At 69.9% G+C, this 56,352-nt stretch carries 43 protein-coding genes and 1 pseudogene; 14 read left to right on the forward strand and 30 right to left on the reverse strand.

Features of this window, described 5'->3' with window-relative positions:
• On the reverse strand, positions 1-785 hold a 785-nt coding region (locus tag G6553_RS14120), incomplete at its 3' end, for a choice-of-anchor M domain-containing protein (protein WP_207619786.1).
• 231 nt (positions 786-1,016) lie between these two features.
• Here G6553_RS14120 and G6553_RS14125 point away from each other — a divergent pair.
• Together G6553_RS14125 and G6553_RS14130 are read left to right on the forward strand one after the other, a co-directional pair.
• Positions 1,017-1,769, forward strand: a complete 753-nt coding sequence (locus G6553_RS14125) for a class I SAM-dependent methyltransferase (protein WP_166194133.1) — start codon at positions 1,017-1,019, stop codon at positions 1,767-1,769.
• 150 nt (positions 1,770-1,919) lie between these two features.
• Positions 1,920-5,387 carry a choice-of-anchor M domain-containing protein gene (locus G6553_RS14130; RefSeq protein WP_166194136.1) on the forward strand — a complete coding sequence of 1,156 codons (3,468 nt, stop codon included), beginning with the start codon at positions 1,920-1,922 and terminating at the stop codon, positions 5,385-5,387.
• A 138-nt stretch (positions 5,388-5,525) separates the two neighbouring features.
• Here G6553_RS14130 and G6553_RS14135 read toward each other — a convergent pair whose 3' ends face one another.
• Both G6553_RS14135 and aztA read right to left on the reverse strand, forming a co-directional pair.
• Positions 5,526-6,179, reverse strand: coding sequence for a sortase (locus G6553_RS14135; RefSeq protein WP_166194139.1), 654 nt, complete (start codon positions 6,177-6,179; stop codon positions 5,526-5,528).
• A 29-nt stretch (positions 6,180-6,208) separates the two neighbouring features.
• Positions 6,209-6,835, reverse strand: a complete 627-nt coding sequence (gene aztA / locus G6553_RS14140) for a zinc ABC transporter ATP-binding protein AztA (RefSeq protein WP_166194142.1) — start codon at positions 6,833-6,835, stop codon at positions 6,209-6,211.
• Between the two features lie 55 nt (positions 6,836-6,890).
• Here aztA and aztB point away from each other — a divergent pair, with 55 nt between their 5' ends.
• The 4 genes from aztB to aztD all read left to right on the forward strand — a co-directional run bounded on the left by aztB (position 6,891) and on the right by aztD (position 11,334).
• Positions 6,891-7,814, forward strand: a complete 924-nt coding sequence (gene aztB, locus G6553_RS14145) for a zinc ABC transporter permease AztB (protein ID WP_347565716.1) — start codon at positions 6,891-6,893, stop codon at positions 7,812-7,814.
• A gap of 90 nt (positions 7,815-7,904) precedes the next feature.
• Positions 7,905-9,188, forward strand: coding sequence for an ABC transporter (locus G6553_RS14150; RefSeq protein WP_166194145.1), 1,284 nt, complete (start codon positions 7,905-7,907; stop codon positions 9,186-9,188).
• Positions 9,185-10,105, forward strand: a complete 921-nt coding sequence (gene aztC, locus G6553_RS14155; RefSeq protein ID WP_166194148.1) for a zinc ABC transporter substrate-binding protein AztC — start codon at positions 9,185-9,187, stop codon at positions 10,103-10,105. Before G6553_RS14150 ends, aztC begins: the two co-directional genes overlap by 4 nt.
• Positions 10,106-10,128: 23 nt before the next feature.
• Positions 10,129-11,334 (forward strand): zinc metallochaperone AztD, encoded by a 1,206-nt coding sequence (gene aztD, locus G6553_RS14160; protein WP_166194151.1) that lies wholly within the window; start codon positions 10,129-10,131, stop codon positions 11,332-11,334.
• Between the two features lie 1,320 nt (positions 11,335-12,654).
• Here the strand turns inward: aztD and G6553_RS21815 are convergent.
• Together G6553_RS21815 and G6553_RS14170 are read right to left on the reverse strand one after the other, a co-directional pair.
• Positions 12,655-12,783 carry a hypothetical protein gene (locus G6553_RS21815; RefSeq protein ID WP_278249603.1) on the reverse strand — a complete coding sequence of 43 codons (129 nt, stop codon included), beginning with the start codon at positions 12,781-12,783 and terminating at the stop codon, positions 12,655-12,657.
• A 373-nt stretch (positions 12,784-13,156) separates the two neighbouring features.
• On the reverse strand, positions 13,157-14,644 hold the full coding sequence (locus G6553_RS14170) for a carbohydrate-binding domain-containing protein (RefSeq protein ID WP_166194156.1): 1,488 nt from the start codon (positions 14,642-14,644) through the stop codon (positions 13,157-13,159).
• A 378-nt stretch (positions 14,645-15,022) separates the two neighbouring features.
• On the opposite strand from G6553_RS14170, the gene G6553_RS14175 reads away from it, so the two are divergent.
• The 3 genes from G6553_RS14175 to G6553_RS14185 all read left to right on the forward strand — a co-directional run bounded on the left by G6553_RS14175 (position 15,023) and on the right by G6553_RS14185 (position 17,799).
• The gene (locus G6553_RS14175) at positions 15,023-15,622 is read left to right on the forward strand and encodes a DUF4956 domain-containing protein (protein WP_166194159.1); all 600 of its coding nucleotides are present in this window, start codon (positions 15,023-15,025) and stop codon (positions 15,620-15,622) included.
• A 156-nt stretch (positions 15,623-15,778) separates the two neighbouring features.
• Positions 15,779-16,417, forward strand: coding sequence for a VTC domain-containing protein (locus tag G6553_RS14180; RefSeq protein WP_207619787.1), 639 nt, complete (start codon positions 15,779-15,781; stop codon positions 16,415-16,417).
• Entirely contained in the window at positions 16,414-17,799 is a 1,386-nt protein-coding gene (locus tag G6553_RS14185) for a CotH kinase family protein (protein WP_166194162.1), read from the forward strand. Before G6553_RS14180 ends, G6553_RS14185 begins: the two co-directional genes overlap by 4 nt.
• Here the strand turns inward: G6553_RS14185 and G6553_RS14190 are convergent.
• Both G6553_RS14190 and G6553_RS14195 read right to left on the reverse strand, forming a co-directional pair.
• Positions 17,774-19,156, reverse strand: a complete 1,383-nt coding sequence (locus tag G6553_RS14190; RefSeq protein WP_347565717.1) for a HAMP domain-containing sensor histidine kinase — start codon at positions 19,154-19,156, stop codon at positions 17,774-17,776. The genes G6553_RS14185 and G6553_RS14190 overlap by 26 nt on opposite strands.
• Positions 19,157-19,194: 38 nt before the next feature.
• Positions 19,195-19,938 (reverse strand): response regulator transcription factor, encoded by a 744-nt coding sequence (locus tag G6553_RS14195; RefSeq protein WP_242680466.1) that lies wholly within the window; start codon positions 19,936-19,938, stop codon positions 19,195-19,197.
• A gap of 405 nt (positions 19,939-20,343) precedes the next feature.
• Here G6553_RS14195 and G6553_RS14200 point away from each other — a divergent pair, with 405 nt between their 5' ends.
• The gene (locus G6553_RS14200; RefSeq protein WP_166194168.1) at positions 20,344-21,465 is read left to right on the forward strand and encodes a trypsin-like peptidase domain-containing protein; all 1,122 of its coding nucleotides are present in this window, start codon (positions 20,344-20,346) and stop codon (positions 21,463-21,465) included.
• A 1,960-nt stretch (positions 21,466-23,425) separates the two neighbouring features.
• Here the strand turns inward: G6553_RS14200 and G6553_RS20735 are convergent.
• From G6553_RS20735 to G6553_RS14240, 8 genes are all read right to left on the reverse strand, one after another.
• Positions 23,426-23,962: a hypothetical protein gene (locus tag G6553_RS20735; RefSeq protein WP_207619788.1), complete on the reverse strand. Its 537-nt coding sequence runs from the start codon at positions 23,960-23,962 to the stop codon at positions 23,426-23,428.
• 355 nt (positions 23,963-24,317) lie between these two features.
• Positions 24,318-25,820: an NAD-dependent succinate-semialdehyde dehydrogenase gene (locus tag G6553_RS14210; protein WP_166194171.1), complete on the reverse strand. Its 1,503-nt coding sequence runs from the start codon at positions 25,818-25,820 to the stop codon at positions 24,318-24,320.
• Between the two features lie 106 nt (positions 25,821-25,926).
• Entirely contained in the window at positions 25,927-27,639 is a 1,713-nt protein-coding gene (locus G6553_RS14215) for an amidohydrolase family protein (RefSeq protein ID WP_166194174.1), read from the reverse strand.
• A complete protein-coding gene (locus tag G6553_RS14220; RefSeq protein ID WP_166194177.1) occupies positions 27,636-27,959 on the reverse strand; it encodes an EthD family reductase in 324 nt (107 codons plus the stop codon). The genes G6553_RS14215 and G6553_RS14220 overlap by 4 nt, the downstream gene beginning before the upstream one ends.
• Positions 27,959-28,486: a flavin reductase family protein gene (locus G6553_RS14225; RefSeq protein WP_166194180.1), complete on the reverse strand. Its 528-nt coding sequence runs from the start codon at positions 28,484-28,486 to the stop codon at positions 27,959-27,961. The genes G6553_RS14220 and G6553_RS14225 overlap by 1 nt, the downstream gene beginning before the upstream one ends.
• A complete protein-coding gene (locus G6553_RS14230) occupies positions 28,483-28,929 on the reverse strand; it encodes an ester cyclase (protein ID WP_166194183.1) in 447 nt (148 codons plus the stop codon). Before G6553_RS14230 ends, G6553_RS14225 begins: the two co-directional genes overlap by 4 nt.
• Complete coding sequence (locus tag G6553_RS14235; protein ID WP_166194186.1) at positions 28,929-30,491, reverse strand: cytosine permease; 1,563 nt, start codon at positions 30,489-30,491, stop codon at positions 28,929-28,931. The genes G6553_RS14230 and G6553_RS14235 overlap by 1 nt, the downstream gene beginning before the upstream one ends.
• A gap of 154 nt (positions 30,492-30,645) precedes the next feature.
• Positions 30,646-31,722, reverse strand: a complete 1,077-nt coding sequence (locus G6553_RS14240) for an LLM class flavin-dependent oxidoreductase (RefSeq protein ID WP_166194189.1) — start codon at positions 31,720-31,722, stop codon at positions 30,646-30,648.
• A gap of 67 nt (positions 31,723-31,789) precedes the next feature.
• Here G6553_RS14240 and G6553_RS14245 point away from each other — a divergent pair, with 67 nt between their 5' ends.
• The gene (locus G6553_RS14245; RefSeq protein ID WP_166194192.1) at positions 31,790-32,809 is read left to right on the forward strand and encodes an Lrp/AsnC family transcriptional regulator; all 1,020 of its coding nucleotides are present in this window, start codon (positions 31,790-31,792) and stop codon (positions 32,807-32,809) included.
• 62 nt (positions 32,810-32,871) lie between these two features.
• Here G6553_RS14245 and G6553_RS14250 read toward each other — a convergent pair whose 3' ends face one another.
• Together G6553_RS14250 and G6553_RS14255 are read right to left on the reverse strand one after the other, a co-directional pair.
• Positions 32,872-34,368: an aldehyde dehydrogenase family protein gene (locus G6553_RS14250; protein WP_166194195.1), complete on the reverse strand. Its 1,497-nt coding sequence runs from the start codon at positions 34,366-34,368 to the stop codon at positions 32,872-32,874.
• A gap of 294 nt (positions 34,369-34,662) precedes the next feature.
• A pseudogene (locus G6553_RS14255) lies at positions 34,663-34,881 on the reverse strand (IS21 family transposase); the annotation flags it as partial.
• A 449-nt stretch (positions 34,882-35,330) separates the two neighbouring features.
• On the opposite strand from G6553_RS14255, the gene G6553_RS14260 reads away from it, so the two are divergent.
• A complete protein-coding gene (locus G6553_RS14260; RefSeq protein ID WP_242680463.1) occupies positions 35,331-36,626 on the forward strand; it encodes an ammonium transporter in 1,296 nt (431 codons plus the stop codon).
• Positions 36,627-36,713: 87 nt separating this feature from the next.
• On the opposite strand, the gene G6553_RS14265 is transcribed toward G6553_RS14260, so the two are convergent.
• The 13 genes from G6553_RS14265 to G6553_RS14325 all read right to left on the reverse strand — a co-directional run bounded on the left by G6553_RS14265 (position 36,714) and on the right by G6553_RS14325 (position 52,101).
• A complete protein-coding gene (locus tag G6553_RS14265; RefSeq protein WP_347565718.1) occupies positions 36,714-37,361 on the reverse strand; it encodes an XRE family transcriptional regulator in 648 nt (215 codons plus the stop codon).
• A gap of 49 nt (positions 37,362-37,410) precedes the next feature.
• The gene (locus G6553_RS14270; protein ID WP_166194201.1) at positions 37,411-37,980 is read right to left on the reverse strand and encodes a HutD family protein; all 570 of its coding nucleotides are present in this window, start codon (positions 37,978-37,980) and stop codon (positions 37,411-37,413) included.
• Positions 37,977-39,185: an allantoate amidohydrolase gene (locus tag G6553_RS14275; RefSeq protein WP_166194204.1), complete on the reverse strand. Its 1,209-nt coding sequence runs from the start codon at positions 39,183-39,185 to the stop codon at positions 37,977-37,979. The genes G6553_RS14270 and G6553_RS14275 overlap by 4 nt, the downstream gene beginning before the upstream one ends.
• Complete coding sequence (locus G6553_RS14280; RefSeq protein WP_166194207.1) at positions 39,185-40,366, reverse strand: FAD-binding oxidoreductase; 1,182 nt, start codon at positions 40,364-40,366, stop codon at positions 39,185-39,187. Before G6553_RS14280 ends, G6553_RS14275 begins: the two co-directional genes overlap by 1 nt.
• Position 40,367: 1 nt before the next feature.
• The gene (locus G6553_RS14285; protein WP_166194210.1) at positions 40,368-41,717 is read right to left on the reverse strand and encodes an FMN-binding glutamate synthase family protein; all 1,350 of its coding nucleotides are present in this window, start codon (positions 41,715-41,717) and stop codon (positions 40,368-40,370) included.
• A 21-nt stretch (positions 41,718-41,738) separates the two neighbouring features.
• Positions 41,739-42,434 (reverse strand): protein glxC, encoded by a 696-nt coding sequence (locus G6553_RS14290; RefSeq protein WP_166194214.1) that lies wholly within the window; start codon positions 42,432-42,434, stop codon positions 41,739-41,741.
• Complete coding sequence (locus G6553_RS14295) at positions 42,431-43,342, reverse strand: glutamine amidotransferase (RefSeq protein WP_166194217.1); 912 nt, start codon at positions 43,340-43,342, stop codon at positions 42,431-42,433. Before G6553_RS14295 ends, G6553_RS14290 begins: the two co-directional genes overlap by 4 nt.
• 35 nt (positions 43,343-43,377) lie before the next feature.
• Positions 43,378-44,700: a type III glutamate--ammonia ligase gene (gene glnT, locus G6553_RS14300; protein ID WP_166194219.1), complete on the reverse strand. Its 1,323-nt coding sequence runs from the start codon at positions 44,698-44,700 to the stop codon at positions 43,378-43,380.
• Positions 44,701-45,530: 830 nt separating this feature from the next.
• Positions 45,531-47,000, reverse strand: coding sequence for an aldehyde dehydrogenase family protein (locus G6553_RS14305; RefSeq protein WP_166194222.1), 1,470 nt, complete (start codon positions 46,998-47,000; stop codon positions 45,531-45,533).
• Positions 46,997-48,028 carry an ABC transporter permease gene (locus tag G6553_RS14310; RefSeq protein WP_166194225.1) on the reverse strand — a complete coding sequence of 344 codons (1,032 nt, stop codon included), beginning with the start codon at positions 48,026-48,028 and terminating at the stop codon, positions 46,997-46,999. The genes G6553_RS14305 and G6553_RS14310 overlap by 4 nt, the downstream gene beginning before the upstream one ends.
• Positions 48,012-49,562, reverse strand: a complete 1,551-nt coding sequence (locus tag G6553_RS14315) for a sugar ABC transporter ATP-binding protein (RefSeq protein ID WP_166194228.1) — start codon at positions 49,560-49,562, stop codon at positions 48,012-48,014. Before G6553_RS14315 ends, G6553_RS14310 begins: the two co-directional genes overlap by 17 nt.
• A 17-nt stretch (positions 49,563-49,579) precedes the next feature.
• Positions 49,580-50,794: a TMAO reductase system periplasmic protein TorT gene (torT, locus tag G6553_RS14320; RefSeq protein WP_166194231.1), complete on the reverse strand. Its 1,215-nt coding sequence runs from the start codon at positions 50,792-50,794 to the stop codon at positions 49,580-49,582.
• An 11-nt stretch (positions 50,795-50,805) separates the two neighbouring features.
• A complete protein-coding gene (locus tag G6553_RS14325) occupies positions 50,806-52,101 on the reverse strand; it encodes an NAD(P)/FAD-dependent oxidoreductase (RefSeq protein WP_166194234.1) in 1,296 nt (431 codons plus the stop codon).
• A 103-nt stretch (positions 52,102-52,204) separates the two neighbouring features.
• Between G6553_RS14325 and G6553_RS14330 the strand changes: the two genes are divergently transcribed.
• Both G6553_RS14330 and G6553_RS14335 read left to right on the forward strand, forming a co-directional pair.
• Positions 52,205-53,845: an amidohydrolase family protein gene (locus G6553_RS14330; RefSeq protein ID WP_347565719.1), complete on the forward strand. Its 1,641-nt coding sequence runs from the start codon at positions 52,205-52,207 to the stop codon at positions 53,843-53,845.
• Entirely contained in the window at positions 53,842-54,957 is a 1,116-nt protein-coding gene (locus G6553_RS14335; RefSeq protein WP_207619790.1) for an Lrp/AsnC family transcriptional regulator, read from the forward strand. The genes G6553_RS14330 and G6553_RS14335 overlap by 4 nt, the downstream gene beginning before the upstream one ends.
• Positions 54,958-56,352 lie beyond the last annotated feature (1,395 nt).

Consider the following 56,352-nt stretch of genomic DNA (forward strand, 5'->3'; position numbering starts at 1 on the left):
GTCGTCGGCGGAGTCGTCGGCGGGGTCGTCGGCGGGGTCGTCGGCGGGGTCGTCGGCCCGTCGCCCACTCGGAAGTGGTACGACGAGGCCGGGCCGGTCAGCGAGGCGCCGGTGCTCGTCCTGGCCGTCGGCGTCACCGTCAGCTCGTAGCTGCCGAGCTCACTGAAGGACCAGTTCGTGTGCACGTGGTTGTTGGGACCGACCGGGATGATGTCCGGCCCACCGTCCGAGGTGTCGACGTAGCGGTTGATGGGCCCGCCACTGGCGCCGCTCTGCCAGGTGTGCACCTCACCGGGGCCCTCGACCGTCACGGACAGCCCGACCGGCTGCCCGCCGGCCAGGGTGACCCCGGGGGGGAGGGTGCCTGCCAGCTCCTCGGTGCTCCAGCCCGGCCAGGGCAGCGCCGAGTCCTGCACCTCGGGGAGGACGTAGATGGTGTCGCCAGGATCGCCGAGGAAGTCGTAGGCCGGGGCAGGGGGCACCTGCAGCTCGGCGCGTTCCTCGTCGACCGCGATGGTGACGTCCTCGGGCGCGCGCAGCTGCGATCCAGAGGCATGGAGTCCTGTCTCGTCCTTGACCTGGAGGCGTAGCGCCCGCGCCGCCGAGTCGTAGCGCACGTCGAACAGGTCGATGTGCCCCTGGGTGAGCACGAAGTCTCGGTCGCCGGTGGCTGCCGCCGCCGAGTGGGCGGTGCCGCCGATGACACCGGTGACGCCGGCGGTCGCGAGCAACGCGGTCGCCATCACACCACCGACCGTCGCTCGGGCTGGTCGTTCGATCTGCATGGTCTTCCTCCGCCGTCGTGCCGGGCTTCTACCCGGACGGCGCAGACCTTAATGATAATCGTTTTCATTGGCAAGTGACGCGTCCCTGCAGTCCGCCCTAGACCACCACCGTTCCGCCCACCTCTCGTTATTGATAACTGTTCTCATTAAGGCTTAGGGTCTCCCTGCGGCCACCGGCCGCCGGCGCGCCTCTCCAGGAGCGCACGCCCCGGCCTGAGAGGTGAGCCCCCGATGGACCCGAGCAGCTTCTGGCGAGTGGGCGACTACGGCATCGTCGGTGACCTCTGGGCAGCCCCCGGGCGGGATCTCGCGGCGGCCCTCGACGTCCGTGGCTTGGACACGATCGACCTCGCCACCGGCACCGGGGTCACCGCGATCGCCCTGGCTCGCCACGGCGCCGCGTCGGTGGTTGGCGTGGACATCACCCCGCCGCTGCTCGCCGAGGCCGCCCGCCGGGCCGAAGCCGCGAGCCTGCGGATCACCTGGCTGGAAGCCGACGTCACCTCCGTGCCCCTTCCCGGTGCGAGCGCAGACCTCGTGACCTCCACCTTCGGCCTGGTCTTCGCTGCCGAGCCCCGCCGGGCGGTGGCCGAGGCCGTCCGCCTCACCCGTCCCGGCGGTCAGGTGGTCTTCACGAGCTGGTCCCCCGACGGACTCTTCGGGGAGGTCCGGCGGACGATGGCCGCGCACTTCCCGGAAGCCCCGGCGCCCTGGCACGAGTCCGAGGCGGGGATCCGCGAGGTCGCCGGCCCGCTGGCCGCGGTGACAGAACGTCACTTCGAGCTCGTGGTGGCCTCCCCCGAGACGTTCGTCGCGCAAATGGAGCAGTGGAGCGCACCGATCGTGCTGGCGGCGCGGAGCCTCGGCGATCGCTGGCCCGCCGCCCGCGGCCAGCTGGTCGACGTGGTCACCGGCACCGGCGCGGTCGTCCGCGACACCTTCCGGGTTCAGGTGCCCTACCTCGTGACGACGCTGCGCCGCTGAGCCGCCACCGCCCCGGCGGGCCGTCGAGGAACAGCCCGCCCCCAGACCGTTCGAATCGCGCCGCCCCGTGCCTGCAGATGCCGTCGCGGCGCGAACGACCGTCAGCCCGCGCTGGCAGCCCACCACTCACCCACGAGAGCAAGGAAACCTGTGACACGAGTCGATACCGCGGCGCCCCTCCGGCGTCGCCGCACCGTCGGTCTGGCCGCCGCCCTTGGCGTCCTGGCCGCCCTCACCGTTGGCCCGGTCGGCGCGGCGAGCGCCGCCGATGGCCCTGCACCGCCTTCCCGCGACGTCGACGTCATCGCCGACGTCCACACCGATGCCATCGCCACGTTCTGGGAGGACGGAGCGCTGGTGCTGGACACCAAGGCCGACACTCCGGACCTGGGCACCCGCTACGACGCCGACGACGTGTGGTTCCACGTCGACGACGACTCGCGGATCGCGAGCCTCCCCGCCGGCTACGAGTTCATCGCCGAAGCGGGGTCCACCGTCTGGCTGGCCCCCCAGGGCCAGCAGGCCGGGCAGATCTGGCCCGGGTTCTCCACGGAGTCGGTGGCGAGCGGGATCCTCGACGAGGAGGACATCACCTTCACCTTGGACGACGTCGACGGTCCCGGCGACGTCGAGCTGTGGTTGACCGGGTCCTTCGGTGGAGTCGGCTCCCGGATCTGGTCCAGCGACGAGGACGTCAAGAGCTTCACCCGCAAGACGAACGTCCACATGCACGCCAACTGGGCCTTCACGCGGCCCGGGACCTACGAGCTCACCGTGAGCGCCGACGCCACCGTCGACGGCTCACCGGTGGGCGACACACAGACCTACACGTTCGTGGTCGGGGACCTGCCGGAGCCGACGACAACGAGCACCGGCCTGTCCGTCTCGACGGCCGACCTCACCGCCGGCGACCCGGTCACTCTCACGTCGACGGTCGGCCCGTCCGAGACCGGGGTCGCGGAGGGCGTCGAGCCCGTCGAGGGCGCCGTCGAGTTCCGCGACGGCACCACGGTCCTCGGCCACGACCCGGTCGACGAGGACGGCACCGCCGAGCTCACCGTCCCCGACCTCGGCGTCGGCACCCACGAGATCACCGCGGTCTTCGTGCCGGACACCACCCGCCTCGCGACGACCTCGACCTCGCAGCCGGTCACCGTGACCGTCACCGACGGCACAGGCGTGCCCTTCGGGATCAAGGGACTGCAGGAGAGCTACACCGTCGGCGACACCCTCGAGGCGCGGGTCGTCGGTCACCAGCTCGCCGAGGGCGAGATGTACCTGTGGGTCATCCGCCCGGTCGGGGCCGACTCCGGGTACGTCGTCTACGGCGACGACGAGGACGCCTCGTTCCGGGGCCAGCTGACCCAGGCGCTCGACAGCGGGTGGGACGGCTATGAGCTCCAGGTGTACGTCGCCGACGAGGACACCTGGCGGAGCACCGGGAGCGAGAGCGCCTTCTTCCCGATCGCCGTGACCGACGCCCCGGGCGTCGCTCCGATCAGCACCGAGCTCTCGACCGAGCAGCACTTCGTCGGCGACGACATCGTGTTCCCGCTGAGCCGCGACCTGGCCGAGGACGAGACCGCACGCGTCGTCTACCGGGCTGCGACCAGCCCCTGGTTCGAGGTCGACACGAAGGTCGAGGGCGGCGCCGCCGTGGCGCAGATGCCCTACCCGACCGGGCAGATCGAGTTCGCCGTCCAGGTCGTGCGCGACGGGCTCGCGGTCACCCAGTCCGCTGCCGTGCCCGGCGAGGTCTCCTGGCGCGAGGTCCTGGTCGAGGGGGTCCGCTCCGTATACCGGGTGGGTCAGACCCTCGCGGCCACCGCCAAGCTGTACCCGACCAGGGACGGCCTCACCTACCGCTGGCTGCTGTGGGACGGCACTGGCGACGTGGTCACCCTGAAGGAGGGGACCACCGAGGAGGCGATGACCCTCGACCTACCGATGACGGCCGACCTCGACGGCCAGCGCCTGTACTTCGAGCCCTCCACCCGCGCCGGCACCGGCCAGGAGGTCACCGTCGGCACGTGGAGCACCGAGCTCGTCGTCTCCGAGGCCGACCCCGAGACCCAGCTGCTGTTCTTCGAGAACCTCGGCCACCACTACCACCAGGGCTACGACATCAACCTCGACCTGGTCGCCGACCCCGCCCTTGCGGAGGGCGATGCGATCACCTGGGAGTGGAAGTGGCCCGGCGCCGAGTGGGTGCCGTTCCCGGGCGCCTCGGGGATGTCACACCACCTCGTCGCCGAGCAGGCGCTCGACGGCGTCGAGGTCCGCGCGACGCTCGACTACGCGGACTCCGCGGAGACCCTGACCACCGAGCCGGTCACCATCCACCACGACGACCACGGCTCGCCGGCACGTCAGAAGCCCACGGTGAGCGGCGCGACCACCTACGCCGCAGGTGAGGACCTCGCGCTCGGCCTGCAGCTGCCCGAGAACGGGCAGACGGTGCTGACCGACCACCGCTGGGAGCGCCAGGACCCGGGCTCGCAGGAGTGGACCGCGCTGCCGGGCCAGACCGGCACCGGGCTGGCCCTGCCGGTCACGACCGCCGACGACGGCGCGTCGTACCGGGTCACCATCCTCAAGCCCACCGGAGAGACGGCGTATGGCCCGTCCCCCGCGGTGACCGTGCAGGTCGGGCCCGGCGCGACGCCGGACCCGACCCCGGACCCGCAGCCCGAGCCGGACCCTCAGCCCGAGCCCGAGCCGGACACCGAGCCCGAGCCGGATACCGAGCCGGTTCCGGACGAGCAGCTCACCGACGCGACGGCCGGCCAGGTGCAGGTCGTCGGCGGACCCGTCATCCCGGGTGCGGACGTCTCGGCCGTGGTCGACCCGCAGCACGCCGGCACCTGGGTCTCGGTCTGGCTGCACTCCGAGCCGACCTGGCTGGGCTGGGCGCGAGTGCGGGAGGACGGCACCCTCACGGTGCCGTTGCCCGAGGACGTCGCAGCCGGCACGCACCGACTGGTGGTCAAGAGCAGCAACGGCGCGCTCCTGGGCTGGACGCGACTGCAGGTCGGGCCGACCCCCGGCCCCGAGCCGGTGGCCACCACCGTCACCGCCCGGAATGTCACCCAGGTTTACGGGCGCCGGGTCGCCGTCCGGGTCGACGTCTCGCCCGGCGCCACCGGGCGGGTCGAGGCCCGCGTCGGCTCCCGAACCGTCAGCGCCACCCTGAGCGACGGCACCGCCACCCTCACCCTGCCCGCCCGTTCCCTGGAGCCGGGCCGACACGACGTGCGGATCGACTATCGCGGCGTCGAGGGCGAGTTCGCGTCGTCGACCGGCCGGGCCACCGTGCGCGTCGCGAAGGCCACCGCGATCGTGCGGGCCACACCCGTCCAGCGGGTCGTCGAACGCGGCACGAAGGCTCGGATTCGGGTCGCGGTCAAGCCCGGCGCCCTCGACCCGAGCGGCGAGGTCACGGTCAAGGTCGCCGGCAGGACCAGGACCGTCCGCCTCGACCGGGCCGGCACCGCCACGGTGGAGCTCCGGGTGCCGCACGGGACCCGGGTCGGACGACAGCGCGTGGTCGTGACCTACAGCGGTGACGAGCACCTGACCCGGGACCGGGTCCGCACCCGGATCCGCGTCAAGCGCTGACCCCGCCCGCACCGCGCGCCGTGACGCCTGACATCAGGCGTCACGGCGCGTGCCTCTTTGCGCATCACGCCGACCAACGACCCGACGGTCGTCGCCGCCGCGGGTTGCCAGGAGCCGGGGTCCGCCGTGCGCCAGCGCTCAGCGCTTCGGGACGCGCGAGGCCAAGTGACCGAAGGCCACCAGTCGCTCCTCGGTCTCGAAGAGGCTGGCGCAGGTCACCAGGGTCAGCAGCCGCTCGGACGACCGGGAAGGCTCGACTCCTCGTCGGAGCGGGTCGACCGGCCGGCCGCCGAGCACCCAGGCCTCGTCGAGATCGACCGTGAGGTCTTGGCCGCCCGTGTCGAGCACGTACGTGAGCACCTCGTGCCTCGTCTCCACCATGACCCGGTCGCCGGCCACGAGGGCGGGCATGTCGCGCAGCGGCTCGCCGTGCGTGACACGGTGCCCGGCGATGACGAGATTGCCCCGTCTTCCGGGCGTCACCGAACCGGGCACGAGCCCGAAGCCCGACGCCAGCTGCTCGTCGTCCGCTCCCTCTAGGAGCGGCACTGCGTAGGAGTCACCGAAGGCCGGGATCCGCACGACGGCGGACGCCTCCGAGCTCGCTGCAGGCCACCCGCCCCTTCCCTCCGCCCAGGCGTCCTCCAACCGCTCGACGATCGCCGTGTGCTCGCGACGCGAGACCCAGGTGGTTCCGAGGTAGGCCCAGCCGGCGAGACCCAGCAGGAGGACGCCGACGAGCAGGAGCGCCATCCCGAGCACGAGCGAGGGCCTGGACCTCTGGCCACCCATCGATCGACCGCCGTCCGTCGCCCTGGCGGTCAGTCGACCAGTCGACCCTCCGCCAGCCGGATCACCCGGTCGGCGGAGCGGATGCTGTCCTCGTCGTGGCTCACGCACACGACCGCGGCGCCGCGGTCGCGCGCCTCGGCGCGCAGGATGGTGCGCGTCGTGTCCCTGCTCGCGGCGTCCAAGCCGGCCGCCGGCTCGTCGAGGAGCAGGACGTCGGCCTCCTGCACGACCCCCTGCGCCAGCAGCGCGCGCTGGCGCTGACCGCCGGAGAGCGTCGAGAGCGGACGGTCCTCGAAGCCGGTCAGCGACACGCGGGCAATGGCCTCGTCGACTGCCCTCCGCGCCTCCGCCCGCGGGCGACGCCGGGACCACGTGCCCATCGTGACGACGTCGCGCACGGTCACCGGGAGCGTGTCGGGCACGGCCGGTCGCTGCACGACCAGCGCAATCCTGCCGTGGCGCACGACGTTCCCGCGCCGCGGCTCGAGCACTCCCGCCAGCAGCTCTACCAGGGTGGACTTCCCCGCGCCGTTCGGTCCGCAGACGACGGTGACGGCGCCACGCGGCACCGCCACCGAGACGTCGTGGAGCACGTCCTCGGCGTCGTGGGCGTAGCACAGGCCCTGGGCGGCGACCGGATCGCTCGACTGCGGCATGGGACCATCCTCCTGAATTGCGAACGATTCTCAAAATCATCTACGGTCCGTCCTCGTGCGATTCGTCGAGGACCCCTTCAGTGCCGAGTTCATGCAGCGCGCCCTCCTGGGCGGCTCGCTGGTCGCGGTCATCTGCGGGGCGGTGGGGACCTGGGTCGTCATCCGGGGCATGGCCTTCCTCGGCGAGGCGGTCGGCCACGGGATGCTGCCGGGCGTCGCCATCGCGACGATCGTCGGCGCGCCGGTGCTGTTGGGGGGCGCGGCGAGTGCCGTCGTCATGAGCGCGACGATCGGCGCGCTGCACCGGCGTGGCCGACTCTCGTACGACACCGCGATCGGGCTGCTCTTCGTGGCGATGCTGTCCCTCGGCGTGATCATCGTGTCCCACTCGGGCAGCTTCGCGACCGACGCGACGGCGATGCTCTTCGGTGACATCCTGGCGCTCGGCGACGGTGACATCGTCATGCTGGCCGGGGCCGTCGTCGTGACGCTGTCCCTGACCGCGGTGTTCCACCGGGCGTTCGTCGCAGCGGCGTTCGACCCCCGGGTGGCCCAGACGCTCGGTCTGCGGCCGAACCTCGCCCAAGCGGTGCTCGTCGGGCTGGTGACCTTGGCCGTCGTCGCGTCGTACCAAGCCGTCGGCTCCCTGCTCGTCATCGGCCTGCTGCTCGCTCCTGCGGTGGCGGCCGGTCAGTGGACGACCCGGATCCCGACGACGATGGCGCTAGCCGCGGCCACCGGGGTGCTCGCGGTGTTCGTCGGCCTGCTCGTCTCGTGGCACGCCGGCACCGCCGCGGGCTCCTCCATCGCCTACACCGCCGTCATGCTCGCCGCCTGCTCAGCCGTGGCGAGCCGGCTCGCGGGCCGCGGCCGGCGCCGGTCGCTCGACCCGACGCCGGCGTACGCCGTGCCGGCGGGTCGCCCCGACCCGGTCGCGACGACGCCCGTGCGCGTCCCCGACGCCTCGGAGGCGCGCTGACCGCACCCGGCGTCCACCGCGGACGCCCGACGCCCACACCTCCCCGGACCACCAGTCGAGAACAGCAACAGACAAGACGGACAAGGACCCATGAAGCGCCGCAACCTCATCGCCCTCGCCGGGGCCGTCCTCCTCCTGGGCACGTCGTGCTCGAGCAGCGACGAGACCACGACCGACCTCGCCGACGGGCCTGCCGCCGGCTCCGGGTCGACCACAGCCGCCCCTGACGGGCAGGACGGTGACGGCCACGGCGCGGTCGAAGGCGCCCAGGAGGTCGCCGAGCCCCAGCTGCACCTGGTGAGCGTGGACCGCTCCGGGAAGGCCGCCCTCCTCGACCTGCTGAGCGGGGACACGACCGACGTCGGCACCGTCCCCGGGCCCTCCGCCCTGGCGAGCGACGGACGCTACGCCCTGGCGACCGTCGACGGCGGCGTCGCCGTCATCGACAGCGGCGTGTGGACCTGGAATCACGGCGACCACTTCCACTACTACCGCTCCGCCCCCGAGGTCGTCGGCACCGTGCCCGGCCGGGGCGAGGCGACCGTCTCGACCGGACTCCTGTCGACCGCCGGCGGCACGGGGATCTTCTTCCCGCGGACCGGTGAGGCCGTCCTGCTCGACAACTCCGCGCTCTCCGACGGGGAGCTCACCGAGTCGTTCCGGACGAAGACCACGCCGCACGACGGGCTGGTCGCGCCCTTCGCCGGTGGGGCGGTCGTGACCGTCCCCGACGCCTCCGGGTCGGTGACGCACGTCGAGCTGGTCGACGGCGACGGCGAGCCGGTCGCCGGTACGCGCACCCGCTGCGCCGACGCCCGCGGCGACATCACTACGACGGTCGGACTGGTCATCGGCTGCGCCGACGGTGCGCTGCTGTGGACCGAGTCCGAGGACGAGCACGACGTCGAGCGGATCCCCTACCCCGCGGACGCCGCGGCGCCGCCGGCGACGGCCTTCGCCGCGCGCAAGAGTCGCCCCACGGTGGCCGCCCTCGCAGGGCCCACGGGCTTCTGGCTGCTCGACACCCGGGAGCGGTCGTGGCGACTGCACGACGCGGGCGTGCGCCTCCGGCACGTCGCGGCGGTCGACGACGCGGACGGCCACGTGGTGGCCCTCGACGCGGCCGGCCGCGTGCGGGTGTACGCCGCCGACACCGGCAAGCAGCTGGGCGCGACGCGTCCCCTCGTCCGGACCGGTCCGCGAGCCGGAGGTGCGCGCGGGGAGGTCACGCTGGTCGTCGACCAGGAGCGGGCCTACGTCAACGCGCCCGCCGAGGGCATGGTCCACGAGATCGACTACGCCGACGGTGCGCGCCTCGCGCGCGAGCTGCCGACCGCGACGGAGCCGGCGTTCTTCACGGAGACCGGCCGATGAGCGCCGTACGCCGCCGGGTGGCGGCCGCACTCCTCGCCCTCACCACCCTGGCCGGCTCGGGCTGCACGGCGGGCAGCGACGGTGGCGACGCGCCGCAGGTCGTCGTCACCACCAACATCCTCGGCGACCTCGTGACCAACGTCGTGGGCGACGAGGCCGAGGTGACCGTCCTGATGCGCCCCAACGCCGACCCGCACTCCTTCGAGATCTCCGCTCGCGAGTCCGCGCTCATGGCCGAGGCCGACCTGGTCGTGTCGAACGGGCTCGGCCTGGAGGAGGGCCTGCAGCAGCACCTCGACCGCGCGGCGGACGCGGGCGTCGAGATGTTCGTCGCGGGCGACCACGTCGACGTGCTCGACTACTCCGAGGCTGACGGCGGCGCTCCCGACCCGCACTTCTGGACCGACCCCGCGCGCGTCATCGACGTCGTCGACGGGCTGACGGAGGCTCTCACCGACGTCGAGGGCGCCTCCCCCGACGCCATCGCCGAACGGGCCGACGCCTACCGGTCCGAGCTGCAGGTCCTCGACACCGAGATGGCCGAGGCCTTCGCCTCGATCCCCGCGGAGCGTCGCAGCCTGGTGACCAACCACCACGTCTTCGGCTACCTGGCCGAGCGCTTCGAGTTCCGCGTCGTCGGCGCCGTCATCCCCGGCGGCACCACCCTGGCCTCGCCCGGCGCGGCCGACCTCGACGAGCTCGCCTCCGCCATCCGCGAGGCAGGGGTCCCGACGATCTTCGCCGAGTCCTCCCAGCCCGACCGCCTGGTGCAGGTCCTCGCCGACGAGGTCGGCCTGGACGTCCAGGTCGTCCCGCTCTTCACCGAGTCGCTGACCGGGCCCGGCGAAGGAGCCGAGACCTACCTCGACATGCAACGGGTCAACACCGAGCGCATCACCACCGGGCTCTCGTCCTGAGCGCCCCGACAGGAAGGAACACCATGCACCGACGCCCCACCCGAGGCCTCCGCGGCACCGCCGCGCTGGCCGTCCTGACTCTCGCCCTCGCCGCCTGCGGCGGGTCCGAGGAGGAGGGATCCGCGTCCGACGACACCTCCGCGGCCGCAGCGGAGAGCAGTACACCGCGGGTCGCCGTCACCTACGAGAACGGCGTCGCCGTGCTCGACGGCGAGTCCCTCGAGGTCGTCGAGGAGTTCGAGACCGAGGAGTTCACCCGGCTCAACGCAGCTGGCGACGGCCGCAACGTGTTCCTCACGACGAGCGAGGGGTTCCAGGTCCTCGACACCCAGGAGCCCGCGCTGACCGACACGGTGTTCGCGGCCGAGGCCGCTGGTCACGTCGTCCGCCACGGCGGGCGCACCGTCCTCTTCGCGGACGGCACCGGCGAGACGACCATCTTCGGCACCGACGCGCTCCTCGAGTCCGACGGCCAGCTCCCCGAGGCGACGACGTACCAGGCACCCGAGGCCCACCACGGGGTGTCCATCGTCCTGGAGGACGGCACCCTGCTCACCACGATCGGCGACGAGGAGAGCCGCTCCGGCGCGATGGCGCTGGAGGCGGACGGCGAGGACTACACCGAGGTCGCCCGCAACGAGGAGTGCCCGGGCATCCACGGCGAGGGCACCGCGGCTGACGAGGCGGTGGTCTTCGGCTGCGAGGACGGCGCGCTGCTCTACCGCGACGGAGCCTTCGAGAAGCTGCAGGCCCCCGACGAGTTCGGCCGCATGGGCAACGCCTACGTCTCCGAGACCAGCCCCCTGGTCGTCGGCGACTACAAGACCGACCCCGACGCGGAGGGCTACGAGCTCACCCAGGTCGCCTTGATCGACACCGAGCAGGGCACCCTCGAGCCGGTGGCCCTGCCCGACGGCGTCGCCTACACCTGGCGCGGCGTCGTGCGCGGCCCCGACGACCTCGCCTACATCCTCGGCACCGACGGCTCCATCCACGTCATGGACCCGGCGACCGGCGAGATCACCGACGAGTTCCCCGTCGTCGAGCCCTGGGAGGGACCGGCGGACTGGCAGGACCCCCACCCGGCACTGACCGTTCACGACGACGTGGCGTACGTCGCCGAGCCGGCCAGCAAGCAGGTCCACGCCGTCGACCTCACCACCGGTGAGATCACCGCGTCCGTGACGCTCGACCACGAGCCCAACGAGATGGCCGCCAACCTCGACTGACGACCCCTTCCCAAGGGGCCCGGACGCGCAGCGTCCGGGCCCCTTCGTCATGACCCGTGCGCCCCCGTGACTGGAGGGCCGACGAACGCACTGACTGCTGATCCTCCGCCTACGCCCGGTCACCATCCGCTCGAGAGCACTCACCCTCCGCCGGACAACCCGCTGCGCTGCACGCACCACACACACCGGAGATCCGGAGCACATGCTGGACGTCCACGTATCCCGCGTGCTCGGACCAGCGCCTGGTCCAGCCATCGACCGGGATCGCCCGGACCTGCGCCGCATCTCCGCAACACCGGCACTCGATCCGGGTGCCCGACTCGCCTGCACGCTTCCGGTACCTGAGCGCTCCATCGCTTCCGCGCGCGACGTCGAGCCACTCCCCGGTCAGCCAGGGCGCACAGTGCCCTGTAGACGGTCGACAGACCGACGTCCCGCTGTGCCTCGCCCAGCAGCTCGTGCACATCTCGAACGCTCAGGAAGGCATCGCCTTCAGCCACCGCCGACGAGATCGCCAAGCGCTGACGCGTAGCCCGGAGACCCCGAAGCTCCTGGCGTCGAGGGTCCGGCACCCGCCTCACGCACCTAGGCTACCGAGAACGATTCCCAGGTCGAGGACACGGTGGACACGCGCGGGCCCGACACTCTTCCACGGGGTCCGACACCGATTCGTCAGTGCTGAACCCGGCGTCCGCCGGGCTCCAGCGCAGGTCCGCGTCAAAGGCGAACCTCCGAGCCGCGGCTCCCGGGGCCTGGTGCACCGCTCGCCGGGCCTCGTGCAGGGCACGCGAGCGGAGGAAGGCCGGAGGCGGCCCTGGACGCCGTCCGAGCAGAGCAGACGGGGCTCCCTCAGACGTTGAAGCGGAACGTTCACGCCCGTTTCGGTCGCTTTCCGAAGTTTCGCGATACGCGGCGCTGACCTGCGCAAACACTGTCATGTCGGTCGCCATGCCTGGTGAGTGTTTGTCGTCGCTGCGCGTCCTACTGAGGGCAGATTGAGGGCAGACGGGTCACTGCCGCCGAGGACCTCGGTGGTGCCGCGGGGTACCCGCGGCGCACCCAATTGGCCAGCAACGCCTAGCGAGAGCCGAGAAGACTCGTCCCTGGCCTTCTCATTGCCAATGGGCCCGCCCGGACGTCAGCAGTCCTTCTCCTTCCCCCTCCACCTCGGGGACCGCACCATCGCCGAAACGGCAGGCGTTGCAGGACGTGGTCTGGGAGAACCATGACGCTCGGTACCGCGGCGGCCTCATCGAGCTCGCCTCGTCCGAACCCACCAGCCCGCAGCCGCCTACCGCCGACCGGGGCGAGAAGTCCGGGTCAGCTCTGCTCGGCCGAGTCCGGCGTGTCCTCGCTGGTCCCGGGTGAGGTGTCGTCCGGTTGACCATCGCCGTCGAAGTCGGGTGCCTGCCCGGAGTCGCCGGAGCCGCTCTCGCTCTGCCCGTCCATCGGGCTACCCATCTGGCCGTCGGGAGGGCCGCTCACCTCACCGGGCCCGCCCAAGCCGCCGCGGTCGAGGGACGGCGTCTGCTGGGTCGCGCCGCTGTCCTCTCCCTCACCGTCTCCTACCGCGTACCCGGCACCGAAGCTCAACCCTCCGATGGCCAAGCCGCCCGCCAGGATGCCGGCAGCGACCGCCGAGCGCCCACGGAGAAGCAGCCGGCGCCAGCCGCGCCGTCGCGCCGGGGTGGTCGGGGCGCCCTCGGCTGCGGACCAGCCGCTCGCGGCGGCGGGACCGGTGGCGCTCTCGGGGACGGGGACCTGACCTTGGTGCGTGCTCAATCTCGTTCCTTCGTTGGTGGTGTGGGTGGATGTGGTCGGCTCAGCGGCCCATCGGCCCTCGGCCGCCCGTGGGGGCTTCGCCGGCGGTGACGGTGGTCTCGGTGCCGTCGACGGTGACGGTGTACGTCGCCCCCGACTCGACGTCGGCGGAGGAGAAGACGATCGAGGCGAAGTCCTTCTGGATCGTGTAGGTAGCCACCTCGTCGCCGTCCTCGTCGGTGATGAGGACCTCCGAGCCGGCTGCGGCGGTGGCCGTCAGGGCACTCGCGATCCAGCCCTGGGACGAATCGTTCGAGGGAGCGACCATCATCCCGGCGCTGCCGGCGGCCGCGAGGCTGCCGCCGCTGACCTCGAAGGTGCCGTTGACGTCGATGGCTCCGTTGCCGTCGGTCGTAGGGCCGTAGACGGTGATGTCCCCGCCGGTGATGGTGGCGTTGCCGTTGGAGTCCAGGCCGTCACCGCTCGACCACACCTCGATGGTGCCTCCGTTGATGACCAGGGCGAGGGAGTCGTCGGCCGCCATCTCGCCCCCTCCGGGCGGTCCACCGGCGACACCGTCGGTGGCGGCGCTGTCGTCGGACGAGGCGACGTTGACGCCGTCGTCGGCGGAGTGCAGCTCGATGTCGCCGTCGTCGATGAGGATGACGGACCCTTCCATCGCTTCGTTCGAGCCGGCGACGTCGATGGTGCCGCCGGAGACGAGCACCTGGACCCCCTTGATCGCGTCGTCCTGCGAGGTCACGGTGACCGTGCCGCCCTCGACGAGCACGAACCCGGCGCCCGTGTCGGTGGTGTTGTCGGACTTCAGCCCGTCGTCCACTGCGTCAACGGTGACGTCGCCGTCGGAGACCACGAGGTAGTCCTTGCCGATGACGCCGTCGTCCACGGAGGTGACCTCGATGGTGCCGCCGCTGATGACGAGGCCGTCCTTGCCGACGATGCCGTTGTTGGCGTTGCCGGTGACGACCAGCGAGCCGGAGCCGCCGATGGTCAGGTCGGCGGTGGAGTAGAGCGCTGCGGTCGGCGCGTCCGCTGAGGTGTCGTCGTAGGTCGCCGCGTCGGTGAGCGCGTTGCTGCTTCCCTCGGCGAGCACGACCACGACGGACTCGGCGTCGACGACGTTGACCGCCGCCGTGGTCTCCGAGGTGATCCTCGCGTCGTCGAGGACGAGCCGCACCACGCCGTCGGCGGTGCTGTTCACGACCACCTGACCGGCCAGCTCGCCGCTGAGCCGGTAGGTGCCGGCGGCAGTGATGCTGACGGTACCGTCCTCGCTGGTGACCGCGCTGCTCTCGGACGTCGCCGAGGAGCCGGACAGGGTGACCTCGACGGCATCGGCCTCGTCGTACGAGGTGTCCCCCGCCTCGACCTGGACGTTGCCGGCCAAGGCGTCGGCCACCGTGGTGGCGTCGGTCACCGCGGCGGTCGTCGAGACCGTCGTGCCGGCGCCGCTGGTCGTGGAGCCGGTGCCTGCACCGGCCTCGCTGGCCACGGAGGTGCCGCAGCCGGCGAGGAGGACAGCTGCCATGGTGCCTGCGACGGCGTGACGAAGCCTCGCCCTGCGAGTGGTGTGAAGTCGCATAAGTGCGGCCCTTCTGGTGATTCGGATACCGCGATCAGCGGCTGGTGAGGCTGATCGTGGTCGGGTCACCTGTCGGCGAGGTGGGTCCGGCTTGTGTGCTTCCTGTGAGGCGTGGGCGTTCCGGAAGACGAAGCTGCGCTGGGCCCCCGAAGTTCGTCGACATCAGTGCGGGTCCCGTCGCCACCTTCGCCGCGACGAGCCCCCGGGAGCGTGTGACCTCGTCCCGCCCGCCTTCACAGGTTCGTCACAGCGACGCGGAAGCCGGGGAACAGGCGCGGGCATGAACCTTCGATGCACACCCTGCAAACCGGAGGAACCACTGGCATGACCACCTACCTGCTCGCCGGCGCCGATCTCGCCGCCGTCCTCGTGCTCGCCTTGGCTGTCTACTTCCCGCGGCACCGCCGTGGCGACCTCGTCACCGCGTTCGTCGCAGTGAACGTCGGGGTCCTCGCCGTCACCGTTGCGCTTTCCAGCAGCGCCGCGACGATCGGTCTGGGGCTCGGCCTCTTCGGAGTGCTCTCGATCATCCGGCTCCGCTCGGCGGAGCTCGGTCAGCACGAGATCGCCTACTACTTCACCTCCCTGGCCTTGGGGCTGCTCGGCGGCCTCGGCGCGGGCGGCCCCTGGCTCGCCATCTTCCTGATGGGTCTCCTGGTCATGGCCGTCGCGGTTGCCGACAGCGGACTGCTCCAGCGCGGCGCCCGGCAGCAGATCGTGGTGCTCGACTCCGCCATCACCGACGAAGCCGCCCTCGTCGAGCGACTCGAGCTCACCCTCGGCGCGCGGGTCCACCGTGCCGTCCCGCTCCGCGTGGACCTCGTCAACGACTCCACCACGGTCGACGTGCGCTACGCACGCGCCTCCCGTCCCGCCATGCCCGCCTCCGAGCGCGGCACCGCCGACGCGCTGCTCCTCCGCTGATGGGAGCCGCCGACATGGAACCGCTGACCCGTCTTCCCGCCGTCGACCTCGAGACGCTCAACGCCTCCTCAGAGCTGCTGACCCGCACCGACCGCAAGTACGTCGTCCCGCTCGAGGACCTGGCCCCGATGATCGGGGGGGGTCCGAGGACTGCACGTGCTGGAGATCGAGGACCGCCGCAGCTCCCGCTACGGGTCCACCTACTTCGACACCACCGACCTCGACAGCTGGGCGGCCTCAGCCCACCCGCGCCGGCGCCGGTGGAAGGTCCGCAGCCGGCTCTACGCCGACAGCGGCGGGTGCTGGCTGGAGGTCAAGACCCGCGGCGCCCGCGGCGTCACCGTCAAGGAACGGGCGCCGTACGACGCGGCGTACCGCGACGAGGTGAGGTCGGAGGCAGTCCCCTGGGTTCGGGAGCGGTTGACCGCGGCGGGCGTGACGGGCGTGGACCCGGGCGGCTTGGTCGCCACCCTGCGCACCGGCTACCTGCGCACCACGCTGTTGCTTCCCGGCGGCGCCGGGCGCGCGACGATCGATGCGCACCTCACGTGGACCTCGCCCTTCGGCCACGCCAGTGCGGGCGGAGTGCTCGTCGTGGAGACCAAGTCCCCTCCCGGTGGGGCGGGACCACTCGACCGCAGGCTGTGGCAGCTCGGCCACAGGCCGGTCCGGATCTCCAAGTACGGCACTGGCCTGGCGCTGCTCACCCCGGACCTCCCGGGCAACCGCTGGCACCGGGTGACCACCCGACACCTCGCTACCACCCTCCGCATCACCCAAGGAGCAGCCGCATGACCTCCGCCCGCCTTCGGGGCGTCCAGCGGACCCTCGCCCTCGCCGCCGCCGCCGTGCTGTCGCTGGGCGGCTGCTCGGACGGCGCGTCGAGCCCCACGACCTCATCGGGCAACATCACGACAGCCGCGCGAGAGGCGCCGACCGGAACCGGGGTCTGGGACTCAGACACCGTCCACGACGTGTCCGTGAAGGTCGACGACGACGCCGTCGCAGCGATGATCGACACCTACCAGGAGTCGGGAGACAAGGAGTGGATCGAGGCCTCCGTCACCCTCGACGGCACGACCTTCGATCGCGCCGGGCTCCGGCTCAAGGGCAACTCCTCCCTCAGGGGCGTCGAGGACGGCGCGGACCCCACCGACCTGCCGTGGCTCATTCGCCTCGACGAGTTCGTCGACGGCCAGCAGCTCGACGGCTGGACCGACTTCGTGGTGCGGTCGAACAGCACGGAGACCGCGCTCAACGAGGCGGTCGCACTCGACCTGCTCGCCGAGGCCGGGCTCGCCAGTGAGCACGCCGTCGCCACCTCGTTCAGCGTCAACGGTGGTCAGGCTCGGTTGCGGCTGGTCGTGCAGGCGCTCGACGAAGCATGGGAGGCGGAGAACTTCACCACCGAGGGCTCCCTCTACAAGTCTGAGGCCGAGGGCGACTGGTCCTGGCGCGGCGACGACCCGGACGCCTACACCGATGTCTTCGACCAGGAGACCGGCGAGGACGACCTCGACCCGCTCATCGACCTCCTCGACTTCCTCAACAACAGCAGCGACGAGGAGTTCCGGGAGGGCCTCGGGGAGAGGCTCGACATCGAGGCGTTCGCGCGCTACCTCGCGTTCGAGGAGCTCGTCGGCAACTTCGATGACATCGACGGTCCGGGCAACAACTCCTACCTGCGCCATGACGCGGAGACCGGCGGCTTCACCGTGGTGGCCTGGGACCACAACCTCGCCTTCGGCGCCGGGCCCAGTGGCGGCGGACGGCGCAGCGGTGAGCCCGGGGGTGGTCGTCGGGACGGGATGCCCGAGTCGCCGAGTGGCGAGCGGCCCGAGGGGATGCACGAGATCCCGGACGGCGAGCGGCCCGAGGGGATGCCCGGTGAGATGCCCGGCGGTGGCGGCGATGGCGGCATTGGTGGCCGCACCCATGTGCTCGTCGAGCGGTTCACGGCCGTCGAGGAGTGGGCCGATCTCGTCGAGGAGGCGAAGGTCGACCTCACCGAGGGCCTCTACGACAGCGGGCACGCCGAGGACGTCATCACGCGGTGGGCTGACCTGCTCGCTCGACAGGCGGACGAGCTCGTCGACCCGGACGTGGTGTCCGCGGAGGCCGACGCGATCCGGCAGGTGGTCGCCGTCGCTCTCAACCCTGCGACAGAAGCACCCTGATGGTGGTGTCGCCCGGTCGACTCTCCAAGGAGACGCTTCCCCCCAGCGCCTCCACGATCGCAGCCACCAGGGCGAGGCCCAGCCCGACGCCCCCTTCTCGGTGCCGGGCGCGGTCCCCCCGGGTGAACCTCTCGAAGGCATGGTCGGCCAGGTCCGGGGCGAAGCCGGGCCCGTCGTCATGGACGCTGAACCCGGAAGGGTCGGCCGCGACGGTGACGGTGGTCCCGGGGGGCGTGTGCTTGCGCGCGTTCGTCAGCAGGTTCGTGATCACCTGGTGCAGGCGTTGCTCGTCGCCGCGCACCTCCAGGGCCTGGTCGGGTAGGTCCAGTCGCCACCGGTGCGCCGGGGCCAAGATCCGCGCGTCAGCGACGGCTTCGAGCAGCACGCTCGTCGGGTCCACGGGTTCGTCAGCGAGCTGGCGCCCAGCGTCGAGACGGGCCAGCAGGAGGAGGTCCTCGACCAGCGACGTCATGCGTTGGGACTCCTCGTCGACCTTGGCCAGAGCGGTCCGCAGCGCCGTCTCGTCGTCGGGGCGACGGCGGGCCAGCTCCGAGTAGCCGGCGATGGTTGCCAACGGCGTGCGCAGCTCGTGGGAGGCGTCGGCGACGAACTGCCGCACCTGCTGCTCACTGCGGTGGCGCGCTGCCAAGGAGGACTCGACGTGGTCCAGGAGGGTGTTCAGCGCGCTGCCGACCTGGCCGACCTCGGTGCGGTCGTCGGTGAGCCACGGGGAGACGCGCTCGTCAAGGGCGATGTCCCCGCTGGCGAGCGGAAGCTCGGCCACCCGGTGTGCGGTCCCGGCCACCTCGCGCAACGGGGCGAGCTGGCGGCGTACGACGTAGGCGCCGGCGGCCGCGGCCCCCAGCACGCCGATCGGCGTGGCAAGCACCTCGAGGCGGACCAGGTCCGCGATCGTCTCGTCGTCCTCGGTGCGTGGCAGGCCGGCGACGACCTGGCCGCCGTCGAGGTCGGTGACCAGGACGCGGTAGGAGCCGAGCCCGGGGAGGCCGATGGTCTGGGCGTCCTCGGACGCGGACAGGCCCGCGAGGGTGTCGAGCTGACGCTCGCTGAGCTCGCTCGCGGTCGAGCCGGTGGCACCCGGCTCCTCGGAGAGCACCAAACCCTCCGCCTGCCCTTCATCGGGCACCACGGCACGCAACGTGCCGAACTGCTGTCCCGGCCCGAAGTCGCCGGGTGCCCCGGGCGGTCGCGGATCACCCGGCCCGAGAGCGGACCGCATCGCGTCGCGGACGTCGGCGTCAAGCCGCTGGTCGAGGTTCTCCCGCATCGCCACGGTCGTCGCCGTGCCGACGGCCGCAGCCGCGATGACCACGAGCAGCACCACGACGCCGACCACTCGAGCGGTCAGGGTGACCGGCCGACGGAGGACACCAATCAGGTCGCCGGTTTCAAGACGTACCCGGCACCGCGCATGGTGTGGATCATCGGATCCCGTCCCGCATCGACCTTCTTGCGCAGGTAGGCGATGTAGAGCTCGACGACGTTGGCCTGCCCACCGAAGTCGTAGTTCCACACCCGGTCGAGGATCTGCGCCTTGGACAGCACCCGCCGCGGGTTGCGCATCAAGAACCGCAGCAGCTCGAACTCCGTCGCCGTCAGCGAGATCTCTCCCCCGGCCCGGAACACCTCATGACTGTCCTCGTCCAGGGAGAGGTCGCCGACGGTGAGAACCGAGGAGGACGCCTCCTGGTGCGCGCCGGCACGACGCATCAACGCCCGCAGCCGAGCCACCACCTCCTCCAGCGAGAACGGCTTGGTGACGTAGTCGTCACCGCCCGCAGTCAGGCCCGCGACACGGTCTTCGACGGCATCGCGGGCGGTGAGGAACAACACCGGCACGTCGGAGTCCAACGAGCGGATCCGACGCAGCACCTCCATGCCGTCGAAGTCGGGCAGCATGATGTCGAGCACCACGGCGCCCGGCCGCTGCTGCTTCGCAACCTCCAACGCGCGGGAGCCGGTGTGGGCGGTGGACACCTGCCAGCCCTCGTAGCGCAGTGCCATTGCGATCAGCTCGGCGATGTTGACCTCGTCGTCGACGACCAGCAACCGCAACGGCGAGCCGTCTGCGCGTGTGAGTGCGGGGACCTGATCCGTGGCGCCACCTTGCCGGAGCAACCTGTGAGTCTGCTGTGTGCGACCTGCCTCCGGCAGGGCCCGCACTCGTGGACGCAACCGTCGCCGTGCACGGCGGCCCGGGGACCCTCCACGGCCGCGCCGGATGTTCACAGGCACTGCACAGGGGATGCCCATCCGGTCCGCAGGCTGCGGCTGTCCAGTAGCGCCATGGACAACTCCAACCCGAGCCGCCCAGTGTCCGACGGCCAGCAAGCGCAGGACTTTCACGACGCAGACACCCGGCCCCTCGCCGCCCAGGCAGCCGCCTCGACAGAGGCTCCAACGGCGACCCAACCCGCCGCTCCGACGTCCGGGCTACCCAACCCGCCGGAGGTGCGGGGACCGCGGTCCCGGGGTCGTCGAGCCGCCTACCTGCGACTCGCGGGCGCGGCCGTCGCCGGTGCCGTGCTCGCCACCTCCGTCGCCGTTCCGGTCACGAGCGCGGTGCTCAACGACCCGGTGGCCGTGCCGGGTCCCTCGACAGAGGCCCAGGCCGCGGACGACGGCGAGGCCGTCGAGTCGCCGGCCGACTTCGGTGAGCTGCCCGGTGAGGGCCGTGCGGCGCTCCCTCGCGAGTCGTTCGGTCAAGCAGCCCCCGACACCCTCGGGGAGGCCTCGGTCACGGCGGAGCAGGCCACCGCCGAGCAGGCCGCCGGGATCGTGCTGGTCGAGAGCGAGACGGCCGCCGGGGCGGGCGCTGGGACCGGCGTGGTCGTCGGCTCGGACGGGCTCGTCGTGACCAACTACCACGTCGTCGAAGGTGCCGGCGAGCTCCGGGTCACCGTGGCGACCTCCGGCGAGAACTACGCCGGAGAGGTGCTCGGCTTCGACGAGACCGCCGACATCGCCGTCGTCCAGCTCAGCGGCGCCGAGGGACTGGTCACTGCCGCCCTCGACGACGAAGGCCCCGATGTGGACGACTCCGTGGTCGCCGTCGGCAACGCCTCCGGCAGTGGCGCCCTCTATGCCGTCACCGGCACGGTGACGGCCACGGAGAAGTCGATCACCACCTCCGACGGCTTCGGCATGCCGAGCGCCGCCCAGCGTCTGGAGGGGCTCGTGCAGACGACGGCGCCGGCCGTGCCCGGCTACTCCGGCGGTCCCACCCTCGACGAGGAGGGCGAGGTCCTGGGTCTCACCACGGCGGCCTCCTCCACCGGCGCCGGGGAGAGCTTCGCCGTTCCCATCGAGGACGTGCTCCTCGTCCTCCAGGCCGTCGAAGCCGGCGACGAGGCCGGGTCCATCCAGGTCGGCCCATCGGCCTATCTCGGCGTGACCGTCGGACCCGGCGCGGGAGATGGCGTGACCGTCGGTGAGGTCGTCGCCGGCAGCCCAGCCGCTGATGCAGAGCTGGACGCCGGCGACACGATCACCTCGTTCGCCGGAACCGACATCACCACCGCCGACGCACTGGCTGACGCCGTGAGGGACCTGGAGCCCGGCGACGACGTGTCTCTCTCCTGGCAGGACACCGCCGGCGAGCAGCACTCGGCGACCGTCAGACTCGGAACCAGTCCCTACGCGTGACCGCTCGATGCTCCAGAGCACGCGTGTGGTGGGGCCTGCTTCCGAGGCATCCGGGCACACCCGCCAGCGTCCAGACCGCACGCGCACAGCGCCGACCGCTCGGCTGGACCGGCATGCTGGGGCGAGGCATCGGCGGTGCTGGTCGAGGACGTGGTCGAGGTGCCGACGGTGGGTCCCTTGGTCCGGCGCTCGCAGACCGAGGGCGGGGAGGCGAAGGCCACCGAGGGCCGGCGCGGGCGCAGGGTGCCCGTCGCCGACCGGATCCTGCCGATCTTCCGAGCCGGCGGATCACCATCTGCGGCACACCGCGGCGTGCCGGTGACTGGCGCTAGGCGGGGACCGCGGCACGGTCCAGGCGTGGATGGACCGCCTCGACGACGCCACCCGGGTCCTCAACCTCGGAACGGCCCGGGGTACGCCGGGGGTAGGCGGACAGGTTCCCGCGGCGGAGTCCCCGGCGTCAGTTCCGGGGTGCGAGGCAGGAAATGCGAGAACCCGCAGGTCATGTCGACCTGCGGGCCCTTGCTGTCTGGTGGAGCTGAGGGGATTCGAACCCCTGACCTTCTCATCGCGAAGGACTTAGATCTCGTCCTAGGGATCAAGTGCCGGCGTGACGTGGACGGCTGCAAGCACCGCAACTCATCGATTTCGGAGCGGAAGTACGCCGGGGGTACGCGCATTGGACTGCCATTCTCGAAAGGGTTCGGACGTGATCCTGGCCGCCGTTGCAGGTAGCACTCGAATTACCATCTGCGCGATTCCGCCGAGAGAGGGACGAGCGTATGACGCCAGTTTATCCAGTCTGCCGCGCGAAGTCATCTGACCTTGACAAACGCTGGCCTGTAGTCCTGTTTCGCTGCCGCTGGTTGACGGCCCTTGACAGGAGTCTGGCCTGTTCCTTGACACCTTCCAGTCCGAGCCGCGCAGCGCCTCCTCGTGCGCGTGTGCCTGCCTGACGCTACCGACCCTTTCCTGGTCACGAGGTTGCCGCAATCGGTTCTCGAACGTCTTCGGCGGTCGCCTCAGCGCGCATAGGCAAAGAATGCGACGGGTCAGGTTCCGCCGAGTTTAGAGCCTGCGACCCCTTGCCATCCGGCGCGTGAAGGATGTCCGGCCGTCGTCGTTCAATGATGGTCCTTGCCCATGTGCGCTGTGACCTACGCGAAGAGCGACAACGCGACAGTGTGGGACCTCGAGACCTGTCCAGAGGCACAACGCTCGCTCCACAACACCGTCCAACCTTGATGTTCACCGGCATAGGAGCCTCACTGCCTTCGTCGCCCGCGACCTCGCAGTCCGGGCCGATTGAGCGGATCTGGCACCCCTCTGTGTCGAGACATCTTGGCAAGTGGGGGCTTAGACGGTTCGGTGACGGGTCCCGGAGTGGCTTGTCCGAAGTGCCGGGGTTGGGGTTATGAGCGGGCCGCGCGGGAGTCAGGAGTCGTTGCCCCGTTGCCGTCCCGGATCCGTCGCTGTGCGTTGAGCCGGGGGTGCGCCGACGGGATCGTTCAGCATGATCTGGGAGACGATGTCGGACAGCCGGCGCTTGACGCAGCGCAGGGCTTCCATGGGTGCCTTGCCGTCGGCCCTCTTGCGTGCGTAAGCAGTCCCGGCCCGTGTCGTTGCGGAACTGAACGCGGGCCATCGTGTGGAGCACCCGGTTGATCTGCCGGTTGCCGGCGCGGGATAGCGGATGCCGGACCTGTCACTGGACGAGGCGTCGATGGGTGCGGTGCCGTTCGAGGACGCAAAGTACGCCTTGTTTGGGAATCGGGTGATGTCACCGACCTTGACCAGCAGCCGGGCGGCACCGGTAGGCCCGATGCCGTGCAGGTCGAGCAGGCTGGTCCCCGTCGCCCGGAGCAGTTCCCCGAGCTCCTGTTCGCGGTCTTCTTGCGGGCGTAGATCCGCTCGAGCTCCGCGACCAGCTCAGCGGCGACCCGGCGGCAGATTTTGCCCATCACGTCATGCGGCGGACTTTCGCCAGTAGTGCCCTGGCCTGGGCCGCGGACAGGTCCCGCTTCGCTCCGCCGGGAATCAGTTCGAGCAGCAGCTGATGCAGCTGAGAGACCTTGCGGGTGTGCTCCTCGCCCAACGACCGACGCCGGTCGACCAGCAGCCGCAGCACCTCCAACTGTTCGTCGGTGACCACCGGCCGCGGGCCCGGACATGCGGGTGCCGACGAGCGCGACCGAGTGGGCGTCGGTGGCGTCGGTCTTGCGGCCCTACCCGGTGTGAACACCCGTGCTCGCGCGGACAGCTTGGGTGGGACGTTGACGACCTGCCCGCCATCGGCGATCAGCAGGACCGCGATGTGCTTGCCGATGCCGGCACAGCCCTCGATCGCCGACATCCGCTCGGGCCACTGGGCGGCGTAGCGTCGCATCTCGGCGTAGCCCTCACGGTCGGTGGCAAACCGGCCACCGCCGACGACCGTCTCCTCGGCGGCCATCATCTCGATCGTCGCCGACCGCTTGTGTGGGTCCATCCCGATCACGACCCGCCCCCTTTCTGCTGTGCCCACGTCTCCTCCGATGCTCGAACTAGTCCTGTTGTCGAGCCGGGAGGGCAACGCTGCTTCGAGCCGCACAAACCCCTCTCGAACCTCTCCTGGCCCTGGCGACGCCCGGGCTACGAAGGCCAAGTGAGAGCCGCACGACCAGCTTGGGCAGCCGAAATGTGAGCGACAGGCCGGGCGCCTGAACCGAGCCTCGCCAGGCACCGGTCCTGGGTCAATGGAACAAGCAGCCGACGTGCGGGCATGGGGGCGCCTCGTTCCCTCGGTGACTGAATGCGGCCGTCCTCCATGGAGGTCGACGGTTCGCTGCCCGTTCGTCAGCAGCCGTCGGGCGTTAGCCGCTGCTTGGCCAGTCGAGGCTGAGGAACTTGGTCTCAGTGAACTCGTGGAGGCCCTCACGGGAGCCCTCGCGGCCGAGGCCGCTCTGCTTGACGCCGCCGAACGGCGCTGAGGGGTCGGAGACGACGCCGCGGTTGATGCCGACCATCCCGGCGTCGATCGCCTCGCCGAGCCGCAGAGCCTGGCGCAGGTCACCCGCGAACACGTAGGCGGCCAAGCCGTACTCCGAGGCGTTGGCCAAGGCCACAACGTCGTCCTCGTCGTCCCAGGTGACGACCGGTGCGATCGGACCAAAGATCTCCTCGGCCACGATGCTCGAACCGGCCGACACGTCGGCGAGCACCGTAGGTGCCACGAAATGCCCCCTACTGTCCTGCGGTAGGGCGGCCCGGTGGGCGACCCGCGCACCGTGGGCTACCGCGTCCTCCACGAGCCGCTCGACGCGGGCCGCTTGGGCAGCGGTGATCAGCGGCCCGACGTCGACCCCTCCGGGCGTGTGCGCTGGCCCCACCCGCATCGCCTCTACGGCCGCGCCGAGCCTGGAGGTGAACTCGGCGGCGACCGCACTGTGCACCAGGAAGCGGTTGGCGGCCGTGCATGCCTGACCGCCGTTGCGGAACTTCGCGACCATTGCACCGGCGACAGCAGCTTCGAGGTCGGCGTTGGCGGTGACGACAAAGGGCGCGTTGCCGCCAAGCTCCATCGAGCTGACCACGACCCGGTCCGCAGCCTGCCGCAGCAGCACCTTTCCCACTCGGGTGGAGCCGGTGAAGGAGATCGCCCGCACTCGCTCGTCCTCGAGCCAGGTCGAGACCACGCCCGGGGCATCGGTCGTCGGCACGACGTTGAGGGCGCCGGGCGGAGCTCCGGCCTCCTCGAGAAGGCGGGCGAGGGCCAGCGCGGTGAGCGGTGTCTCCTCGGCGGGCTTGACCACGACGGTGCACCCGGCGGCCAGGGCCGGCGCCACCTTGCGGGTGATCATGGCCGCAGGGAAGTTCCACGGCGTCACCAGCGCCGCCACGCCCACCGGGTGGTGGGTGACGATCGAGCGGGTGCCGCCCGCGGGCGCCTCGCCCCAGGACCCGTCGTGACGGACGGCCTCCTCGGCGTACCACCGGAAGAACTCGGCGGCGTAGGTGACCTCGGTCCGCGCGTCGGCTTCGGGCTTCCCGTTCTCGGTCATGAGCAACCAGGCGAGGCGGTCGGTGTCGCGGAGCATCAGTTCGTGCGCCCGCCGCAGCACCTGTGAGCGGGCACGGGGAGCGAGACTGCGCCAGGCTCCCCACGCGTGCGCGGCCGCGTCGACCGCTGCAGTGGCCTCGGTGCCGCCTCCGTCGCTCACCTGCGCGACGACCTCGCCCGTCGCCGGGTTCTCGACGTCAAAGGTGCGGGACGTCTTCCGGCAGGCGCCGCCGACCAGCACCCCCCGGGCAGGGTCGAGGCCGACCAGGCGAGAAAGCGCATCGGCGTTCGGGGCAGGAGTAGTCGAGGTGCTCATAGGGTTCCTCTCAAGGGGGACGAGCGAAGGTTCTGCCGGCAGGCCAGGCCAGCGATCGAGGTCGCAGCCCACGACCTCGGGTCTTTGGACTGCAGGTGCGGACGAATCAGGCGAGGTGGTGCGGGGTTGTGAGCGGCGGAGCGCTTCTCCGCGCGTGAACTGACTGCCCGGCCACGAACACCTCGTCGACCTGGATTCGGTCGAGATCGTCGGGGTGGACGTGCATGGGATTGGCATCGAGGATGAGGAAGTCCGCGTAACGGCCGGCTTCCAGCGAGCCTCTCGTGTCCTGCACCCCGAGCGCTGTAGCGCCGCCGACGGTGTGCATCCACAACGCCTCGGCGATGCTGATGGCTTGTTCGGGCGACAGTTCGTGCCCGTGAAAAGTCCGTCGTTGTACGCACGTGCGGATGCTGAAGAACGGCTCGGTTTGGCATGACTCGGAGCCAACCCAAACGTCTGAGCTGCCCGAAAGTGCCCAGCCGTCGTCGATCAGTCGTCGGAATGGGAACTGGCGTTCAGTGGCATAGTCCCCGACATAGCCCGGGATGAACTCGCTGAAATTGTGGATGAAGACCGGCTGTGGGACCGGAATGATGTCGGCAGCAGCCCATGCAGACGTTAGTTGATGGTAGTCCGGCATCAGGTTCCCGGCGTGTTCCACCCTGGTACGGGGTGCACGGCCGGGAGCGTCGCGAACAGCGATCAGTGCTTCGCAAACTTCGAGCTGCGCACGGTCGCCGTTAGCGTGAATGGCTAGTTGCAGACCGGCTTCGCGTGTCCTGCGCAGCGCGGTCGCCACCTGCGGCTGTGTGAGCGCGAGTTCACCTCGCCCGTAGGCCCGGTCTAGGTAGGGCTCGATGAGCGCTGCCTTCCGCGCGGAGTACCCGCCATCGGCAAACATCTTCACCCCGTGGACGCGCAACCGATCCGGTGACGCCTCGAGCGGGAGAAGCTCTTCGTGTGCACACGCTTGGTCCAATGACACCGTTCCCGGAGTCCACAGGTAAACCAGAATCCTCGAGTTCAGGCGGCCCGATCGAACTGCGTCGTCGTAGGCGTGCAGCCCCGTAACGGTCTCGGAGATCTCACCGATCGTCGTCACGCCGCGGCTGGTGAAGAGGTCTGCGATGCCGCGAGTCATCGCCGCAGCACGTTCGCCTTCGTCCAACGTGGGCCAGGGCACGAGGTTGTCCATCTCGGCTACGACACCCGTGGGCTCCCCGTCGTCGCTTCGGTGGACAGTCGGTTTGCCGGTGATGCTGTGATCGACAACCTCATGGTCGCGAGTGATGCCAGCGAGTTCGAGCGCCTTGCTGTTCAGTACCGTCAAGTGACCGCCGGCCCTGATCGCGATCGCGGTGTTCCGGCTAACGCGGTCGAGGTCTTCGCGGCTGGGCAGCCGACGCTCGCGCAGCTTCTGGTCGAAGAACAGGTTCGCCTGCCCGACGATCCAGCCATCCCGCGCGTCAGGAAGGGCTTCGCGAAGCGTGTCGCACACGTCGTCGATGCTCGCCCGTCCAGGTGCCCGACAGTCGACGGTCTCGCTAGCCACTCGTGAGGCGACCTCGACATGAGCGTGCGGATCGACGAAGCCCGGCATGATCGTGCGTTCGCCGGCGTCGAGCACACGGGTGGCCGGGCCGATGTAACGGGTCGCCTCCGCCGCAGGAACTACACCTGCTACGAGGCCGTCGCGAACGATGACGGCGGCCGGCCCCTCGAGCTCTGTCGACCCCATCGTCAGAACCGTCGCGGCGCGGACTACCAGGTCGGCGACGAGTCCGTCAGGAGCGGTAGCGCTGGGCGCGGCGCTCATGACGAAGAGCTCGGAGTCGTCCCCCGCGGCACGTTGTGGACGGCCACGCCGGCCATGGCGAAGGAGGCGAGGTCAGCGACGGCGTCACGCCCCGCGTCGGAAGCCATCGCCTCTGCTGCGGCATCAACGTCGGCGAAAGTCATGCGCGCGATGAGGTATGGGCTCGCGTTATCACCTGGCCCGGTCGGGTCGACATGCCCCCACTCGAACGCAAGAAGGTTCGGCATGGCGCTCACTTTCGCGGCGTGCACCGAGACGTAGTGCGAGTCGAAAGCGGCCGGATCTTCGGGCTGGGCGTAAATGGCGAAGACGTCGTACATCAGTCCTTCTCTCCGAGTTCGGTCAGGTGGCCGCCGTCGTAGAAGCGGCCAGATGCGTAGAGCAGGGGCGCACGGTCGCTGTGGTCAACGGCGGTCACCTCGGCGATGAACATGGTGTGGGTCGAGGACTGGATCCGTTCCGTGATGCGGGCCTCCAGCCACGCTGCTGCTCCGTCCAAGACGGGCGACCCAGCCGGCGCGGGCCGCCACCTGATGTGGGTGAACTTGTCCGGCGCCTTGCTGGCCAACTGGCTTGCCACCTCGGCCTGATCCGCAGCGAGAATGTTGACGGCTAGATGGTCTCGAGCGAACAGGTGGCGGTAGCTGGTGGAGGTCTTCTGGACACAGACCACGATGCTGGGCGGATCGAGCGAGAGTGCCGAGAAGGCGTTCACTACTAGACCTCTCGGCTCTTCCGTCGCTCCATCGCGGGTGGTCACCGCTGTGACACCGGTGACGAAGGTGCGGTGGAAACCCTTCACCCTCTCGGCAGTCATCGGTTCGATCTCGAGGCTTGGGGTCGTCATAGGAACTCCTGGTTCTCACGGGCGCTACGAAGGGAGTGGATGCCCAGCGTCGCGAGGATGTCGCGCGGATCCCAGGTCTCCACTTCGTCAGTGATTAGCGAATTCTTGATGCGGCAGAAGGAGGCGCCGGCCACCTCTATTCGCTTGCCGGTGGGCGGAACGTCGGCGAATTCACCCAGGTGGGTCCCGGAGCTTCGCCACAGGATGGCGAGCGTGTCGGGACCCTCAATGCACTGATCGACGCGGGTGATGAGGTCGGGAAAGGATGCCCGCATCTGCCGGATCGTCCGTTTCATGTCCTCGCGATCCAGCACGCGTGGGTCGATCAAGCTGGTACGGCGGTAGTCGACGGCGAGCACCTCGTCCAGTGCGTCGACTTCCCCGTGGTTCCACGCCTGCTCCCACGCGTCTGCGATGCGTGCTGACATGGTCTCCGCTGCCATCAGTTAGGCCTCGCTTCGGGGCTCTGTGCGGCGGTAACCGGGTCAGACACAGGGGTGGCCGAACCGCTACCCGTCCCCGTGGCATTGGGGTGCTGGGACTCCTGCGATAGGGAGCTTGAGGCGGGCGTGTGCCGGTTGGTGTAGCCGCCCTTGCCGAGCGGGACGAGCACAAGCTTCGTGCCCAGCCAGTAGATGGCGCCGGCCATCACGAAGGCGGGCAGGGACGCTGTGAGGTACTGGAACGGCGCACGAGACTCATAGGTGACCGGGTCGAGCAGATAGATGTAGGTGGCTACGCCAGCACCGAAGGCGACCAGGCCAACGGGGTTGACGCCACCCCAGTACCGGTAGGCAGTGCCCGGTCCGTCGTCGTACAGGGCAGCGACGTCGAGGCGCTGCTTGCGCAGGATGAAGTAGTCGACCACCTGGATGCCGCAGACGGGCCCGAAGCAGACGCCGAGGAATGCCAGGAAGGTCGAGAACCGTCCGAATACCGGGCTCGCGAAGAAGCCGACTAGCACGATCGCGGGCAGGACGGCGATGGCGACGGAGGTCCGCCACGACGTCTTCGAGATTACCGGTAGCTGGCGCAGCGCGATCACTGAGGCGTAGACACCCACCACAGCGGTACCGATGTTGGCGAGGATGATGAACGCAAGGACGATGACACCGACGACGGGGCCGCTAACGTCGACCATGAACTGCGTTGGGTCGCCCCCCGAGTCGGGGATAGCGAGCGCGGCATAGAGCCCAGTCAATGATCCAAGGCCGACACCGAGACCGAGGCCGATGACCACTGGCCACAGCGACTGCCTCGCGCTGGGCGAGTTGCGGACCATTGCACCGGTGTAGGCCCACCAGGACAGGTTGGATGCGACGAGGACTTCGATCGCACTGGCCCAATTGACCTTCGCGTCGGGCCACGCGTACACCGGTTCGGCGTCGAGGATGAATTCGAGGCCGAGTTCGCGGACCAGTAGACCCAGCACTAGCGCGCCGAGCAGAAGCACTCCGATTGCGATGGGCTGGCTGAAGTCGCGCACCGCGGTCGAGCCGCGAGCGAGTATTGCGAACACCACGAGCGCGGCGAGTACGCCGGCGACGTTGACGACCCATGACGCCGGCGACGCACCGAAGGCGCCGAGGATTGAAGCGGTAGCGCGGCCCAGCAGGATGAACAGAATGACGTTCCAACCCAGGGTCGACGCGAAGATCAGCACCATCGACAGCACGGAGCCGCGTGTGCCGAACTGGGGCCGGCTGGCGGTGACGGAGTCGATGCCGTACTTGCTGCAGACCGGCAAGCAGGCCAGCACGATGAAAAGGATCCCCACGAGCGAGCCGGCGATGATTGCCAAGGTCCCCTCGACGGCGGGCAGGTAGTAGGCGGCGAACCCACCAATAAGGAAGCACCAGGTCGCGATGGCGGTGCTCACCGAGGTGCCGAAGATCGCTCGCGGACCCCAAGTACGGGTGTCGCGGGGCTGTGGGAAACCGTTCTGGACGGCCTCTTCGCGGGCAGCAACACTGCGGTCGTCGCCGATGTTCCTGTCGATGCTCATGTGAGCGCTCCCAGGAGAACTAGAAGGAGTGGGACGAGGATGGTGACGACGGCCAGGGCGACGTAGTCGCTTGTCCGCAGCGGCTCGCCTTGGTGGCTTGGCTGCTCGATGGCAGCTATGAGGGTCCGCTCGATCGCGCCCAGGCGCTGTTCGCTCATGCCCGTGCCGCCGCGTGGTCCGGGTCGACGACCGGAATCACCTCATGGCCGATCAGCTCGAGGGAGCGCTTGATGTTCTCGTGGCCGACGCCGTCGATCCGAAGCAGCACTTCGTCGATCCCCATCGCCTCGAGCTTCTTGATGCGATGCACGAAGTCGTCGGGGTCACCGATCATCACCGAGGGGCTCTCCTCGCACAGCCAGTCCAGGTCGTCGCGGTTCTCGACGAGGGCCTTGATGCGGTCCAGGTATTGGTAGGAGGGGTTGTCGGCCAGCGGGATGTAGAGGTCGAGGATGAATTCGAAGTAGCCGAGGGCTACCTCGCGTGCCACCCGTCGGGCCTCGGCACGATCCTCGGCGCAGTAGGCGGTGGCGACGTAGAGGCCGGCGTAGTCGTTGGGTGCCGCCACGGTGCTGTGGTCCGAGTCAGCGAACGTGGAGCGGTAGGTGTCGACGCATTCCTGCAGATAGTCGAATCCGAAGTAGTTTTCGAAGGTGATGACGCCGATCCCCCGCTTGCCGGCGTTTCCGTGCGATTCGACGCTGCTGGCAGCGACCGAAATGGGCGGGTGCGGCTGGCTCATTGGCTTGGGGACGATCTCACGCGGCGGGATCTGCCAGACCGGTCCGTCGTGCTCAAGGACATCGTCGACGAGCGCCTTCGACAGGACGTCCATGGAGTCCTCCCATTGCGCGCGGGTCTCCTTCGGATCCACTCCGAACGCAGCGAGAGTGGTGAGGTTGTTGGAACGGGCGGTGCAGATCTCGGCACGCCCGTTAGAAACGATGTCGAGTGTCGCGAGCCGCTCGGCGACAAGAATGGGGTGGTTCCACTTCAACATCACCGACGCCATGGTCCGCAGCTTGATCGATTGCGTGCGGGCCGCGACTGCGGCGTAGAGAACCTCTGGAGCCGAGACCGAGAAGCGCGGCGGGCTGAAGTGTTGCTCGGAGGTTCCCCAGGTGGAGAAGCCGAGGCGGTCGGCGACGACGACCTCCTCGATCAACTGGTGATAGCGGCTGGCGGTGTCGGTACCGGTGAGGTCGCCCTCCTGGAGCAGTCCTACCTTCATGGTTGTTTCCTTTCGGGTTCGTGTGCTGGGTGAGGGCGCTCGCACGGGGTCCCCTACGATTCGGGGCATGGCCGTGCCCGAGTTGTCAGGTGTGAGCTTGGGCCTGCCTAGTCGCCGGGTGATGCCCGGCGCTTCGGAGGAATCCGGGCTCACGGAAGTCGAGTTGCATCTGATCGACCTACTGCAGGCCGACGGTCGCCAGTCCTTCGCCGACATGGCTCGCGCCACCGGGATCGCCGAGAAGACCGTCCGACGCAAGGTCGCCCGTCTCCTCGAGGACCGCTTCATTACGATCGTGCCGGTGACCGACCCCGCGATGCTGGGGTACGAATCGATGGCGTTGGTGTGCATCAGGGTAGGCGCCACCGCTGGCGATACAGCGGCCCTCGCCAATCGGCTTGCGGCCCTGCCCGAGGTCGACTACGTCACCTGCACCACTGGTCGATTTGCGGTGCAAGCCGAGGTGATGTGCGCCGACCAGGCCGAGCTGCAGCGGGTCGTTGACAGCGAGATCCGCACGCTGCCTGGAGTGGCAGACGTTGAGGTGCTGCCGTACCTGAGGCTGCAGTATCAGCAGGCTCGCTTCTCGGGGCACCGACCCGCGAGTGCGGTTTCCGCCGGCATTCGTCCCTTTCAACTTGATGAAGTGGACCGACGCATTATCGCAAGACTCTGCCTTGACGGTCGGGCACCGGTCGCGGCGCTCGCGGCTGAGCTTGAAGCGTCGGAGACCAAGATCCGCCAGCGAATTTCGCGGATGACCGAGCAGGGCGCCACCCGGGTCATGGCCATCGCCAATCCGCTGCGCCTTGGGTACCGGGCGGTCGGCTGGATGGTGCTCCGCGTTAATGCCGGCGACCGGCTCACTGAGGTCGCCGAAGGATTGACGAGGCTCTCGGCGGTCTCCTACCTGGTCATCACCGCCGGCCGATATGACCTGCTGGTCGAGCTGGTCTGCCGGGACCGCGAGGAACTTCTCGCCGTTGTCGATAAGGACATCCGCACCCTTCGCGGCGTCAGCGAGAGCGAGGTGTGGCTGTACATGGACCTGCACTACAAGCCGCTGCTGCCGTCGAACTACCGCTGATACGCGTCGCTGCCGCGTCAGTTCTGCGGTGCCCGCAGCGCGAGCCGGCTGTGCGACGGTGGTCACGACAAGGCCATCCACACCGTCTTGGTCTGCAGGTACTTGTCCAATCCCTCCGGACCGCAGTCGCGGCCAAGGCCCGAGGCCCGGAACCCGCCCCAGGGTGCAGCCGCGTTGAAGTCGCCATAGGTATTGACCCACACCGTGCCAGCCTTGAGACGTGCAGCGACAGAATGCGCCTTGGCCCCGTCACGGGTCCACACGCCGGCGGTCAGACCGAAGTTGCCGGCATTCGCTCGCGAAACCAGCTCCTCCACGTCGTCGAAGGGCTGGACGACGACCACGGGACCGAAGATCTCCTCGGCCACCACCGCGTCGTCGTCGGCCGGCTCCAGCACAGCTGTGGGCTCGAGGAAGTAGCCGGCGGCGAGGTCGCCACCTGGGCGTTTGCCACCGAAGGCGATTTGTGCCTTTGAGTCCTGTGCGTTCTGCAGGTATCGCTCGACCTTCTCTCGCTGAAGCTCGGAGGACAACGGACCCATAGTGGCGGTCTCGCTAAGCCCCCCGCCCATCACGAGGCCGCGTGCGTGCTCTTCCAGCGTGGCCATGACCTGGTCGAGCGCGCTTCGCTCGACCATGAGTCGCGAGCCGGCGAAGCAAACTTGGCCCGTGTAGAAGAACGCCGTTGTGGCCGCATAGGCTGCTGCTTTGTCTACATCGGCATCGGCGAAGACCACATGGGGGTTCTTCCCCCCCAACTCGAGCGAGACGTGCTTGAGTGCGCGACCTGCCTCCGCAGCGAGGTGCCGGCCGACCGCCTCCGAACCGGTAAAAGAGATCTTGTGGATCAACGGGTGGGTAATGAGCGCCTGCCCAGTTACCGGGCCTGTCCCCGTCACCACGTTGAGAACACCCGGCGGGAAGCCGGCTTCCATTGCCAGTTCAGCCAGCCGCAGAGACGACATCGAAGTGAGTTCTGAGGGCTTGAGCACCACCGTGTTGCCCGCAGCCAAGGCCGGCGCAAGCTTGATGGCCGCCTGACACAGAGGGAAGTTCCACGGAGTGATCGCCGCAACGACGCCGAGCGGCTCGCGGCGGGTGTACACGTGAGAGTCAGGCGAAGCGACCGGGATGGTCGCGCCCTGGAGCTTCGTGGGCCAACCCGCGTAATACCTGAACTGCTCTACCGCGAGGGCAACGTCGATGGCCTCCACCGAAGCGACAGGCTTGCCCGACTCCAGCGCGTCGAACTGAGCCAGCTCAGTGGCGTTCGCCTCGAGGAGGTCGGCGAGGCGGTGCAGCAGGCGCTCACGCTCGGCCGGGAGCATCGATCCCCACACCGAGTCGAACGCCGACTGGGCGGAACGCGCCGCGTGATCGACCACGCCCGCGCCGGCTTCGTTCACCTGAGTGAGCGGTTGACCAGTCGCGGGATCGAGCGAGTCGAACCAAGTGTTGTCGTCGTGGGCAACCCGCTCTCCGTGTACGAACGAGCTCTGAGCCCGCGCTACGAACGCCTGCACGACGGGCAGAGCCAGGTCGATCTGGTCGGAAGTCATGGATGTTGCTCCTCACATCGGTACGAGTCGCGGAACAGTAAACCGCTCACCAGAACGGAGTCAATGCCGGATTCAGCGATTCTGCGCCCCCGAACGCCCGATTACGCCGATCGACTATCCGGCGCGGTGTCGACGGGGCAATATGTCGTGAGTCGAGGCGGCGTACCGATCAGGCTCCCTCCAGGCGACCGCTGTCGCCCGGCGGTTTGTACGGACGAGTCGATCCTGGCTCCGCTACCTGGCGCGTCCAGGAGCCCGCTTCACCGCACCTGTGATGTCCGGGGAGGTTGGTGAGCGAGTGGTCCGCTCCGAGCCGGTGTAGTCCAGCGCGACGAGCTTCTCGTGTGCGATGTCGGCGCGGACCTTGCCCTGGGACCGCTCGACCCACTCCTCGACCTTCGGCAGGTACTCATCGATCATCCGCGGCCGCGCCGCGGCGCGGTCCAGCGCGCCGTCGGCGGCACGGCGCTCGACGTAGTGCTTCACCGTGTGATGGGAGCAACCGGCCAGCTCCCCGGGTCATCACGAGACGTCTGGCGATCCTCCGGAATTCTGCGAGGTCGAGCCGCGTCGCGTGGCGCAGCGTGATCCAGATGTCGTTCTCGAAGGGCCGGAAGGTGCGCCAGACCGACGCGAAGTAGTCGCGACCCTCATCGGGGTAGTTGAACATTGGCTCGAGGCTGTAGGGGTCGATGCTCCGCGCCTGCCCGTCGGGCGTCATTACCACGACGTCCGCGCCGGCCTCGGCGAGCCGCTCGTAGGCGGTGAGCGCTGCCTCCGCCCAATAGCTCGCTGCGGTGACGACCGCGCCGATTCCAGGAACCTGAGGTACCGCCGTGGGGCGGCATTAGAGACCCGTCTCGCAGCGCACCGGCGCCGGGAGGGCCGAGACGGCCTTTGCCTCAGGTGCGCTTCCAGCCGGCCCGAAGGTTTACGTGCCAGCAACAAGGTTGTCGCGAAGCATGTGGATGAACGTCGTCCACTCAAGGGAGACATCGGCACTCCTCGAAGGACACGACGTGGACACAGGAACAACCGCATTTATTCTCTGCTGCATCATCGGCTTGACACTTATGATTCCTGGCCTGGCGCTCTTCTACGGCGGGATGGTGAGCGTCAAGAGCAGCCTGAACATGATGCTGATGACGTTCGGCGCCGTGGGCGTCGTCGGCGTTCTCTGGGTGTTGTTCGGCTACTCGATGGTCTTCGGCGATTCGGTCGGAGGCGCTGGCATCGTTGGGGACCCGACGGAATGGGCGGGGCTGACCGACGCGGTAGCCGAGGCGGACGCCACGATGCCAACGGCGCTGTTCGCTGTGTTCCAGGCTCTTTTCGCCGCGATCACCGTCGCTCTGATCTCCGGCGCGGTCGCCGACCGGATGAAGTTCGGTGCCTGGATGGGTTTCGCGGGCGCCTGGGCCGTGCTGGTGTACTTCCCCGTCGCGCACTGGGTGTTCGCGTTCGACGGCGACGACATCGTCGGCGGTTGGATCGTCAACAAGCTCGAAGCCGTCGACTTCGCGGGCGGCACTGCGGTCCACATCAATGCTGGCGCGGCCGCGCTCGCTCTGGCGATCGTTCTCGGCAAGCGCGCGACCTTCGGACAGGCCGCGCGCCCCCACAACATTCCGCTGACCCTGCTCGGCGCTGGACTGCTCTGGGCCGGCTGGTACGCCTTCAACGGCGGCTCGGCACTGGCCGCGTCCAAGGGTGCAGCGCTCGTCATGCTCACCACGTTCGTCGCCACCGCCGCAGCGATGCTGGCGTGGATGCTGGTGGAGAAGCAGCGCGACGGTCACGTGACCGGCGTCGGTGCCGCGTCCGGGGCCATCGCCGGCCTGGTCGCCATCACGCCCTCCTGCGGCGCGGTGACCCCGATGGGCGCCCTCGCGGTCGGCGCGGTCGCCGGAGCCGTGTGCCCCCTCGCGCTCGGGTTGAAGGAACGCTTCGGCTACGACGACACCCTCGACGTGGTCGGTGTCCACCTAGTCGGTGGTCTCATCGGCACGGTGATGGTCGGGCTGCTCGCCAGCGAGTCGATGCCGAGCGGCCGTGACGGGCTGCTGTACGGCGGCGGCCTCGGATTGCTCGGCGTCCAGGTGGTGGCGGCGGTGGCCGTCCTCCTCTACTCCGCCGTCGTGAGCGGGCTGATCGCGCTCGCGATCAAGTCGCTCATGGGTCTCCGGGTCTCGCCCGAGGAGGAGGAGGGCGGGCTCGATTCCGCCTTCCACCGCGACCGGGCCTACGACTTGGTCTGAGCCACGATCACGACGACGACCACGACGACGGCCGGGTGGGGCTTGCCCCACCCGGCCGTCGTCTGCGTCGCAGCGGCCGGCGCGCGGTCAGACTGTGGCGTCGGGGAACGCGATGACCGACAGGAACCGGATGGGCAGCTCGACGAGGGCCACCGGCCCGTGGGCGCCCTCGCCGTCCATCTGCAGGGAGTCGCCGACCTCGAGCCGGTGGACCGACCGGCCGTGGCCGTAGTCCATCGCGCCTTCGAGCATATAGATGAACTCGGTGCCGGGGTGCTGGAATAGCGGGTAGGTCTCGCTGGTCTCCGAGAGCGTCACCATGAGGCACTCCAGGCGTTTGTGCTCACCGCGCAGCGAGCCGAGGAGCTGGTACTCGTGTCCCTCCTTGGTTCCCTCCCGCACGATCCGCGCCCCCGTTCCGCCACGCACGAACGCCGACGGGCGCTCGATGTCCGCGCCGCGGAACAGACTCGTGACCGGCACCTCGAAGGCGGTAGCCAAGCGAGAGAGCGTGGTGAGGCTGCAGGAGGTCTGGGCGTTCTCGATCTTCGACAGCATCGCCTTGGAGATCCCGATCCGTGCGGCGGTCTCGGCGACGGAGAGGCCGTGCTGCTGGCGCAGGCGACGCGCGTTGTGGCCGATCGCCGTCTCCAGCTCGAGGTCGGCCAACGGCGCCGCCGGGTCCCGATCCCGCGCCGTGCCGGACTGGTTGCGCAGAAGCGGGGCGTCGCTCACCACGCCACCGTACCGACCTGAGCGAGCCCGCCGGACCGGTCACCGCCCCTCACGGGTTCACTCCGACGACCACGCACGACGCCGGCGCGGCCACCGCCGCCAACGCTCCGGGGCGCGCGTCCGTCGCGAGGCAACCGGCACCCAGCCGTGTGCCGCCGAGCGTCACCTGGCCGCGCACGACCACCACAGCGACCGTGTCGGGCGACAGGGGCAGTTCGGCTCCAGGGGCGACGGCGACGCGCTCGAGCCGGCCGGCCCCGCCGGTCGTGACCATCAGGTTGAGCACCTCGACGGCCGCCGCAGGACCATCGGTGTCGTCGACCGGTCGCGCGGTCACGTGCCACTCGCCGCTGTAGTCGACGACGCCGCGGGCGACCGTCCGCTCGTGCCCCGGTCCGAGCCGCAACCGGAGCGGTGGCCCGGCCAGGACCGTCGACCACCGCCACATCCCCGGGAAGATCGAGAACGAGCAGGGGCCCGTGATGTCGGCGAGGCTCAGCCGCCAGGAGACCGCCTTCGTGCTGCTCGCGGCCGTGCCGGCTCCGAGCTCGCGAGTCCAACCCGCACCGTTGCGCCACGCGGTGCGGGGCACGTCGGCGACGTCGCGGACGGCCGTCATGGCGCGGGTACGGCCTCGGCGCCGGACGCGAGGTGACGCAGCGTCGCGACCAGGGCCGCCACTCCGGCCTCGCAGTCCTCGGGCTCGGCGTGCTCGGCGGGTGAGTGGGAGACGCCCGTCGGGTTGCGGACGAACAGCATCGCGGTGCGGAAGCCCCGGGTCGCGAGCACGCCGGCGTCGTGGCCCGCGCCGGTGCCGACGATCGGCACGCCGCCGAGCAGGCCCGCGAGCTCCTGGCTCAGGTCGGCGTCGAAGCGGGTGTCGGGGGTGAACGACTCCTCGACGGCGGACACGCCGACGGACTGCTCGAGCAACGGCACCAGCCGACGTACGTCGTCCTCGTCCGGCCCGCGTGCATCGAGCCAACCACTGACCGACGACGGGATCGCGTTGACCCCGTTGGGTCGCACCTCGACCTTGCCGACCGTCGCGACGCAGCCGAGGCGTGCAGCGATCGAGCGCGCGGACGTCACCAACTCGGCCAGGGCCAGCATGGGGTCGCGGCGGTCCTCGAGCCGCGTGGTCCCAGCGTGGTTGGCCTCGCCCAGCAGGTCAAAGCGCCAACGCCCGTGCGGCCAGATCGACGAACCGACGGCGACCGGCGTGTCGGCGTCGAGGTCGCCCAGCAGCCGGCCCTGTTCGACATGGAGCTCCACGAAGGTGCCGACACGCGCCAGCGCCTCGTCGTCGCGTCCGACCTGGTGCGGGTCTCGGCCGGCCGAGACGAGCGCCTCGGCCATGGTGACCCCGTCGCCGTCCCTCAGGCCCAGCGCTCGGTCGGCGGACATCGCTCCGGACAGCACCCGCGACCCGGAGCACGCCACGCCGAAGCGCGCACCCTCCTCGTCGACGAAGTTGGTCACCGCCAGTGGTCGGGAGGGGACGAACCCGGAGTCGCGCAGCGCGGCGACCGCCGCGAGGGACGAAGCCACGCCGAGCGGGCCGTCGTAGGCCCCACCGTCCGGCACCGAGTCGAGGTGCGAGCCGGTGACGATCCCCGGCGCGGAGTCCGGGTCGCCCCACCACGCCCACTGGTTGCCGACCCGGTCCTCGACGACCTCGAGCCCGAGCCCGGCCGCGGTGCCGGCGAACCACTCGCGCAGCAAGGCGTCCTCGCGGGTCCACGCGAAGCGGCGGTAGCCTCCGGAGGCCCCGACGCGTCCGATCCCGGCGATCTGCTCGAGCAGGTCGGTGACGCCGGTCATCAACGCATCTCGCCGGCGCCCACGTAGGGGTGCGGGCTGGTGAGTAGGCGGCCCTCGGCGAACCGCTCCAGCCGGAAGTCCGACGCCGGGATGTCCGGGTCGGTGCTGTCGCCCTCGAGCAACAGGTCGGCGACCAGGTCCCCCACGGCCGGGCTCATCTTGAAGCCGTGCCCGGCGAAGCCGGCGGCCAGCGTGAGGCCCTGGACGGCGGCGAGCGGCTGGATGACGGGGTTCCAGTCCGGCGGTACGTCGTACACGCCCGCGTAGGTGTGGGTCACCGACGGGTCCGGGAAGCCCGGGAAGCGGTGCATCACCTTGCCCGCGTACTTCTCGACGGTCGTGTCGCTCGCGACGTTCGAGTAGTGGTCCGGGTCGACGAACTTGTTCTCCGCAGCGTCGTGGTCGCTGTTGCCGACGAGGAACTGACCGGCACCCTCGACCCGGCAGTACTGCAGGCTGACCAGGTCGGAGACGACCGGCAGGTCCGGCAGTGGCTGCCCTGCGTCCACGATGAGCAGCTCGGAGCGGTAGGCGTCGCAGGGGAAGTCGAGCCCGAGGTCCCCGAGGAGCTGCTTGGACCACCACCCGGAGGCGACGATGACGTCGTCGGCCTCGATCACCTCTCCGGACGTCAGCTCGACACCGGTCGCCTTGTCGCCGGAGGTGAGGATCCGCGCCACCGGCGTGTTCTGGCGGATGCGGGCGCCGTGGTCGCGAGCGACGCGCCCGAAGTGCAGCGCGAGCTGGGTCGCGTCGGCGAAGCCGCCCCGCGGCTCGAACGATGCCGCTGAGACGTCGCTGGTCTCCATCAACGGCCACATCCTCGCGAGTCGGTCGACGTCGATCATCTCAGCCTCGATGCCGATCCCCTGCTGCATCGCGATGTTCGCCTCGAGGGCCTCGGCGTTGTCGTCGCCGACGATCACGCTGTAGCCGACCTGCCGGAAGCCGATCTCGGCGCCCAGAGCCTCCATGGTCGGGACGCTGTTCCAGGAGAGCTTCGCGATCGACGGCACGCCGTAGTGCGCGCGGACGATCCCGCTGGACTTGCCGGTCCCGCCGCTGGCGAGGAGCCCCCGCTCGAGCACGAGCACGTCGTTGCTCCCGCGCTGGGCCAGTGCGCGCGCGATCGACAGTCCGATCAGCCCTCCGCCGACGACGACGACCTTGCGGGCCGCCACCTCAGAAACCCCCGCTCTGGCCAGGGACCCAGCTGGTGCCGGCGAGCGGAACACGGGCCATCGCTGCGGCCTCGATGGAGACCGCCACCATGTCCTCAGGCTCGAGGTGGGTGACGTGCGCCTTGCCGCACGCCCGGGCGATGGTCTGTGCCTCCATCGTGAGGACCCGCAGGTAGTTGGCCAGGCGACGGCCTCCCTCGACAGGGTCGAGCCGCTGCTGCAGCTCGGGGTCCTGCGTCGTGATGCCCGCCGGGTCCTGCCCGGCCTGGAAGGCGTCGTAGAAGCCGGCCGCCGAGCCGAGCCGCTGGTAGTCGTCCTCGAACCTCGGGTGGTTGTCGCCGAGGGCGATGAGTGCAGCCGTGCCGATGGCCACGGCGTCGGCGCCGAGGGCGAGGCACTTGGCGACGTCGGCGCCGCTGCGGATGCCGCCCGAGACGATCAGCTGCACACCGTCCGGCTTCCGGTGCACCCCGAGCTCCTGCAACGCCTGCACCGCCTGCGGGATCGCGGCGAGGGTCGGAATGCCGACGTTCTCGATGAACACCTCCTGCGTGGCCGCGGTGCCACCCTGCATGCCGTCGACGACGACCACGTCCGCGCCGGCGTGCACCGCCAGCTTGACGTCGTAGTAGGTGCGCGAGGCGCCCACCTTGACGTAGATCGGCTTCTCCCAGTCGGTGATCTCGCGCAGCTCGTTGATCTTGATGGTCAGGTCGTCCGGTCCGGTCCAGTCGGGGTGCCGGGAGGCCGAGCGCTGGTCGATGCCGACGGGGAGGTCGCGCATCCCGGCGACGCGTTCGGAGACCTTCTGGCCGAGCAGCATGCCGCCACCGCCCGGCTTGGCCCCCTGCCCCAGCACGACCTCGATCGCGTCGGCTCGGCGCAGGTCGTCGGGGTTCATCCCGTAGCGGTTCGGCAGGTACTGGTAGACGAGGTGCTTGGAGGTGTCACGCTCCTCGGGGGTCATCCCCCCGTCGCCGGTGGTGGTGGAGGTGCCGACCTCGGAGGCCCCGCGGCCCAGCGCCTCCTTGGCCCGGCCGCTCAGCGCACCGAAGGACATGCCGGCGATCGTGACCGGGACGTCGAGCCGGAGCGGGTGACGAGCGTTCCGTGCGCCGAGGACCACGTCGGTGCCGCACTTCTCGCGGTAACCCTCCAACGGGTAGCGCGAGACCGAGGCGCCCAGGAACAGCAGGTCGTCGAAGTGCGGCAGCGCGCGCTTGGCGCCCCACCCGCGGATGTCGTAGATGCCGGTCTCCGCCGCCCGCTGGATCGCGGCGATGGTGGTCCGGTCGAAGGTCGCGGACTCCCGCAGCCCCAGTCGGGCGCGGTCGTTGGAGGTGGCCGTCATGTCGTTGCCCTCAGCTGGTCGTCAGTAGGAGTTGTCGGCGTGGAAGTGGTAGAGCGTGCGGGCGGACCCGTAGCGCCGGTACGACGACGGGTCGTCGTCGTAGCCGGCGGCCTTCAGGAGCCCGGCCAGCTCCTCGAGGTGCTCCTCGGTCATCGGCTTCTCGACGCAGTCAGCGCCGAGCGACGCCGCGGTGCCCCGCAGGTAGATCCGGGCCTCGTAGACGGAGTCGCCCAGGGCCTCGCCGGCGTCGCCGCGCACGACCAGCCGGCCCCGCTGGGCCATGAAGGCGCTCATGTGCCCCACCGAGCCGCCGACCACGATGTCGATCCCCTTCATCGAGATCCCGCACCGGGCGCCGGCGTCGCCGTCGATGACGAGCAGGCCGCCGCGACCGGTGGCACCGGCGGACTGCGAGGCGTTGCCGGTGACCCGGACCGAGCCACTCATCATGTTCTCGGCGACGCCGGTCCCGGCGTTGCCGTGGACGGTCACCTCGGCCTGCTTGTTCATGCCGGCGGCGTAGTAGCCGACGTGTCCGTTGATCGCGACGGCGACGGGCGCGTCGAGCCCCACCGCGACGTTGTGGGCGCCCGCCGGGGCGTCGATGGCGAAGGAACCGGAGAGGCCGTCAGCGTGCAGGAGCTGGTTGACCTCGCGCAACGGGGTCACGGCCAGGTCGAACCGGACGTCGGCGGGAGTCGTGCCGGAGATGCTCATGCGGGGACGACCTCTCTGTTCCAGGCGTAGACGACCTCGGGCTCGGGCTCCCAGATGCGGGCGTGCTCGACGCCGGGCAGGTGCGCGAGCGCGCGGTACTCCGACGCCATCGCCACCCAGTCCTCGGTCTCGGCGATGATCGCCGGCTTGCAGGCGATCGCGTCGCGGACCACCGCGAACGAGTCGCGGGTGGACACCAGGAGCGTGTAGAAGCCGTCGAAGGTCCGGGTGAGGTCGGTCAGGGCGGTGGCGACGTCCTTGCCGGCTGCGAGCGCGTGAGCGACGAAGCGCGCGCCGACCTCGGTGTCGTTCTCGGAGTCGAAGGCGACGCCGGCCGCGCGCAGCTCGCGCCGGATCGTGGCGTGGTTGCTGAACGAGCCGTTGTGGACCAGGCACTCGCCCGGACCCACGGCGTAGGGGTGCGCCCCCGCGGCGGTGACGGCGGACTCGGTGGCCATCCGGGTGTGCCCGACGCCCTGCCAGCCCTGGACCCCCGCCAGGCCCCAGGACGCAGCCAGCTCCTTCGGGGTGCCGACGCCCTTCAGCACGGCCAGGTCCTCGCCGAAGCCGCCGATCAGCACGCCCGGGTAGAGCGCCTTGACCGCGGCGAGGAGCGCCTCGGAGGTGACGTCGGCCCGGACCAGCAGCACGTCGCCGACCTGCAGCACGTCGACCGGAGCACCGACGGCTCCGCGGAGGGTGGTGCTGACCTCCTCGACAGCGAGGCCGGCGTCGACAAGCGAGATGGTGCACACGCCGGACGGAGCCCAGTCCTGGTCGCCGTAGATCGCGATGCCCGCGGAGTCCGCGCCACGGTCCTGCATCTCGCACAGCATCCCGGCGAGCAGCTCGCCGAGCCGGGGGTGGAGCTCTGGGTTGCGCAGGTGCAACCCGACGATTCCGCACATGGGTGTCGGTCCTTTCCGGATGGAGCTTATGGGCCTCAGAAGGCCGTGAGGTAGCGGTCGGTCTCCCACTCGGAGACCGACGCGTGGTAGTCGAAGAACTCGGTGCGCTTGAGGGAGGCGAAGTAGTCCGAGACGCCGGGTCCGACAGCGTCCATGACGCCCCGCACGACCGGGTCGGCCTCGAACGCCTCGACCGCGTGCAGCAGCGTGGCGGGGAACGGCGTGCCCGGCCCGCTGCCCAGCTCGCCGAGCACCGCGCCGCCGGCCACGCCGTCGAGGCCCGCGCCGAGAGCAGCCGCGATCGCGAGGTACGGGTTGGCCGAGCCGTCGCCGCCGCGCAGCTCGACGCGCTGGTCGTCCGGGACGCGCACGTAGTGCGTGCGGTCGTTCCCCCCGTACGTCGGGAGCTTCGGTGCCCAGGTCGCACCACTGGCGCTCGAGGCGACCGCCCCGGTGCGCTTGTAGGAGTTGACCGTCGGCGCGATGACCGCCTGCAGTGCGGTCGCGTGCTCGAGGATGCCGGCGACGAAGGAGCGCGCGACCTTGGAGAGCCCCAGGCCGTCGGCCGTGTCCTCGCTGCCGGGGAAGACCGGGACGTCGGTGACTGCGTCGCGCAGCGAGAGGTGCAGGTGCAGGCCCGAACCCGTGCGGTTGCCGAACGGCTTGGGCATGAAGGTCGCGATCATGCCGCGCTCGTGGGCCATCACGTTGAGCAGGTAGCGCAACGTGATCACCCGGTCGGCGGTGGTCAGCGCGTCGGCGTAGTGGAAGTTCTGCTCGAACTGACCGTTGCCGTCCTCGTGGTCATTTGCGTAGTTGCCCCAGCCCAACGAGTTCATCGCGGTGCTGATCGCGCTGAGGTGGTCGTACATGCGCGTCACCCCGCGCGCGTCGTAGCACGGCTGGGACGCGGTGTCGTCGGCGTCCGCGGGCACCAGGGCTCCTGCGGCGTCACGGCGCAGCAGGAAGTACTCGACCTCCGCGCCGGCGTACGGTGTGTAGCCGGCGGACGCCGCCTGCGCCACCAGTCGCTTGAGGATCACTCGCGGCGCGAACGGCCACGGCTCGCCCTCGACGTGCGGGTCGCAGTGCACCACCGCCAGGCCCGGCTTCACGAAAGGGATCGAAGTGAAGGACGCGGGGTCCGGCACGGCCATGATGTCGGGGTCCTTCGGCTCCTGGCCGATCGCGCCCACGGCGTAGCCGGCGAAGCCGACCCCCTCGGTCGACAGCTGCTCCACCGCCTCGACCGGCACCAGCTTGGCGCACGGCTTGCCGTTGAGGTCGACGAAGAGAGCAAGGATGAACGTCGTTCCTGACGCCTCGCACAGTCCGGCGAGGTTCTGCTGAGCATCCATGACGTCGCAGTCCTTTCGTTCACTGCCATGATTCTGCGTTCATCAACAGTAGACGGATGCTCATTTCGACCGCGTTACATGAATCGCCGTGCATGTGACGTTTCGTCGACGTTGGACTGGACGCCCCGGGGCACGCCGGCACCGCACTGCGCCGGCGCCGATTGCCCCTCGCGCCCTCGAGGCGCGGCGGCCGGTGTGGACCTCCCCACCCCCGGTGCGATTTACCGACGTCAGGTGGCCCGGGCGGCGTCAGCGGCGTCGTCCTTGCACAGCGGCAGCGCGTGCAGCTCACTAGTCAACGGACAGATATTGCGTCTCCAGGTACTCCTCGAAGTCGGCCCTACTCGCGGCCGATGCCACCCTGCTTGACCCCGCGGAAGGGCGCCGGAGCATGCCGCGGCTGATCCCGACCATGCCCGCCCTGAGACCGCCGCTGAGCCTTGACGCCTCGCGAACTCGCCATAGACGTACGCGGCAAGCCCGTACTCGGTGTCGTTGACCGTGTCGGGAAGGGAGTGGGGGCGCGCCAAAGGACGACCGGCGCGACCGGATCGAAAATCTCCTCCTCGCCGAGCCGGTCAAGCTGGCTCAGAGCGGAGGCAATCGTCCTGCAACGCTCTTGCCAGCGTCCTGCGTTGTGCGGGGCTCGTGAACCGTGTCTTGTGAGCAGCCCGGCGGTTACTTAGGAAAGACGATGTCCTCTTCGGTGACTCACAAACGGTCACCGCGGCTTCGCGCGCTAGCTTGAACGTGAGGTCGTGCTTGCTCGGCGGACATCACTCCCGCCGTCACAGGGCTCCCGCCCGGCGGGGCGCCCAACATGGGCGGGGTCAGCTCCAGTCGACGCTGAAGTACTGCACCTCCCGGAACTCGCGCAGGCCCGCGCGAGCCCCCTCTCGGCCGATGCCGCTCTGCTTCATGCCTCCGAACGGCGCGGAGGGGTCGGACACGACGCCGCGGTTGATGCCGACCATCCCCGCCTCGAGCCGCTCGGCGAACTTCAGTGCGCGCTTGAGATCGCGGGAGTAGACGTAGGACGCGAGGCCGAACTCGGTGTCGTTCACCTCGTCGAGCACCGCCGACTCGTCCTGCCAGGTCACGATCGCCGCGACCGGCCCGAAGATCTCCTCCTGGACCAGCGGCGAGGCGGCCGTGACGTCGCGCAGCACCGTGGCGGGCACGAAGTGACCCGCGAGGTGGTCGGGGACGGCGCTCTGGTGGGTGACCCGGGCCCCGGCGGCGACCGCGCGGGCGATCAGGGACCGCACGCCGTCCACCGCTTTGCGGGCGATGAGCGGCCCGACGTCGGTGGTCGGCTCGAGCCCGTGGCCGATACGTAGAGCCGCCACCTCCGCCCCGAACTTCACTGTGAACTCCTCGACCACGTCGGCGTGCACGTAGAGCCGGTTGGCCGCGGTGCAGGCCTGGCCGCCGTTGCGGAACTTCGCGGTCATCGCGCCTGCGACCGCCGCGTCGACGTCGGCGTCGTCGAAGACCACGAACGGCGCATTGCCGCCGAGCTCCATCGACGTGTTGACGACCCGCTGGGCGGCGTGGCCCAACAGGGTGCGACCGACGTGGGTGGAGCCGGTGAACGAGATCGCGCGGACCTCCCGGCTGTCGAGCCATGTGGCGACCACGTCCGGCGCGTTCGACGTCGGCAGGACGTTGACGACGCCGGCCGGGACGCCGGCCTCGTGAAGCAGCTCTGCCAGCGCCAGCGCCGTGAGCGGGGTCTCCTCGGCGGGCTTGAGCACCACCGTGCAGCCGGCAGCGAGCGCCGGCGCGACCTTCCGCAGGACCATCGCCGCCGGGAAGTTCCAGGGCGTGACCAGCGCCGCCACGCCCACGGGGCGGCTGGTGACGATCGTGCGCGTCCCTCCGGCCGGGGACGCGCCGTACTCGCCTTCGGTGCGCACGCACTCCTCGGCGAACCAGCGCAAGAACTCCGCGGAGTAGGAGACCTCGCCGGCAGCGTCGGCCAGCGTCTTGCCGTTCTCCCGGACGATGAGCTCGGCGAACCGGTCGGCCTGGGCGAGCAACCGACCGAAGGCCTCCATCAGGATGCCGGACCGCGCCCTCGGGGAGGTCGCGGCCCAACCCTGCAGAGCCGAGGCGGCCGCCGCGACCGCGGCCCGCGCCTCGGCGACGTCACCGTCGGCGACGCCGGCGACGACCTCGCCGGAGCCGGGGTCGGTCACCACCAGCTCCCGCCCGTCGGAGGCGTCGCGGCCGGCGCCGTCGATCCAGATGCGCGTGGTCCCCGGCCGGAACCGGGGACCGTTCTCAGCGTGGGTCACCGGGCGTTCCTCGCCTGCCAACGATCGAGCACGACAGCCAAGATGAGCAGGAGGCCGATCACGATCTCCTGGGTGTAGCTGGAGACCCGGATCAGGTTCATGCCGTTGGAGAGCACCACGAGGAACAGCGCGCCGATCGCCACGAACCCCAGCCGCCCCTCGCCCCCGAAGAAGGACGTCCCGCCGAGCACTGCGGCCGCGATCGACATGATGAGGTACTCCGAGCCCAGGTTCGGCTCGCCGGAAGCGACGCGTGCGGTGAGCAGGAGGCCCGCCACCGCGGCCAGCCCGCCGGCCAGGACGAACGCGACGGTCTTGGTCTGGGCGACCGGTACGCCCAGCAGCCGCGAGGCGCTCTGGCTCCCGCCGACCGAGTAGATGTAGCGGCCGAGCTTGGTCCAGTAGAGGACGACGTACAAGACGGCGACGCAGACGAGCGCGATGACGAAGGACACCGGGACCGGGCCCACCGATGAGTAGCCCAGGTTCGTCGTGAAGCCCTCGGGCAGCCCGCTGATCGGGCTGCCGTCCGACAGCAGAAGCGCCGAGCCGAACCCGAGCGACGCGGTCGCGATCGTCACGATGAACGACGGCACATTGAACACCGAGGTCACCAATCCGTTGACCAGGCCCATCAGCAGACCGGTCGCGAGACCGGCGAGCACGCCGGCGAGGATGGCGGTCGAGCCGTCCCCGACCTTGGTCATCACCGTCGCCGACACCACACTGGTGAGCGCGATGTTCGACGCCAGCGACATGTCGATCTCGGCGGTGAGCAGCACGAGCATCTGCGCGACCGCCAGGAGCAGCAGGAAGGACAGCTGCCGGGCGATGTTGATGCCGTTGTCTCCGGAGACGAAGCGCGGCTCCATGAACGCGAAGAGCACGACCGCCCCCAGGAGGAGCACCGGGAGCAGGCCCATCTTCAGCGACGACGTCCTGGCTCGCGACGTCGAGGGCGTCTCGACGGGCCCGGCAACAGCGCCAGTCGTCACCTGCTCGGTGACCGGTTCAGACTGAGCGGTCAACGTTCCCACCTCCCACGGCCACTTGCGGCCGGCTAGTTCCGAAGAATGCATTCACGACGTTCGTCTCGGTCCGGTCGTCGCCACGCAGGTCCGCGACGATGCGGCCCTCGCGGACCACGTAGATGCGGTGCGCCACCCCGAGCAGCTCCTCGGTGTCAGAGGAGATGAGCAGGACCGCCTTGCCCGCCGCGACCAGCCGCTTCATGTGCTCGTAGACGTCGACCTTGGCGCCGATGTCGATCCCGACGGTCGGCTCGTCGAAGACGTGCACACCGAAGTCCGCGGCGAACGAGCGGCCGAGGAGCGCCTTCTGCTGGTTGCCGCCAGAGAACCAGCGGATGCCGAGTTCCTGGTTGGCAGGCTTGATCCGCAGTGCCTGCACCGCGTGGTCGTTGTAGTCCGCGATTGCTCGCTTGCTGAGGAACCCGTTGCTTGTCACCGCGCCCGTCACGACGGGACCGAGCGAGAGCGCCTCCGCGAGGGTCGCCGTCGGCACGAGGCCCTCGGTCTTGCGGTCCGGCGGGTAGTACATGAGTCCCTGGGCCATCGCGCGGCGCGGGCTGAGCTTGCGCATTCGGGCACCGTCGACCTCGACGTACCCGCTCTCCAGCCTCTCCAGGCCGAAGCATGCGCGTCCCAACTCCGACTTGCCTCCACCGACGAGCCCCGCCACCCCGACGATCTCCCCGGCGCGGACCTCGACGCTCGCGTCGTGCAGCCCGGAGCTGGTGGCGCCGCCGACCCTGAGCCGGACCTCGCCGTGACGCGCGTCGATCTGCGGGAACAGCTTGTCCAGGCTTCGCCCGGCCATGAGCTCGACCAGGCGCTGGTCGGTCACGGTGGCCAACTCCAGCGTGTCGACCTTCTCGCCGTCGCGGAGGACCGTCACCCGGTCGGCCAGCGCGCGGATCTCTGCGAGCCGATGGGAGATGTAGACGATCCCGATTCCCTGCGCGCGTAGCTCCACCAAGATTCGGAACAGCTCCTCGGTCTCACCGTGGCTCAGCGAGGCGGTCGGCTCGTCGAGGATCAGCACCGGCGAGCGGTGGTGAAGCACCCGGGCAATCTCGATGAGCTGCATCTCCGCCCGGGACAGCCCCGCTACCTTGCGCCGCGGGTCGACCTGCAGGCCCAGCCGCTCGAGCGCCTCGCGGGCCTCTTTCAGCATGGTGGACTTGTCCAGGAGCCGGCCCACCCGCAGGCGCTCCTGCCCGAGGTGGATGTTGTCCGCCACGCTGAGCTGCGGGATCAGGCTCAGCTCCTGGTGCACGGTGCCGATGCCCGCGGCGAGGGCGCCGGTCGCGGTGAGGCTGCGCAACTCGCGACCGTTGAGCCGAACCGCTCCGGCATCGGCGGGCACGGAGCCCGAGATGATCTTGATGAGCGTCGATTTGCCCGCTCCATTCTCGCCGAGCAGCGCGTGGATCTCACCTCGCCTCAGGTCGAAGGACACGCCGTTCAGGGCACGGGCGCCCCCGTAGCTCTTCGAGAGCAGCTCCGCCTCGAGCAGACTGGACGCGTCTATGGTGGCCATGGGTCGTCCTACCTGGCTCAGTCGGCCTTGACGGTGAAGACGGGCTTCCAGCCCTCGGGAGCGAACGTCGTCTCCGCCACGAACTGGCTCACCGGCTGCGCATTCTCGGTCGCCTCGCCGCACACGAGGTACGGCGCGGGGTAGGCGCGCCGCATCCCCTCGTCGAGCGGGATGCCCTGCAGCAGGCGGACGGTCATGTCGACGGCCACCCGGGCCTGCACGGCCGGCTGGTCGGTCGCCGCGCAGGCGACCTTGCCCCTCTCGATGTTGGCCAGCGTCTCGGGCGTCATGTAGCTGCCGATGATCGTTGCCTTGTCCGCGAAGCCGGCCGCAGCCGCGGCGTCGGCACCGACGGCGTTGCCAGCGATGACCGTGACCCCATCATTTGCCTGAAGCGTGTCCTCGATCAGCCGCAGCTGGGTGTCCTTGTCGGTGTCGCCGTACTTGGTCTCGACGACGTCCACCCCACTGCCCTGGACCGCCTCGGCGAAGCCGTCGTTGGCGTCCTCGGCCCAGCCGGCTCCCGGAGGACCAGGGAACCACGCGACGTTCGCGCTGCCGCCCTGGTTCGCGAGGTAGTCGCCGACGGTCGTGCCGATGCGGCGCCAGCTCAGCACCGAGCGGGCGTCAACGTCGGGGTTGACGATGCCGTTGAGCGCGTCGATAACGACGGTGCCCTGCGCGACGAGCTGATCGACCTTCGCCTTGAGGCCGTCGGCGCTGATGGCGCCGATGATAACGGCGTCGGCGCCGCCGGCGACGCAATCGTCGATCTGGCTCACCTGGGTGGACAGCTCGGTGTACCCGCCGGCCTCGTAGAAGTCGAGGTTGACGCCGAGGCGCCGGGCCTCCTCCACCATGCCGTAGTTGACCGCCACCCAGTAGGCGTCGCTCAGGTGCGGCACGACGGCACAGATCCGCCAGTCCTCGGTCGCCAGGTCACTCGGGATGGCGTTGTAGACGCCCTCGGTTGCCTCGCCCTCGCAGGCCGCGTCATCCGTGGCGTCGCAGTCGACGAAAAGTGACGGCGCCCACCAAGGGTCTGCCTTGAGCCCTTCGCGGATCTCGTCGGGGGACGCGTCGAAGGTGCCCTGGTCGGCGCCCTCGATCGGCGTGCTTGCGTCGAACTCCTCGCTGGCGCCGCGACCGTTGCCGCCGTCGACGCTGCACCCAGCGAGCACGACGGCCGACAGGGTCAGCGCGAGGATCCCGCTCAGCTTCTTTCGGTTCATGAGTCTCTCCTTCACGAGTTCCGAGGACCGACGAGATCGGCGCCGGAGTGGGCTGCGACGTTGACCCGGTGCTGCCAGCTCTCGGAGCGGCCGGCGAGCCAGACGAGCGCGGATCGGACGTCCGCCAGCGGACGCGGCCAGCGGGTGCCGACCCGTCCGTAGAGTCGCGAGTACTTCTGCGTGGCGTCCGAGACGCCGCGCTGGCGACGCTCCCAAGCGCGCAGGCCTGTGGGGACGTCGTCGTGCTGGTTCAAGACGGTGGCCAGCGAGAAACCGTTGACCATCGCGACGCAGGCGGCTTGGCCGAGGTTGGGCGCCATCGCCGTCGCGGCGTCACCGACGATCGCACCGCGACCGCTGACCCAGCTGTGGGTCCGCACGTCGTGAAACGCCGCCCAGCGAGACTGGTCCGGGATCCGGTCGAGGTAGTGCCGGATGTCCGGGAACGACGCGACCCAGGACGCAGAGTTGAACGGCTGCCGCCGACCCTCGAGGTCCTTGGCCGGGCAGCAGGTGTAGATGTAGACCTCGTCGGGGGTGACCGGGACGATCCCGACACGACGTCCGCCGTTCCAGTACTCGAGCGCTTCTCCGGAGACGTCCCCGGGGCGGCGCGGAACCAAGTGGCGCATGCAGCCGTCCTCGAGGTCGCGGACATTGAGGTCGAGACCTAGCGAGCGCCGGACCGCGGAGTAGACGCCGTCGGCCCCGACGATCAAGTCCGCGGCGTACGACTCACCGGTCTCGAGCAGCAGCTCCCCGTCCGGTGTGGCACCCGAGACCTGCGAACCGGTCACGATCTCAACGCCGGAGCGGCGAGCGGCCTGGGCCAGCGCCTGGTGCAGTTCGGTGCGCTTCACGGTGATCAGTCGGGTCGAGCCGTCCTTCATCCAGTCGTTCTGGATGGGGCGGCCGCGCTCGTCGAAGAGCCGCCAACTGTCGATTGCGTCGCCCAGGGCGGTCGCCTCCTCGAAGGCACCCAGTTCCTCAAGCACCCGGAGAGCGTTCTCCCACAGGAAGATGCCGGCGCCGATCTCGCGCAACTGGCTCCCGCGTTCGTGCAGACGCACCGACCAACCGTGCTGAGCCAGGGCCGTCGCGACGGTCAGACCGGCCAGACCGCCTCCGGCTACCTCGGCGTGGCGGGTTGCAGACACAAGTCCTCCTAGGGGGCGCGTGATGATTGGCTGTCCGGAATCACTGACCCCAGACTGTCTGCGGAGACTATTCAGGCGCCAATGGAGCCTGTCAAGGACTTTTTCGTCTTCATTCTGGTTGTTACGGCGGTGTTTCGTCGTTGCGTACATCGCCGAGTCGCATTACCGTGCGGACTCCGCGCACCCCCGACGTCGAGGAGTTCCACCGATGACCCATGGCGACGAGGCAGACCTCGTCCTCCTGTCCAACACCGTGCTCTGGCTGCGCGAGGACGACCCGGTCGCGCCGGGATTCGTCGCCGTGCGGGACGGCGTTATCTGCGGCACGGGCCCACGGCAGGACGCCGAGGACTTCGTCGGGCCGGGCACCGAGGTGCGCGACCTAGGGGACCGCCCGCTCGCCCCCGGCTTCGTGGACGTGCATGCCCACATGGAGGTCGCCGCGCGCATGCGTTACCAGACGGTCGACTGCCGCGCACCCCAGTGCGGCAGCATCCCGGAGGTGCTCGGCCAACTGCGCGCGCACCTGGACGCGGCCGTCGACGGGTGGCTGGTCGGCCAGGCCAACCTCTTCTTCGACCAGAAGCTCGCTGAGAAGCGGCTGCCGACGAGGGGCGAGCTTGACAGCGTCAGCACCGAGGTGGCCATCGCGCTGCGCGCCGGCGGGCACATCACCGTCCTCAACAGCCGGGCCCTCGAGTTGGCCGGCATCGACGCCGGGTATGAGGAAGTCCAGCACAGCATCACCGGCCTGCCCACCGTGGTCCGGGACAACGCGGGCGAGCCGACCGGCGTGGTCAAGGAGATGGACAACATCCTGCCCCTTCCCCAGCTGCCCGCCGACGAACTGGCACCCGCCATTCAGCAGGGCGTGCGCGAGCAATTCAGCCGCTTCGGAGTCACCACGATCGGCGAGATCTCCGAGACCATGGACGGTCTCACCGCGATGGACCGGCTGCACCAAGACGGCATCCTCGGCGCCCGGGTCCGCCTCTATATGTGGGTCCCGGGCACGACCACGTTGGAGCAGGCCTGCGACATGGCGGTCGAGCCGCCCGTCGCCAGCTCGCCGGAGTTGCTCCGCGTGCATGGCGTGAAGATGTTTTCCGACGGAGGCTTCTCGGCCAGCAGCGCGGCCGTCAAGCAGCCCTACGTGCACGAGCACGGCTCCTGCGGTGAGGTCGCGCTGAGCCCGGAGCGGATTGCCGAGGCGCTCTCCGCGACCGCGGCCGCCGGTCTCCAGCTGGCGATCCACGCCAACGGCGACCGTGCCCAGGAGGCGGTCTGCGAGGCGATCGTGGCCGCGGGCGGCGTACCCGACGGCGCCCCAACCACCCGCGTAGAGCATGCGGGGAACTTCCTCCCCGACCCCGAGACGACCACCGGGGCCTGGGCCGCAGCCGGCATCGTGCCGGTGCCACAGCCGGTCTTCCTCTACACGTTCGGCGACTTCTTTCCGACCTACCTCGGAGAGTACGGCGAGCGCGGTCGGTTCCCGTTCCGCGACCTGCTGAACCAAGGGTGGCCACTCACCGGCAGCTCCGATGTGTGGATCGGCTCGGAGCAGCAGGCGACCAACCCGTTCTTCAGCATCTGGTGCACTCTCGCCCGCCGGTCGTTCTTCGGCCAGGTCATCGACGCCGATCAAGCCGTGACGTTGACCGAAGCCCTGCGGATGCACACCGTCAACGGCGCCCACGTCCTCGGCGAGTCACACATGTACGGATCGCTCGAGGTAGGCAAGCATGCCGACATGATCATCCTCGACCGGGACCCCTACGCCGTCGACATCGACGGCCTCCTCGAGATCGCGGTCGAAGAGGTATTCCTGGGCGGACGGACGGTCTTTCTGCGGGACCGGACGGGCGACCGGGCAGAGAGCCAGGCCGGGTGAGCCGCCGCAGGGAACCGGTTTTCGACGGCATGCGCGGTCCCCACGCCTTCACCTTTGCACCTGGCCTGCCCGCGCTGAGCGCGAGCGCCGAGGAGTCGGACCCGGGCCTCTCCGAACTCGATCGGCAGTTGATCCGGATCCTGCAGCAGGACGGCCGACGGTCGTTCGCCGCGATCGCCAGGGACCTCGACGTCCCCGAGAAGACCGCGCGCCGCCGCGTGCACGAGCTCGTCGAGGACGGCGTCATCCACATCACGACCGTGTCCTACCCAGGCCTTCTCGGCTTTGAGACCATCGCGATGATCGGCATCACGGTCGACCCCGGGGCCCGCGTCAAAGACGTCGTCAGCTCGTTCATCCACCTCGAGGCGGTCGACTACGCAGTCATCACGACCGGTCGCTACAACGCGCTGATCGAAGTGCTCTGCCGCGACCGCAACGAGCTGCTGGAGTTCGTCAACGACACGCTGCCCCAGCGACCCGGCGTAACGTCCGCCGAGGTGCTGCCCTACCTCGACCTGTACTACCAGGAGCCGGCCTGGGAGGCGGCGCAGTCGAAGCCCGGCAGCGCCTCGCGCGCCCACCCCTCGACGCTGGACGGGGTGGACTACGAGATCATGCGCGTCCTCCACGACAACGGCCGGCTGCCGTTCGCCACGGTCGGCGAGCAGGTCGGACTGTCGGAATCGCAGGTGCGCAAGCGGGTCGCGCGGCTCATCGAGGCCCAGTCGATGCGAATCACCGCGATTGTGAACCCCCGCAGCCTGAGTTTCGACACCGTGGTGTGGGTGGCGCTCAAGGTCCGGGGCGACAGCGGCGTCGCCGCCGTCGCGGACCGGCTGGCCCGGATCCCCTCGATCACCTACGTGGCGATCACCGCGGGCCGGTTCGACATCATGGCGGAGGCGGTGTGCCGGACCACCGAGGACGTCATGCGCCTCGTCGACGAGGAAGTCCGAGGCCTCGGCGGCGTCGCCGACACCGAGGTCATGCTGTGCTTGGACCTGTACTACGAAGCCGTGCAGTTTCCCCGCCAGGCGAAGACGCCACCTCGCGAGGCCGCGGCGGCGCCCGACGCGGATGACGTGGCGGGCGTGGCAGCCCGGGCCTGACCGGCACTTCACTGAACCCGTCGCAGGCAGTGCCCGGCCCTGACGCGCCCCAGTATTCGCTGGACACACGGCGTGCCTCGGTCTTCTTGATCGCCTCGCCAGCGCCTATATGGGGCTTGCAGTCATTGGATAACACCGACCTGATGAGCTGGTGCTCGGATACATGCCCCTCGAGTCCCGGTCGTGACGCTGCGACGGCCCGCGCACACGGATGGTCCCTTGCAACAACCATCCTCATCTGACGCGATCAGCGCAGTCCGGCCAGACTGCGGCGAGTCACAGGCGGGTGGCGAGTCCCCGGGTCGTCTGGACCGCGGTTCGTACCGATGGACGCTCATGCCGAGAACGCGTACATCCGCGCGCGGTACGCCGCCGCTCGGGCCTGGGAACGCTGGCCCTTGTCGATGTCCTCTGCGTTGGCATCCTCTCGCGTGGCAGAACGAATATTGGCCTGTCGGTACTGGCGTCGTCGCCTTCGGGCCCTGCCGAGTGAATCGTTGGGGACGTCCTCAGTCCGACCTGCGATCGGTACGCGCACTGAGGTCGCGTTCCCGCCGGAAAGTCCCGCCATTGGTACTCGCGTCGCGGCCGACGATGCGGAGCGGTGAATGCGATCGGCTTCGGGCTGAAACCACCCGCAGTAGATAGCGGCGCAGGAAGTGACGCGACGGCGGCCCGCCCCCTATTCCTTCGTAGTCGCCGACCAGCGCCTGGGAAGTTACGGCGCAACCGCCAGTGCAACCGCCGCCGGCCTCGCTGCCGTGACGCTAGCGAGGCGGACGTCATTCAGTCGCCCAAATCCGGCACCCACCCCCCGTCATCGGCACGAGACTCGCTGGCGAGCCGCCGCAGCCTCGTGGCGTCGCGCATCGTCACCGTTTGGCCGCACAACTCGCCGGCCTCGCTCAAGGACAGGCCTTCTCCCTCGGGCAGCTCCGGCTGCGCCTTCCCAGCGCGCTTCTCGGTCTCAGCTACTGCAGCGTCGCGCTCCCCGAGAGCACCCATGACACGCTCTCGGTCCGGCGATCATTCGACGCTCCCGCTCCGCGCGGCGCTGCCGCTTCCGGCCACCTCCCGTGCTGTACGCCGCGCCCTCTGCCTGATCATGAACTCGGACAGTCACCTACGAAACTCGGCCGACCCCGGACGATCACCGAACCGCAGAAGCGTACAAACACGCTTCCCTCGAGCCGATCGTCGAGCCGGTCCAAGACGGACGCCTCAGCCGTCACCTGCGCTCCTCAGCGTCCTCCCGAATTCGAGCGACGGACCAAGTGCCACACACCTCTTGCATCCAGGAGTATGAGTCGTCCGACGAAACTCGGACAGGTACCGCGCCACCGCCGGGAAAGCTCGACCTCTTGCTGCCCGTCCCCCCTGCTCGTGCGGGGCGGG

The organism is Nocardioides sp. IC4_145, from assembly GCF_011250565.1.
Classification (GTDB): Bacteria; Actinomycetota; Actinomycetes; order Propionibacteriales; family Nocardioidaceae; genus Nocardioides.

What these genes read in the sequence shown, in the direction of transcription:
- G6553_RS14125 (WP_166194133.1), top strand. Translation starts at nt 1,017, where the DNA reads ATGGACCCGAGCAGCTTCTGGCGAGTGGGCGACTACGGCATCGTCGGT.
- G6553_RS14135 (WP_166194139.1), bottom strand. Translation starts at nt 6,179, where the DNA reads ATGGGTGGCCAGAGGTCCAGGCCCTCGCTCGTGCTCGGGATGGCGCTC.
- aztA (WP_166194142.1), bottom strand. Translation starts at nt 6,835, where the DNA reads ATGCCGCAGTCGAGCGATCCGGTCGCCGCCCAGGGCCTGTGCTACGCC.
- G6553_RS14150 (WP_166194145.1), top strand. Translation starts at nt 7,905, where the DNA reads ATGAAGCGCCGCAACCTCATCGCCCTCGCCGGGGCCGTCCTCCTCCTG.
- aztC (WP_166194148.1), top strand. Translation starts at nt 9,185, where the DNA reads ATGAGCGCCGTACGCCGCCGGGTGGCGGCCGCACTCCTCGCCCTCACC.
- aztD (WP_166194151.1), top strand. Translation starts at nt 10,129, where the DNA reads ATGCACCGACGCCCCACCCGAGGCCTCCGCGGCACCGCCGCGCTGGCC.
- G6553_RS21815 (WP_278249603.1), bottom strand. Translation starts at nt 12,783, where the DNA reads ATGGACGGGCAGAGCGAGAGCGGCTCCGGCGACTCCGGGCAGGCACCC.
- G6553_RS14170 (WP_166194156.1), bottom strand. Translation starts at nt 14,644, where the DNA reads ATGGCAGCTGTCCTCCTCGCCGGCTGCGGCACCTCCGTGGCCAGCGAG.
- G6553_RS14175 (WP_166194159.1), top strand. Translation starts at nt 15,023, where the DNA reads ATGACCACCTACCTGCTCGCCGGCGCCGATCTCGCCGCCGTCCTCGTG.
- G6553_RS14185 (WP_166194162.1), top strand. Translation starts at nt 16,414, where the DNA reads ATGACCTCCGCCCGCCTTCGGGGCGTCCAGCGGACCCTCGCCCTCGCC.
- G6553_RS14210 (WP_166194171.1), bottom strand. Translation starts at nt 25,820, where the DNA reads ATGAGCACCTCGACTACTCCTGCCCCGAACGCCGATGCGCTTTCTCGC.
- G6553_RS14215 (WP_166194174.1), bottom strand. Translation starts at nt 27,639, where the DNA reads ATGAGCGCCGCGCCCAGCGCTACCGCTCCTGACGGACTCGTCGCCGAC.
- G6553_RS14220 (WP_166194177.1), bottom strand. Translation starts at nt 27,959, where the DNA reads ATGTACGACGTCTTCGCCATTTACGCCCAGCCCGAAGATCCGGCCGCT.
- G6553_RS14225 (WP_166194180.1), bottom strand. Translation starts at nt 28,486, where the DNA reads ATGACGACCCCAAGCCTCGAGATCGAACCGATGACTGCCGAGAGGGTG.
- G6553_RS14230 (WP_166194183.1), bottom strand. Translation starts at nt 28,929, where the DNA reads ATGGCAGCGGAGACCATGTCAGCACGCATCGCAGACGCGTGGGAGCAG.
- G6553_RS14235 (WP_166194186.1), bottom strand. Translation starts at nt 30,491, where the DNA reads ATGAGCATCGACAGGAACATCGGCGACGACCGCAGTGTTGCTGCCCGC.
- G6553_RS14240 (WP_166194189.1), bottom strand. Translation starts at nt 31,722, where the DNA reads ATGAAGGTAGGACTGCTCCAGGAGGGCGACCTCACCGGTACCGACACC.
- G6553_RS14245 (WP_166194192.1), top strand. Translation starts at nt 31,790, where the DNA reads ATGGCCGTGCCCGAGTTGTCAGGTGTGAGCTTGGGCCTGCCTAGTCGC.
- G6553_RS14250 (WP_166194195.1), bottom strand. Translation starts at nt 34,368, where the DNA reads ATGACTTCCGACCAGATCGACCTGGCTCTGCCCGTCGTGCAGGCGTTC.
- G6553_RS14260 (WP_242680463.1), top strand. Translation starts at nt 35,331, where the DNA reads ATGTGGATGAACGTCGTCCACTCAAGGGAGACATCGGCACTCCTCGAA.
- G6553_RS14270 (WP_166194201.1), bottom strand. Translation starts at nt 37,980, where the DNA reads ATGACGGCCGTCCGCGACGTCGCCGACGTGCCCCGCACCGCGTGGCGC.
- G6553_RS14275 (WP_166194204.1), bottom strand. Translation starts at nt 39,185, where the DNA reads ATGACCGGCGTCACCGACCTGCTCGAGCAGATCGCCGGGATCGGACGC.
- G6553_RS14285 (WP_166194210.1), bottom strand. Translation starts at nt 41,717, where the DNA reads ATGACGGCCACCTCCAACGACCGCGCCCGACTGGGGCTGCGGGAGTCC.
- G6553_RS14290 (WP_166194214.1), bottom strand. Translation starts at nt 42,434, where the DNA reads ATGAGCATCTCCGGCACGACTCCCGCCGACGTCCGGTTCGACCTGGCC.
- G6553_RS14295 (WP_166194217.1), bottom strand. Translation starts at nt 43,342, where the DNA reads ATGTGCGGAATCGTCGGGTTGCACCTGCGCAACCCAGAGCTCCACCCC.
- glnT (WP_166194219.1), bottom strand. Translation starts at nt 44,700, where the DNA reads ATGGATGCTCAGCAGAACCTCGCCGGACTGTGCGAGGCGTCAGGAACG.
- G6553_RS14315 (WP_166194228.1), bottom strand. Translation starts at nt 49,562, where the DNA reads ATGGCCACCATAGACGCGTCCAGTCTGCTCGAGGCGGAGCTGCTCTCG.
- torT (WP_166194231.1), bottom strand. Translation starts at nt 50,794, where the DNA reads ATGAACCGAAAGAAGCTGAGCGGGATCCTCGCGCTGACCCTGTCGGCC.
- G6553_RS14325 (WP_166194234.1), bottom strand. Translation starts at nt 52,101, where the DNA reads ATGTACGCAACGACGAAACACCGCCGTAACAACCAGAATGAAGACGAA.